The sequence below is a fragment of the Prauserella sp. PE36 genome (assembly GCF_003311655.1).
Classification (GTDB): Bacteria; Actinomycetota; Actinomycetes; order Mycobacteriales; family Pseudonocardiaceae; genus Prauserella_A; species Prauserella_A endophytica.
Genome location: NZ_QEQT01000027.1, coordinates 56786 through 99486, shown reverse-complemented (window position 1 = coordinate 99486; position 42701 = coordinate 56786). Strand labels below are relative to the sequence as shown.

44 protein-coding genes, 1 pseudogene and 1 riboswitch (1 of these 46 cut by a window edge) are annotated in these 42701 nt (G+C 71.2%); of the genes and pseudogenes, 25 read left to right on the top strand and 20 right to left on the bottom strand.

The features are described from left to right. Positions 1-80: 80 nt before the first annotated feature. The 4 genes from DI005_RS01255 to DI005_RS01240 all read left to right on the top strand — a co-directional run bounded on the left by DI005_RS01255 (position 81) and on the right by DI005_RS01240 (position 4387). Positions 81-1433: a sensor histidine kinase gene (locus DI005_RS01255; protein ID WP_112272060.1), complete on the top strand. Its 1353-nt coding sequence runs from the start codon at positions 81-83 to the stop codon at positions 1431-1433. Beyond that, positions 1430-2122 carry a response regulator transcription factor gene (locus DI005_RS01250; RefSeq protein ID WP_228713824.1) on the top strand — a complete coding sequence of 231 codons (693 nt, stop codon included), beginning with the start codon at positions 1430-1432 and terminating at the stop codon, positions 2120-2122. The genes DI005_RS01255 and DI005_RS01250 overlap by 4 nt, the downstream gene beginning before the upstream one ends. Before the next feature lie 226 nt (positions 2123-2348). Continuing rightward, complete coding sequence (locus tag DI005_RS01245) at positions 2349-3251, top strand: ABC transporter ATP-binding protein (protein ID WP_113641023.1); 903 nt, start codon at positions 2349-2351, stop codon at positions 3249-3251. Next, positions 3251-4387, top strand: coding sequence for an ABC transporter permease (locus DI005_RS01240; RefSeq protein WP_113641022.1), 1137 nt, complete (start codon positions 3251-3253; stop codon positions 4385-4387). Before DI005_RS01245 ends, DI005_RS01240 begins: the two co-directional genes overlap by 1 nt. Positions 4388-4489: 102 nt before the next feature. Here the strand turns inward: DI005_RS01240 and DI005_RS01235 are convergent, their stop codons facing one another. After that, entirely contained in the window at positions 4490-4759 is a 270-nt protein-coding gene (locus tag DI005_RS01235) for a hypothetical protein (protein ID WP_113641021.1), read from the bottom strand. A 173-nt stretch (positions 4760-4932) separates the two neighbouring features. Between DI005_RS01235 and DI005_RS01230 the strand changes: the two genes are divergently transcribed. From DI005_RS01230 to DI005_RS01205, 6 genes are all read left to right on the top strand, one after another. Then, on the top strand, positions 4933-5727 hold the full coding sequence (locus tag DI005_RS01230; RefSeq protein WP_112271578.1) for an IclR family transcriptional regulator: 795 nt from the start codon (positions 4933-4935) through the stop codon (positions 5725-5727). A gap of 92 nt (positions 5728-5819) precedes the next feature. After that, on the top strand, positions 5820-7157 hold the full coding sequence (locus DI005_RS01225) for an MFS transporter (RefSeq protein WP_233519936.1): 1338 nt from the start codon (positions 5820-5822) through the stop codon (positions 7155-7157). Next, positions 7154-8200, top strand: a complete 1047-nt coding sequence (locus DI005_RS01220; protein ID WP_113641020.1) for a zinc-binding dehydrogenase — start codon at positions 7154-7156, stop codon at positions 8198-8200. The genes DI005_RS01225 and DI005_RS01220 overlap by 4 nt, the downstream gene beginning before the upstream one ends. Further along, positions 8197-9378: an L-rhamnonate dehydratase gene (gene rhmD / locus DI005_RS01215; RefSeq protein WP_113641019.1), complete on the top strand. Its 1182-nt coding sequence runs from the start codon at positions 8197-8199 to the stop codon at positions 9376-9378. The genes DI005_RS01220 and rhmD overlap by 4 nt, the downstream gene beginning before the upstream one ends. Before the next feature lie 8 nt (positions 9379-9386). Beyond that, on the top strand, positions 9387-10244 hold the full coding sequence (locus DI005_RS01210; RefSeq protein ID WP_113641018.1) for a fumarylacetoacetate hydrolase family protein: 858 nt from the start codon (positions 9387-9389) through the stop codon (positions 10242-10244). A gap of 99 nt (positions 10245-10343) precedes the next feature. Further along, positions 10344-10757 carry a VOC family protein gene (locus DI005_RS01205; RefSeq protein WP_112271584.1) on the top strand — a complete coding sequence of 138 codons (414 nt, stop codon included), beginning with the start codon at positions 10344-10346 and terminating at the stop codon, positions 10755-10757. Here DI005_RS01205 and DI005_RS39620 read toward each other — a convergent pair. The 3 genes and pseudogenes from DI005_RS39620 to DI005_RS01190 all read right to left on the bottom strand — a co-directional run. Beyond that, positions 10754-10999, bottom strand: a pseudogene (locus DI005_RS39620) (DUF397 domain-containing protein); the annotation flags it as partial. The gene DI005_RS01205 and the pseudogene DI005_RS39620 sit on opposite strands and share 4 nt — an antisense overlap. A gap of 13 nt (positions 11000-11012) precedes the next feature. Further along, positions 11013-11666, bottom strand: coding sequence for a class I SAM-dependent methyltransferase (locus DI005_RS01195; RefSeq protein WP_233519934.1), 654 nt, complete (start codon positions 11664-11666; stop codon positions 11013-11015). Positions 11667-11722: 56 nt separating this feature from the next. After that, positions 11723-12208, bottom strand: coding sequence for a hypothetical protein (locus DI005_RS01190; protein ID WP_113641027.1), 486 nt, complete (start codon positions 12206-12208; stop codon positions 11723-11725). 135 nt (positions 12209-12343) lie between these two features. On the opposite strand from DI005_RS01190, the gene DI005_RS01185 reads away from it, so the two are divergent. Together DI005_RS01185 and DI005_RS01180 are read left to right on the top strand one after the other, a co-directional pair. Next, complete coding sequence (locus DI005_RS01185) at positions 12344-14992, top strand: LuxR C-terminal-related transcriptional regulator (protein WP_113641017.1); 2649 nt, start codon at positions 12344-12346, stop codon at positions 14990-14992. A gap of 159 nt (positions 14993-15151) precedes the next feature. Continuing rightward, complete coding sequence (locus tag DI005_RS01180; RefSeq protein WP_113641016.1) at positions 15152-17692, top strand: LuxR C-terminal-related transcriptional regulator; 2541 nt, start codon at positions 15152-15154, stop codon at positions 17690-17692. On the opposite strand, the gene DI005_RS01175 is transcribed toward DI005_RS01180, so the two are convergent. The 3 genes from DI005_RS01175 to DI005_RS01165 all read right to left on the bottom strand — a co-directional run bounded on the left by DI005_RS01175 (position 17685) and on the right by DI005_RS01165 (position 19725). Beyond that, entirely contained in the window at positions 17685-18518 is an 834-nt protein-coding gene (locus DI005_RS01175) for a formylglycine-generating enzyme family protein (RefSeq protein ID WP_112272064.1), read from the bottom strand. The two genes, DI005_RS01180 and DI005_RS01175, sit on opposite strands and share 8 nt — an antisense overlap. A 34-nt stretch (positions 18519-18552) precedes the next feature. Beyond that, positions 18553-19101 carry a potassium channel family protein gene (locus DI005_RS01170; RefSeq protein ID WP_112271590.1) on the bottom strand — a complete coding sequence of 183 codons (549 nt, stop codon included), beginning with the start codon at positions 19099-19101 and terminating at the stop codon, positions 18553-18555. A gap of 171 nt (positions 19102-19272) precedes the next feature. Further along, positions 19273-19725: a hypothetical protein gene (locus tag DI005_RS01165; RefSeq protein WP_112271592.1), complete on the bottom strand. Its 453-nt coding sequence runs from the start codon at positions 19723-19725 to the stop codon at positions 19273-19275. Between the two features lie 182 nt (positions 19726-19907). On the opposite strand from DI005_RS01165, the gene DI005_RS01160 reads away from it, so the two are divergent. The 3 genes from DI005_RS01160 (at position 19908) to DI005_RS01150 (ending at position 21418) form a co-directional block, all read left to right on the top strand. After that, positions 19908-20405, top strand: a complete 498-nt coding sequence (locus tag DI005_RS01160; protein WP_112271594.1) for a DUF1269 domain-containing protein — start codon at positions 19908-19910, stop codon at positions 20403-20405. A gap of 183 nt (positions 20406-20588) precedes the next feature. Further along, on the top strand, positions 20589-20975 hold the full coding sequence (locus DI005_RS01155; protein WP_228713830.1) for a hypothetical protein: 387 nt from the start codon (positions 20589-20591) through the stop codon (positions 20973-20975). 26 nt (positions 20976-21001) lie between these two features. Further along, positions 21002-21066, top strand: a riboswitch (guanidine-III (ykkC-III) riboswitch). Between the two features lie 37 nt (positions 21067-21103). Further along, positions 21104-21418 (top strand): multidrug efflux SMR transporter, encoded by a 315-nt coding sequence (locus tag DI005_RS01150; RefSeq protein WP_112271596.1) that lies wholly within the window; start codon positions 21104-21106, stop codon positions 21416-21418. An 8-nt stretch (positions 21419-21426) separates the two neighbouring features. On the opposite strand, the gene DI005_RS01145 is transcribed toward DI005_RS01150, so the two are convergent. Further along, positions 21427-21774 (bottom strand): type II toxin-antitoxin system PemK/MazF family toxin, encoded by a 348-nt coding sequence (locus DI005_RS01145; RefSeq protein WP_112271598.1) that lies wholly within the window; start codon positions 21772-21774, stop codon positions 21427-21429. Beyond that, entirely contained in the window at positions 21774-21995 is a 222-nt protein-coding gene (locus DI005_RS01140; protein WP_112271600.1) for a ribbon-helix-helix domain-containing protein, read from the bottom strand. Before DI005_RS01140 ends, DI005_RS01145 begins: the two co-directional genes overlap by 1 nt. A gap of 79 nt (positions 21996-22074) precedes the next feature. Between DI005_RS01140 and DI005_RS01135 the strand changes: the two genes are divergently transcribed. Further along, a complete protein-coding gene (locus DI005_RS01135) occupies positions 22075-22371 on the top strand; it encodes a hypothetical protein (RefSeq protein ID WP_112271602.1) in 297 nt (98 codons plus the stop codon). Positions 22372-22453: 82 nt separating this feature from the next. Here the strand turns inward: DI005_RS01135 and DI005_RS01130 are convergent, their stop codons facing one another. Further along, a complete protein-coding gene (locus tag DI005_RS01130) occupies positions 22454-23788 on the bottom strand; it encodes an MBL fold metallo-hydrolase (RefSeq protein ID WP_113641015.1) in 1335 nt (444 codons plus the stop codon). 141 nt (positions 23789-23929) lie between these two features. Between DI005_RS01130 and DI005_RS01125 the strand changes: the two genes are divergently transcribed. Beyond that, positions 23930-24838 (top strand): DMT family transporter, encoded by a 909-nt coding sequence (locus DI005_RS01125; RefSeq protein ID WP_113641014.1) that lies wholly within the window; start codon positions 23930-23932, stop codon positions 24836-24838. On the opposite strand, the gene DI005_RS01120 is transcribed toward DI005_RS01125, so the two are convergent. Beyond that, on the bottom strand, positions 24835-25560 hold the full coding sequence (locus tag DI005_RS01120; protein WP_112271607.1) for a bifunctional 2-polyprenyl-6-hydroxyphenol methylase/3-demethylubiquinol 3-O-methyltransferase UbiG: 726 nt from the start codon (positions 25558-25560) through the stop codon (positions 24835-24837). The genes DI005_RS01125 and DI005_RS01120 overlap by 4 nt on opposite strands. A gap of 216 nt (positions 25561-25776) precedes the next feature. Here DI005_RS01120 and DI005_RS01115 point away from each other — a divergent pair, with 216 nt between their 5' ends. Then, positions 25777-26475, top strand: a complete 699-nt coding sequence (locus tag DI005_RS01115) for an alpha/beta hydrolase (RefSeq protein WP_233519933.1) — start codon at positions 25777-25779, stop codon at positions 26473-26475. Positions 26476-26707: 232 nt separating this feature from the next. Here the strand turns inward: DI005_RS01115 and DI005_RS01110 are convergent, their stop codons facing one another. The 3 genes from DI005_RS01110 to DI005_RS01100 form a co-directional block, all read right to left on the bottom strand. After that, on the bottom strand, positions 26708-26971 hold the full coding sequence (locus tag DI005_RS01110) for a WhiB family transcriptional regulator (RefSeq protein ID WP_112271609.1): 264 nt from the start codon (positions 26969-26971) through the stop codon (positions 26708-26710). A 93-nt stretch (positions 26972-27064) separates the two neighbouring features. Next, positions 27065-27967, bottom strand: a complete 903-nt coding sequence (locus DI005_RS01105; RefSeq protein WP_113641013.1) for a ribonuclease Z — start codon at positions 27965-27967, stop codon at positions 27065-27067. Positions 27968-27998: 31 nt separating this feature from the next. Beyond that, positions 27999-28418: a CBS domain-containing protein gene (locus tag DI005_RS01100; protein WP_112271613.1), complete on the bottom strand. Its 420-nt coding sequence runs from the start codon at positions 28416-28418 to the stop codon at positions 27999-28001. 104 nt (positions 28419-28522) lie between these two features. On the opposite strand from DI005_RS01100, the gene DI005_RS01095 reads away from it, so the two are divergent. The 3 genes from DI005_RS01095 to DI005_RS01085 all read left to right on the top strand — a co-directional run bounded on the left by DI005_RS01095 (position 28523) and on the right by DI005_RS01085 (position 34284). Continuing rightward, a complete protein-coding gene (locus DI005_RS01095) occupies positions 28523-29572 on the top strand; it encodes a DNA polymerase IV (RefSeq protein WP_369973544.1) in 1050 nt (349 codons plus the stop codon). Between the two features lie 154 nt (positions 29573-29726). Then, positions 29727-31784, top strand: coding sequence for a type IIA DNA topoisomerase subunit B (locus DI005_RS01090; protein WP_113641012.1), 2058 nt, complete (start codon positions 29727-29729; stop codon positions 31782-31784). Positions 31785-31800: 16 nt separating this feature from the next. Further along, positions 31801-34284 (top strand): DNA topoisomerase (ATP-hydrolyzing) subunit A, encoded by a 2484-nt coding sequence (locus tag DI005_RS01085; RefSeq protein ID WP_113641011.1) that lies wholly within the window; start codon positions 31801-31803, stop codon positions 34282-34284. 429 nt (positions 34285-34713) lie between these two features. Here DI005_RS01085 and DI005_RS01075 read toward each other — a convergent pair whose 3' ends face one another. The 5 genes from DI005_RS01075 to DI005_RS01060 all read right to left on the bottom strand — a co-directional run bounded on the left by DI005_RS01075 (position 34714) and on the right by DI005_RS01060 (position 38529). After that, positions 34714-35652, bottom strand: a complete 939-nt coding sequence (locus DI005_RS01075; protein WP_113641010.1) for an RluA family pseudouridine synthase — start codon at positions 35650-35652, stop codon at positions 34714-34716. Between the two features lie 30 nt (positions 35653-35682). Beyond that, positions 35683-35901: a hypothetical protein gene (locus DI005_RS38840; protein WP_233519932.1), complete on the bottom strand. Its 219-nt coding sequence runs from the start codon at positions 35899-35901 to the stop codon at positions 35683-35685. A 3-nt stretch (positions 35902-35904) separates the two neighbouring features. Then, positions 35905-36675 carry a LamG domain-containing protein gene (locus DI005_RS01070; protein WP_233519931.1) on the bottom strand — a complete coding sequence of 257 codons (771 nt, stop codon included), beginning with the start codon at positions 36673-36675 and terminating at the stop codon, positions 35905-35907. A gap of 61 nt (positions 36676-36736) precedes the next feature. Further along, positions 36737-37402: a response regulator transcription factor gene (locus tag DI005_RS01065; protein ID WP_112271621.1), complete on the bottom strand. Its 666-nt coding sequence runs from the start codon at positions 37400-37402 to the stop codon at positions 36737-36739. Next, positions 37399-38529, bottom strand: coding sequence for a sensor histidine kinase (locus tag DI005_RS01060; RefSeq protein WP_113641009.1), 1131 nt, complete (start codon positions 38527-38529; stop codon positions 37399-37401). Before DI005_RS01060 ends, DI005_RS01065 begins: the two co-directional genes overlap by 4 nt. Before the next feature lie 131 nt (positions 38530-38660). On the opposite strand from DI005_RS01060, the gene DI005_RS01055 reads away from it, so the two are divergent. Continuing rightward, complete coding sequence (locus tag DI005_RS01055; protein WP_113641008.1) at positions 38661-39503, top strand: class I SAM-dependent methyltransferase; 843 nt, start codon at positions 38661-38663, stop codon at positions 39501-39503. Continuing rightward, on the top strand, positions 39500-40072 hold the full coding sequence (locus tag DI005_RS01050) for a YHS domain-containing protein (protein ID WP_112271627.1): 573 nt from the start codon (positions 39500-39502) through the stop codon (positions 40070-40072). The genes DI005_RS01055 and DI005_RS01050 overlap by 4 nt, the downstream gene beginning before the upstream one ends. 161 nt (positions 40073-40233) lie before the next feature. On the opposite strand, the gene DI005_RS01045 is transcribed toward DI005_RS01050, so the two are convergent. After that, the gene (locus tag DI005_RS01045; protein ID WP_113641007.1) at positions 40234-41208 is read right to left on the bottom strand and encodes a sugar-binding transcriptional regulator; all 975 of its coding nucleotides are present in this window, start codon (positions 41206-41208) and stop codon (positions 40234-40236) included. Between the two features lie 126 nt (positions 41209-41334). On the opposite strand from DI005_RS01045, the gene DI005_RS01040 reads away from it, so the two are divergent. Both DI005_RS01040 and DI005_RS01035 read left to right on the top strand, forming a co-directional pair. Then, on the top strand, positions 41335-42354 hold the full coding sequence (locus tag DI005_RS01040; RefSeq protein WP_113641006.1) for a zinc-dependent alcohol dehydrogenase family protein: 1020 nt from the start codon (positions 41335-41337) through the stop codon (positions 42352-42354). Beyond that, positions 42347-42701: the beginning of a sugar ABC transporter substrate-binding protein gene (locus DI005_RS01035; RefSeq protein ID WP_113641005.1), read on the top strand. It continues 1010 nt past the right edge of the window; only the first 355 of its 1365 coding nucleotides appear in the window; its start codon is at positions 42347-42349; its stop codon lies beyond the right edge, outside the window. Before DI005_RS01040 ends, DI005_RS01035 begins: the two co-directional genes overlap by 8 nt.

The following is a 42701-nucleotide window of genomic DNA, read 5'->3' as shown; positions in this document are numbered from 1 at the left end:
GCCCCCCAAGGCCACCTTTGTTGCGTTCAACGCAACAAAGGTGGCCTTGGGGGGCGCTTGGGTGCGCTACTTTGACGGGCATGGGCAGGGTGGACGAAGGCGAGGCGGGGGAGCGGGACACGGGCTGGAACCGGTGGCGGCGGCCCAGGCCCGAGCCCGCCATCCAGCGTTCCGACGTCCTCATCGGGCTCGCCGTGCTGGCCGGGTCGAGCGTCATGACCGTGCTCGTCAACAGCATGGGCATGCTGGTCTTCGGGGCCCCGCCGTCGCTCGGCGAGCAGCTTGCGTGGGGTGCGGCACTGTCGCTGCCGCTCGTCGCGCGCCGCCGGTACCCGGCGGCCGTGCTGGTCGTGGTGGGTGTGCTGTTCATCGCCGCGCAGGCGCGCCAGACCGGCGACAGCCTCATGGCCTCCGTCGCGCTGTTCCTCGCGGTCTACAGCACGGGCGCGTGGGAGCGGAACCGCACGGTGGCGCGCTGGTCGCGCATCGGTGTGATCGTGGCGATGTTCGCGTGGCTCGGTGTCGGGCTCGTGAAGTCCATCGCGCAGCCGGACTACGACTTCTCCGCCGCCGCGGGCCCGCTGGATCCGATGCTCGCCTCGGTGCTCTACAACATCGGCTTCAACCTCATGTTCTTCCTCTCCGCCTACTTCTTCGGCAACCTCGCCTGGCTGTCCGCCCGCAGGCAGGCCGAGCTGGAGGAGCGGGCCGAGCAGCTGCGGCTGTCGCAGCGGCAGAACACGCGCAACGCCATCGTCGCCGAGCGCGTGCGGATCGCCCGCGACCTGCACGACGTGGTCGCCCACCACGTGTCCGTGATGGGCATCCAGGCCGGAGCCGCGCGGCGCGTGCTCGACAAGGATCCCGAGCTGGCCCGCGAGGCGTTGCGGACCGTCGAGCAGACCGCCCGCACCGCCATCGGTGAGCTGCGCGGCCTGCTCGGCGTGCTGCGCTCCGAGCCGGAGAACGGCCAGGAGAGCGGGGAGCGCGAGGCGCACCCCTCCTCTCCCGGTCTCGACCAGCTGGCCGAGCTGGTGTCGACGGCGGAGTCGGCCGGGCTCCAGGTCGCCCACGGCGTCTACGGCGAGCCGAGGCCGGTGCCCGACGGCGTCGCGCTGTCGGCGTACCGGGTGGTGCAGGAGGCGCTCACCAACGTCGTCAAGCACGCGAGCGCCCGCAGGGCCGACGTCCGAGTGCGGTACCTGGAGCGCACGCTGGAGGTCGAGGTGTCCGACGACGGCGTCGGCCGCGCCGGTGCCTCTTCGGCGCAGAGCGGCGGATTCGGCCTGCTCGGCATGCGGGAGCGGGTGGCCGTGCACGGCGGGCACCTGGAGGCGGGCCGCCGCGAGGGCGGGGGCTACCGCGTGCGGGCCAGCCTGCCGACCGAACCCAGTGAGTCCATTGAGGATAGTGAGGAGCCACCGGCATCGTGACCGAGGAAAACAGGGCCGCCGACCGTCCGCTGCGGGTGGTGCTCGCCGACGACCAGGACCTCGTCCGAGCCGGCTTCAGGGTCATTCTCGGGGCGGAGGACGGCATCGAGGTGGTCGGCGAGGCGGGTGACGGGCTGAGGGCCGTGGTGCTCGCGGAGGAGCTGCGCCCCGACGTGGTGCTCATGGACGTGCAGATGCCTGCGGTCGACGGCCTGGAGGCCACGCGCCGTATCCTCGGCTCGGCGGCGGGCGAGTCGCCGGTGAAGGTCGTGATCCTCACGACGTTCGACCGCGAGGACTACCTCTTCGAGGCGTTGCGGGCGGGCGCGAGCGGCTTTCTGCTGAAGAACGCCTCGCCGGAGGACCTCGTGGAGTCGGTCCGCATCGTCGCCAGGGGCGACGCGCTCCTGTCGCCCGAGGTCACGCGCCGTGTGATCGCTCGCTTCTCCGCCCCGGCCGCCCCCGCGCCGGTGCACCGGCCCACCGAGCTGACCGACCGCGAGTTCGAGGTGCTGGTGCTGCTCGCGCGCGGGGCCAGCAACGCCGAGATCGCCGCCGAGCTGTTTCTCGGCGAGGCGACCGTGAAGACGCACGTGTCGCGCGTGCTCGCCAAGCTCGGCCTGCGCGACCGCACGCACGCAGTGGTCTACGCCTACGAGAACGGGATCGTGGCACCGGGGAGCGCGTAGGTCACCCGTCCGCAGTGAAGGCCACCATGCCTGCGCCCACCCGTCTCCCGCCACCGCCCAGACGGAGGCGCTCCGCGCCGCTGTGCCCGATTCCACGCAGTGAAGGTGGCCTTCACTGCGGGCAGCCCGGTCGTGGCGGGAGCGGTTGGGTCACCCACCGGGTGGACCACGAGGTCGGCCGCGCGCCGGACGCGAAAGGTCCACACCCCTCCCTAGGCTGCTGAGCATGTTGACGGTGACCACGATCAGTAGGAGCTTCGGCGACCACCGCGTGCTCGACGACGTGTCGTTCGACGTGCGACCCGGGCGGATGACCGGGTTCCTCGGCGCCAACGGCGCCGGCAAGACCACCACGATGCGGATCATCCTCGGCGTGCTCGCCGCGCAGGGTGGCACCGTGACCTGGCACGGCAAGCCGGTGACCCAGCCGCTGCGGCAGCGCTTCGGTTACATGCCGGAGGAGCGCGGGCTGTACCCGAAGATGAAGGTCGGCGAGCAGATCGCCTGGTTCGGCAGGCTGCACGGGCTGAGCCAGGCCAAGGCCAAGCGCAACACGGAGCGCCTGCTGGAGCAGCTCGACCTCGCGCAGCGCGCGAACGACAACCTCGAGGAGCTGTCGCTGGGCAACCAGCAGCGCGCGCAGGTCGCCGCCGCGCTCGTGCACGACCCGGCGTTGCTGATCCTCGACGAGCCGTTCTCCGGGCTCGACCCGATCGCCGTCGACACCGTGCTGCGGGTGCTGCGCGAACGTGCCGCCGACGGCGTGCCGGTGCTGTTCTCCAGCCACCAGCTCGCGCTCGTCGAGCGCCTGTGCGACGACCTCGTGATCATCTCCGGCGGCAGGATCGCCGCGAGCGGTGGTCGGGAGGAGCTGCGGGAGCGGTACGGGTCCAAGCGCTGGGAGCTGGTGGTCGACTCCGACGCGGGCTGGCTGCGCGACATTCCCGGCATTCGCCTGGTCAGTCTGGACGGCCCGAAGGCCGTCTTCGAGCTGGCCGAGCACACCGGGTCCGCCGACGGCGAGCGCACGGACCAGCGCGTTCTGCGTGCCGCGCTGGAACGCGGCGAGGTCCGCGGCTTCACCCCCGTCGTCCCGTCGCTGGACGAGATCTTCAAGGAGGCGATCTGATGACCGCGACCATCGAGCCGCGTTCGGCGGAGGTCGACGACACCGATGCCGACGGCGGCACGTCGTTCATGGCGGCGACCCGGCTCGTCGCCGAGCGGGAGGTCAAGACCTTCCTGCGATCGAAGGGTTTCTGGATCGGCCTCGGGGTGATCGTGGCCGGCCTGTTCGCGGCCGCGATTCTGCCCTCGGTGTTCGGGGGAGGGCAGCCCAGCGTCGCGGCGGTCGGCCCCGAGGTCACCCGCGCGCTCGCGGGTTCGGAGCTGGAGGTGCGGGAGGTCGCCGACCGCGCCGCGGCCGAGGAGCTCCTCCGCGAGGAGGAGGTGGAGGCCGCGGTCGTGGCCGACACCACCGGCCAGTCGCCAACCGGTGTGCGGGTGCTCGCGCTGTCCGACCCGCCGACCGATGTCATGGCCCAGCTGGGCACGTCGCCGCCGGTGGACCTCCTCGACGCGGCCGACGTCAGTCAGGGCGAGCGGCAGCTCGTCATCATGGTGTTCTCGCTGATGTTCCTCATCTTCGCCATGGGCGGCGCGGCGATCGCGCAGAGCACGGTGACGGAGAAGCAGACGCGGATCGTGGAGATCCTCGTGTCGACGGTGCCCGTGCGGGCGCTGCTGACGGGAAAGATCGTCGGACACACGCTCCTGACGCTCGGACAGGTTGTCGTGCTGGCGGTGGCGGCGCCGATCGCGCTGTCGGTCGGCGGGCAGACGGAGCTGCTGAGGGTGATCGCGCCCGCGCTCGGCTGGTTCGTGCCGTTCCTGGTGCTCGGGTTCGTGCTGCTGGCCGCGATGTGGGCGGTCGCGGGCTCGCTGGTGAGCAGGCAGGAGGACCTCGGTTCGAGCATGAGCCTGGTGATGATTCTGGCGCTCGGCCCGTACTTCGCGGTGATGTTCTTCTCGGACAACGCCACGGTGATGAACGTGCTCTCCTACGTGCCGTTCTCGTCGGCGATCGCGATGCCGGTGCGGATGTTCTCCCAGGAGGCTGAGCCTTGGGAGGCCCTGCTGTCCATGGGCCTGCTCGCGGGTTCCCTGGCGCTGATCGTGCTGCTGGCCAGCAGGCTCTACGCGGGCTCCCTGCTCCAGACCGGCGGCAAGGTGGCCCTGTCGAAGGCGTGGACGGCCGCCGACTGACCCCGAAGCCGGGCCAGCCCACGACTCGCGGGTCGAATGCAGTGAAGGCCACCATGCCTGCGTTCAACGCAGGCATGGTGGCCTTCACTGCGGCTGGGCGGCTCAGATCGGCAGGGCGCCGAGGCCGAGGCCCTTGACGATGCCGAGCAGCGCGTCCGGGGTGACCGGCAGGCCGTTGGTGAGGCCGCCGAGCTGGCCTTCGCCGTTCGCGCTGCCGAGGAGGCCTCCGACCTGGTCGGTCCTGGCCTCGGCCACGGCGGGCTGGTCGGCCGTGGCGTCGGCGGCCACGGCGGAGCCGGCGGTGCCCGCGAGGCTCAGGCCGGCGAAGGCGCCGACGACGAGGGCCCTGCGCAGCGAACGGGAGTTGCTCATGATCTTCCTCCTGTGCGTTCGGAAAAGGGGACGGCCGGACGCTAGGGGAGCCGCCGGTGACGAGCCGGGTGAGTTCATCCGCGCGCGGGACCCACGACCGGGTCCCGTTCCGCGTTTTCATATCCATGAACTATGTTCGATGGTGCGAAAACCGACGGGAGACGACCGAGTTCATGTCCGACGCGCTCTCCGGGGCCACCGCCGACAAGGCAGGCGAGGCCCAGTCCGTGGTCAAGTCGGCCGACCGCGCGCTCGCCATCCTCGAGCTGCTGGCGACGGGGCGCAGGCGGCTGACCGACGTCGCCGAGCTGCTGCGGTTTCCGCTCTCCAGCGTCCACGGGCTCATGGCGACGCTCGTCCACCGCGGCTTCGCCGAGTACGACCCGGCCTCGCGCACCTACGGGCTGGGCCTCAAGGCATGGACCGTCGGCCAGGGCTACCACGGCCATCGCGACATCGCGGGCCTCGCGCTGCCGCTCATGGAACAGCTTGCGCAGGACACCGGCGAGACCGTGCAGCTCGCCCAGCTCGACGGCCTGGAGAACGTCTACATCGCGATCGCCGAGTCGCCGCAGCCGATGAAGCTCGTGTCCGCCGTCGGCGTGCGCCTTCCTGCCTATGCCACGGGGATCGGCAAGGCGCTGCTCGCCGGTCTCGCCGACGACGAGCTTGGCGACCGCCTCGAGGGCGTCACGCTGCGACGATTCACTGACCACACGGTCGCGGGCGTCGAAGAGTTGCTCGCGGAGATCGAGCAGATCCGCCGTGTCGGCTACGCCACCGACGACCAGGAGTACGTCATCGGCTGCCGCTGCGTCGCCACCACCATCCGCAACCACGCCGGCCAGATCGTGGCCGCGATGTCGGTCTCGGCGCCGACCCCCCGCTGCGGCCCCGACTGGACCGAGACGACGTTCGCCCAGCTCTCGGCCGTGATCGAGAAGCTGGAAGCCCAGCTGCGCCGTTAGCGCGGAACCCCACGTCTTGACAGGCCGAGCCCTGTCCATCGAAACTTCACGTCGTTGAAGCTACTTCTTGTATGTGAAGTTTGGAGCACATCGTGGTGCCATCCACCGGCCTCGCGGACAGGGCGGTCCGGCGCGTCGCCCGTCGCCTCGTGCCGTTCCTGCTGCTCATGTACGTGCTGGCGTTCCTCGACCGGGTCAACATCGGCTTCGCGAAGGAGGCGTTCCAGGCGGACACCGGGCTTTCCGACGCCGCCTACGCCTTCGGCGCCGGGGTCTTCTTCATCGGCTACGCGCTCGTTGAGGTGCCGAGCAACCTGGCGCTGCACCGCTTCGGCGCCCGGCGCTGGCTCGCCCGGATCATGATCACGTGGGGGCTCATCTCAGCGGCGATGGCGTTCGCCCACACCGAAACCGTCTTCTACCTGCTGCGGTTCCTGCTTGGCGTCGCCGAGGCCGGGTTCTTCCCCGGCGTGATCCTGTACCTGACCTACTGGGTGCCGGAGCGGCACCGGGCGCGGGTCAACGGCCTGTTCTACTTCGGCGCGCCGCTCGCGTTCATCTTCGGCGGGCCGGTGTCGGGGGCGCTGCTCGAACTCGACGGCGTCGCCGGGATCATCGGCTGGCAGTGGATGTTCCTGGTCGAGGGGCTCGCCGCGTCGGTCGTCGGAGTATGGGCGCTGCGTTACCTCGACGACCGCCCGCGCGACGCACGCTGGCTGCCCGCCGACCAGCGGGACGCGCTGGAGACCGAGCTCGCCGCCGAGGAACGCGGGTCGCGGGCGCACGGGCCGTCCGGTGTGCTCGCGACGTTGCGCAGCCCGAGGGTGCTGTACCTCGCCCTGATCTACCTGCTGATCCAGATGAGCGTCTACGGCGTGTCGTTCTACCTCCCGACGCAGGTCGCGGAGCTGCTCGGCACCGAGGTCGGCGTCGCGGTGGGCGTGGTGACCGCGATCCCGTGGCTGTGCGCGATCGCGGCGTCGTTCGGCATCGGCAGGCTGTCCGACCGCACCGGCGACAGGCGCCGCATCGCCGCGGTGACGCTCGCGGTGGCCGGGCTCGGCATCGCGGGCTCGGTCGTCGCGGGTACACCGGCGCTGGCGATGGTGGGGCTTTGCTTCGCCGCGGCCGGGTTCATCGCGGTGCAGCCGGTGTTCTGGACCCTGCCCGCGGGCATCCTCGTCGGCACCGCGGCCGCCACGGGCATCGGAATGGTCAACGCGCTGGGCTCGCTCGGCGGCTTCATCGCGCCGAACATCAAACAGGCGGCGGACACCGGGTTCGGCTCTGGCCACGCCGGGCTCTACGTCCTCGCGGTGACCACCCTCGTCGGCGCCGTGCTGATCTGGACCACGAAATGGCTGCGACCGGCCACACCCGCCCCGGCCGCGGGTACTCCGGTGGCGCGCACGAACAAGGAGAACGCATGAGAGCACTGGTCTTCCACGGTCCCGGATCGATCGCGGTGGAGGAGCGACCCGATCCGGTCCCCGAGGCGGGAGAGGTGTTGCTGCGCGTGCTCGCGACCGGCATCTGCGGTTCGGACGTCCACGGCTACACGGGCGAGAACGGGCGGCGCCATCCCGGGCAGGTCATGGGGCACGAGACGGTGGGCACGGTCGCGGCCGGCGATGCCGCGACGCTCGCCGGGGCGGGCCTCGCGATCGGCGACACCGTGACCGTCAACCCCGTTCTGGGCTGCGGCGGCTGCGAGGCCTGCGCGGAGGGGGAGGAACAGGCGTGCCCGAGGCGGAGGGTCATCGGCGTGGATCCGACGATCGTCTCCGCGTTCGCCGACCTGCTCGTGGCGCCCGCGCGCAATGTCGTGCCGTTGCCGCAGGACATGCCGAGCGAGCACGGCGCGCTGGTCGAACCGCTTTCCGTCGGCTACCACGCCGCCCGGCGGGGACGCTGCAGCGAGCGTGACCGGGTGCTCGTGCTCGGCGGCGGACCCATCGGCCAGGCGTGCGTGCTGGCCGCGACGCGGCTCGGCGCCCGCGGCGTGGTGGTGAGCGAACCCAATCCCGCCAGGGCCGCGCTAGTGAGCGGGCTCGGCGCGACCGCGCTCGACCCTCGGGACGGCGAGCTCGCGAGCGCGGCGGCGGACGCACTGGGCGGGCCGGCGACGCTCGTGCTCGACGCGGTGGGCTCCACGGCCTCGCTCGCCGACGCCTTCGCGGCCTCAGCTCGTGGCGGGCGGGTGGTGCTGGTGGGGATGAACCAGCCCGAGGTGACGTTGCCCGCGTACGCGATCAGCACCGCGGAGCGGGAGCTGATCGGCGCGTTCTGTTACAACCGGGACGATTTCGCGTCCACCGCCCGGTGGGCCGCGACGGTGCCGGACGCACTGGAGTCGCTTGTGGACGGATCGGTCGGCTGGTCCGGCGCGCCCGGCGCGTTCGCCGACCTCGCTTCCGGCACGTCGTCCGCCAGCAAGATCCTCGTCCGCCCCGATCAGGAGGAGCAGCAGTGACCACGGTCAGCACGATCCGCTCTGTCCGCGCTTTCACGGTGCGCGGCGGCGGCGCCGACTACCACGACCAGGGCGACGACCACTGGATCGACGACCACATCGCGACCCCCATGGCGAAGTACCCGGAGTACCGGCAGAGCCGCCAGTCGTTCGGCATCAACGTGCTCGGCACGCTCGTGGTGGAAGTCGAGGCCGACGACGGCACGACCGGTTTCGCCGTCACCACCGCGGGCGAGCCCGGTGCCTACATCGTGGAGCGGCACCTCGCGCGGTTCGTGGAGGGCGCACCGGTCACCGCGATCGAGCGCATCTGGGACCAGCTGTACTCGGCGAGTCTCTTCTACGGCCGCAAGGGCTTGGTGCTCAACGTCATCAGCGCCATCGACCTCGCGCTGTGGGACCTGCTCGGCAAGTTGCGGCAGGAGCCCGTGTACGCCCTGATCGGCGGCGCGGTCCGCGACGAGCAGGTCTTCTACGCCACCGGGTCCAGGCCCGACCTGGCGCGGAAGATGGGCTTCATCGGCGGGAAGATGCCGGTGCGGCACGGCCCGGCCGAGGGGGCCGAGGGCCTCACCGCCACCGTCGAGCGGTTCGCCGCCATGCGTGAGGAGGTCGGACCGGATTTCTGGCTCATGGCCGACTGCTGGATGTCGCTCGACCTCGACTACGCCACCCGCCTCGGGCTCGCCCTGCGGGAGCACGGGCTGCGCTGGATCGAGGAGGCGCTGCCGCCCGACGACTACTGGGGCTACTCCGAGCTACGCAAACGGTTGCCGCCCGACGTGCTCGTAACCACGGGTGAGCACGAGGCGACGCGCTGGGGTTTCCGGCTGCTGCTGGAGATGGGCTGCTGTGACCTCATCCAGCCCGACGTCAACTGGTGCGGCGGGCTCACCGAGCTGCTGAAGATCTCAGCGCTCGCCGACAGCAGGGGCGTGCTCGTGGTGCCGCACGGGTCGAGCGTGTACTCCTACCACTTCGCGATCACCAGGCACAACAGTCCGTTCAGTGAGTTCCTGATGATGCACCCGCAGGCCAGCGAGGTGGTGCCGATGTTCAGCCCGCTGTTGCTCGACGAGCCGGTGCCGGTGAACGGGCGGCTGCGCGTGCCGGACACCCCCGGCTTCGGTGTTCGGCTCAACCCCGAGTGCGTGCTGGCCCGTCCCTACGAACACTGAGGAGAACCATGAGGTTGCTGAGGCTGGGCCCGGTCGGCGCGGAGCGGCCGTGCGTCGCCGCCGACGACGGCACGGTGTACGACCTGAGCCCCGTCACCGCCGACATCGACGGCGCTTTCCTGGCAGGGGACGGCATCCAGCGGGCGCGGGCGGCGCTGGCCGATGGTTCGCTGTCCGCTGTGGACGATCCGGGCGACGGCACCGGGCTGCGCGTCGGCGCGCCGATCGCCCGGCCGGGAGCGGTGTTCTGCATCGGGCAGAACTACGCCGCGCACGCCGCCGAGTCCGGTTCCGCGCCGCCCGAGGTGCCGATCATCTTCTTCAAGCACCCGAACACGGTCGTCGGTCCCTATGACGATGTGCTCGTGCCGAGGGGGAGCGAGAAGACCGACTGGGAGGTCGAGCTCGGCGTCGTGCTCGGCAGGCCGGCTCGCTACCTCGACACGGTCGAGGAGGCGCTCGCGTGCGTCGCCGGGTACGTGGTGTCCAACGACGTCTCCGAGCGGGCGTTCCAGCTGGAGGACTCGGGTGGGCAGTGGTCGAAGGGCAAGTGCTGCGAGACCTTCAACCCGCTGGGCCCGTGGCTGGTGCCCGCCGCCGACGTGGGCGACCCGCAGGCGCTGCGGTTGCGCTCGTGGGTCAACGGCCGGCCGCGGCAGGACTCGTCGACGGCGGACATGGTGTTCGGGGTGGGCGAGCTGATCCTGCACCTGTCGCGGTATCTGACGCTCGACCCCGGGGACCTGGTGAACACCGGCACCCCCGAGGGTGTCGCGCTGTCCGGGCGGTTCCCGTACCTGCGGGCCGGTGACGAGCTGGAGCTGGAGATCGAGCGGCTCGGCAGGCAGCGCCAGCGGTTGAAATAGGGGTGCCGCCGGAAGACGACCGGATAGGGACCAAGTGCCGTAGTCGGGGGCCGCCGATATTGCGACGATGGCTCCTTCCGCAGGAGCAAGGAGGATCCCATGGCGTCTCGGCTCAATCCGTACCTCAGTTTCGACGGCACGGCGAAGCAGGCGATGGAGTTCTACCGCGGCGTGTTCGGCGGCGAGCTGGTGTCGCACACGTTCGGCGAGTACGGCGACACCAGCGCGCCGGAGGCCGACCGGATCATGCACAGCCAGCTCGAGACCCCGAGCGGCTTCACCCTGATGGGCGCGGACACCCCGCCCGGCATGGAGTTCAGCTCCGGCAACAACATTACCGTGAGCCTCAGCGGCGACGACGCGGGTGAGCTGCGCGGCTACTGGGAGAAGCTCGCCGATGGCGGCACCGTCACGGTCCCGCTGGAGAAGCAGATGTGGGGCGACGAGTTCGGCATGTGCCTCGACAAGTACGGCGTCCCGTGGATGGTCAACATCGGCTCACCGCAGGGCTAGACGCCGACTGCAGTGAAGGCCACCATGCCTGCGCCCGCCCGTCTCCCACCACCGCCCAAACGGAGGCGCTGCGCGCCGCTGTGTTGATCCAACGCAGTGAAGGTGGCCTTCACTGCGGTCGGCGTGAGCAGGGCGGTCCAGCCCTTCGCCGACATCGTCAGCATGCCCGCCGCCCGGTTCTTCGAGTCTCTCAGCGCGGCGCCGCACGGGGTGAGGGCGACCTCGACGCAGTCGTTGCCGCGGCCGCGTCCGGAGTCAACCGTCGCGGCGCACCCTCGCGAGCCACGCGGCCATGTCCGCGGGTTCGCCCGCGGCCAGTCCGAGCCGCCCGGCGTCCTCGGCGCCGACGACGACGCGGTACCGGTCGGGCCGCAGGTCCTCCAGCACCCAACCGTCGGTGAACGCGTCGCGGATCAGCGAGTCGGGGATGCGGGGCCCGAGACCGGGCTCGGCGTCGGAAAGGGCGAGCACGTGCACGCGGGCGCCCGGTGCGCAGGCGGCGTGCAGACTGCGCACGTAGGCGGCCCGGTCGTCGTCGCCGAACACGTGGAACAGCGCGCTGTCCACCACGGTGTCGTAGCGAGGCTCGGTGCCGAGGTCGAGCACGTCGGCGACCGCGAACCTCGCGGCCACGCCCTTCGCCTCGGCGTTCGCGCGCGCCTGCTCCACCGCGGGCCACGAGAAGTCGACACCGAGCACGTCGTAACCCAACCGGGTGAGGTGGATGGTGTGCTCGCCGGTGCCGCAGCCGGGGTCCAGCACCCTGCCCGTGATCCAGCCGTCGCGTTCGAGCGTGACGATCGCGGGCTGGGGTTCACCGATGATCCACGGCGCCCACTTGTCCACGTAGGCGGAGTCGAAGTCGGTGCGGGGTACCGATCGCCGCGGTTCTTCCATGCCGGTGGTCATACCCACAAGCTAGTGCCGTCGGCCACTCGCTCACAGATCCGCAGCAGACCCTGCTGTCACCACCAGCGGAAGTCGCGCGCCTCGTCGCCGTGGGCGAGGATCGCCCAGATGATCACCACGTCGAGCGCGATGACGAGGACTCCCCACAGCGGCGCGACGGGCAGGAACGCGAGCTGCGCGATCGCGTTGAGCCCGAGCAGCACGACGGCGATGACCCCGGCCCACGCCTTGCCGGTGAACAGCGCGAGCCCGGTCACCAGCACCAGCGCGCCGGCGGCGAGGTGGATCCAGCCCCACGCGGTCAGGTCGAAGACAAGCAGGCCCTGGGGGCCGACCGCGTAGTAGTCCTCGTTGAGCAGGGCGACCAGCCCGGCGATGACGTTGAACGCGCCGGTCACGATCATCAGCACGGCGGCGAAGCCGATCCAGTTCGTCCACACCGTCCGCACCGCGGTCTCGGTCCCGCCGATGGTGTCGCGTGGCCGCTCGGCAGGCCGGGGCTCCGTCGCGGTGCCGGTGCCCGCGTGCGCGTGCTCGCTCATGATCCACTCCAGGTCTCGGGTGCCCTGCACGGCACCGTCGAACGCGGGAGCCCTCCGGCGCTTCGCCCGTCGCGGGTGAGATGTCCCGGCCGGTTCCTGGCTTACCGTGGTGGGAGGCGGTCCCTGGAGGTGCGGATGCCGCAGGCGCGGAACGGCGACGGCAGGCGGCGGGTGCCGCGGGTGAAGATCAGCGCGCCCGCCCCACCTCCCGGCCTCGTGTCCCGGCCCCGGTTGCTCGCGCTGCTCGACCATGCCCGTGACACGGTGGCGACGCTGGTGTGCGCGCCCGCGGGCTTCGGCAAGACGTGCCTGCTCGCCGACTGGGCGCGCCGGACCGGACCCGCCTGGGTGTCGCTCGACACCGACGACAACAACGACGGACGGTTCTGGACGGCCGTGCTGGAGGCGCTCGGCCGCAGTCCCGCCGTGCCGGAGCACAGCGCGCTCCGCTCGCTGGCGGTACCGGAGCTGCCCAGCGCCGACCCCGGTTTCCTCGCCGAGGTGGGCAACGCGCTCGACGAGCTGCCCGCGCCAGTGTGGCTCGTCCTCGACGACGTGCAGGAGATCACCGATCCGCGACCGCAGCGCGGGCTCGCGAGCCTGCTGCGGCACCAGCCGTCCGGACTCCGCCTGGTGCTGTCGAGCCGGTACGACCCGCCGCTGCCGCTGGCCCGGCTGCGCCTGCAGGACCAGCTCACGGAGGTGCGGACACACGACCTGAGGTTCTCGCCCGAGGAGGCGGGGGCGTTGCTGGCGGCGGAGGACGTACATCTCGACGCCGGGCAGCGGCGGCGGCTCGTCGAGCAGACCGAGGGCTGGCCCGCGGGGCTGCGGCTGGCCGTGATGTCGCTGCACGGCGCCGAGGACCCCGACCGGTTCCTCGCCGGTTTCGCCGAGAACGACCGCGCGATGGCCGAGTACCTCGTGACCGAGGTGCTGTCCCGGCTGCCGGGGCCGCTGCGCGACTTCGCACGCATGATCAGCGTCTGTGAGGAGGTCACGGCCGGGCTGGCGAACGCGCTGTCGGGCGGAACCGAGGCCGGGCTACGGCTCGACCTGCTCGATCGCCGCTACTCGCTCGCCGTCAGGGCCGGGCAGGGAAGGCACACCTACCGCCTGCACACGCTCGTGCGCGCGCACCTGCTGGCCGACCTGCGCAGGCGGACGCCGGACGAGGCGAGACGCCTGCACGGTGCGGCGTCGGACTGGTTCGCTGCCAACGGCGGACCGGTGCAAGCGCTCGTGCACGCCACCAGGGCGCACAGCGTCGAGCGGCTGACCACGCTGCTGCGCGACCACGCCGTCGAGCTGGTGCTGACCGGCGAGCACGAGCCGCTGCGCCGGGCGCTGGGGGTGCTCGGGGACGAGCGGATCGAACGCAGCGACCTGCTGGTCCTCGTCACGGCACTGCTGTGGCTGGAACACGGCGACCTCGTCTCGGCGGAGCGGTATCTCGCCTCCGTCGACGGGTCACGCGGGCTGGAGGCGCTGCGCGGGCTCGTCCGGTCGAGGCAGGCCCAGTTGCGGGGCGACCCGGGCGGCATCCTGCGGGCGAGCGAGCAGCTGGCCCGCCCGCGTGGTCCGGGGCTCGACGCGCTCGCGCTGCTGCACCGGGGCACCGCGCTGCTCGTCGTGGGGCAGGCGAAGACGGCGGAGGCGCAGGTGCGGGCCGCGCTCGGCACGGCGACGGACAACGGCCAGCTCTACGTCGTGACGCAGTGCCTGACTGTGCTTGCGTCGGTGGCCGCCGCGAAGGGTGACCACCGCGAGCTGGGCAGACTCGCCGAGGACGCGGACGAGCGCAACGTGGCGCACGGCTGGGAGGACACCGTTACCGGTGTGACCGCGTGCGTGCTCAGGGCCTACGACGCGCTGCTGCGGGCCGAACCGCGCGACTGCGTGTACCACGCGGGTCGCGCCGAACGACTCGTGCGGGCCCGCGCCGCGGGCGGGGAGTCGGGCCTGTGCGTGCTCGCGGCGGCACTGGCGGGCGCGGGCGCGTTCGAGCTGGGTGAGCGCGCGGAAGGCCTGCGCCGGATGGGGGAGGCCCGCATCGCGTCGTCGGATGAGGGACTGCCTGCCGCACAGGTCGCACTGTGCGCGGTGCTGGAGCAGCGGGCCGCACTGCAGCTCGGCTGGACCGAGGCCGCGAGGGACGTGCTGCTGTGGTGCGAGGGCCCGCTGTCCGGACACGGGGAGCTGGCGTTGCTACGGGCTCGTGCGCAGCTCGCGCTCGGCCGGTACGACTCGGCCGACCAGGCGTTGCGGCCGCTGCTGAACGGCTATCTGGCACCGGCCGTGCCGTGGTCGGCCGTCGAGGCGCGCCTGGTGGAGACCGCTCTCGCCTTGCGCGCGGGCGACCGCGGCCGCGCGCGCAGGGCACTGGTCAGGGCACTGGCACTCGCCGAGTCGATGGCCGTGCCGTTCCCGCTCGTGTCGGCGGATCCCGCGGTGGTGGAGCTGCTCACCGCGCAGCTGGGCAGGCTTGGTGCGGCGGAACGGTTCGCCGCGCGCGTGCTCGCCACCCGTGCGGCGCTGCTGAGCCCTGTTCCGGCGTCGGCGCTGCTGACCGAGCGCGAGCGTGGGGTGCTGCGGCTGCTGCCTACCCTGCGTTCGTTCGAGGAGATCGCCGAGGACCTCACCGTCTCTCCCAACACGGTGAAGACCCACGTGCGCGCCATCTACGCGAAGCTCGGAGTGCGCAGGCGGCGCGACGCCGTCGAGGCCGCCGCGGAACGCGGGCTGCTGGATCCACAGTGGAGGGTCCACGCGGACGGCGGCTAACGGGTTGGCCTTTCGCTTGCCGTGGAGGCATTCGGCCCTACCGGATAGGGCCCGATGCCACTGGAGATCGGGCGCACGCCGAATAGTCTGGTCGGCGTGGGACCGGACGGTCACAACGGGCGGCCGCGGCCCCGGTATCCTTCCCGGGCGAAAACCGCTGTGCCGCAACTACCCGCCGGCTTCGTCGCCAGGCCCGCGTTGCGTGAACTGCTCGGTCGCGCAGCGGTCACCAGCGTGTGCGCACCGGCGGGTTACGGCAAGACACTGCTGCTCGCCGACTGGGCGCGCGCGGGCAACGAGCGCAGGACGGCGTGGGTCCGGCTCGACTCCGACGACAACGACCCGGACCGATTCTGGTCCTCTGTGCTGACCGCCCTCGCACGATGCGCGGCCGTGCCCTCGGACAGCGCCCTGTGCGGGCCCGTTCCTCCGGGAGGCGACACCGCGAGCTCTGTCGCCGAGGTCGTGAACGCCCTGGACGAGCTGGCCGAACCCGTGTGGCTCGTGCTCGACGACGTGCACGAGCTCACGGCCGTGCCGACGCTGCACACGCTCGCGACGCTCGTGCGGCACCAGCCGCCGACCCTGAACCTGGTGTTCGCGGGCCGGTCGGAGCTGCCGCTGCCGTTGCCACGGCTACGCGTCGAGGGCAGGCTCACCGATCTCACGGCGGCCGAGCTGCGGTTCTCCGCCGAGGAGGCCGACACGCTCCTGCGCTCGGCCGGGGTCACGCTCGACGCCGGGGAACTGGCCGCGCTCGTCGAGCAGACGGGCGGCTGGGTGGCCGGACTGCGGCTCGCCGCGCGGTCGCTGCCCGCCGCGCCCGACCGGGAGGCGTTCCTGGCCGGGTTCGCGGGTGAGGACACGGCCGTCGCGGACTACCTTGGCGACGAGGTGCTCGGCAGGCTCACCGACGACGTGCGGGAGTTCCTGAGCGCCATCAGCGTGTGCGAAACCGTGACGCCGCCGCTGGCCGGGGTGCTGTCCGGGAGGGCCGACGCCGGGGTGCTGCTCGACGAGCTCTCCGGCAGGCGCGCACTCGTCACGGTCGCGCTGGCGCGCCAGGCCGGGTACCGCGTGCATCCGATGCTGCGTGAGCACCTGCGGGCCGGGCTGCGGCGGCAGCGTCCGCAGCAGGCCGCCGCTCTGCACACAGCCGCCGCTCACTGGTTTGCCTCACACGCGCGCCCGCACGAGGCGATCGACCACGCCGGGCGAACCGAGGACGCCGCGGTGGTGGCGGATCTGCTGCGGGGGGAGGCCGTCGGGCTGCTGCTGCGCGGCGACCTGCGCGCCGTGCGGGACGGTCTCGCCGTGGCCGGTGCGCAACGTGTGCGCGCCGACGCCTCGCTGAGCCTGGTGGCGGCGCTCGCCGACGTGGAGGCGGGAGAACCGGCCTCGGCGGAGTCGGCGCTCGCCGACAGCGAGGCGGCGTGGCCCGAACACCCCGGCGCGGAGCTGGAGTCCCTGCGAAGCCTGGTGCTCGCCACCTACGCGCTCCTGTGCGGCCGCGCGCCGGGCGAGGTGAAGCCGGGCGGGGCACCGGCGACACGGCCGTGGGCGGCGCTGCTGTCCGGCTGCGGCCTGCTCCACGCCGGGGACCTCGCGGGCGCGCGGCGTGGGCTGGCGGAGGCCCTGCGGTCCGCGCGGGAGCGGGACCTCGGTTACCTCGCGATGCACTGCCACACCGCACTCGGCGCCGTGTCGGCGCTGGAGGGTGACTACGCGGAGATGGCGGGCTCGTGCACGGCAGCCGTCGCGATCGCGGCCGAGCACGGCCTGGGTGGCTCCCCGCTGCTCGCGCCCGCGCGGTTGATGCTCGGGTTCGCCGCCCTCCTCCGCGCCGATGCCCGTGCCGCCCTGCGGCATGCCGCAGAGGCTGCGGGTGCCGCGGGCGAGTTGCCGCAGGCGAGGCTGCGGTTCCTCATCGACGCACTCACCGGTGCCGCCGTCGCCGACCGGGGTCGGCACGCCGACGGGCTGCGGCGGCTGCACGACGCCCGCACCGAGCTGGGCGCGGTGACCTTGCTCCCGCAGCCCGCCGCGCTGGCCGCGCTGGTGGAGTACCGAACCGCGCTGCGGCTCGGGCGGCAGGCACACGCTCGCGACGCGCGCACGTGGCTGCTCGCGCGCATTTCCGGGCCCACCGAACGGGCGCTGCTCACCGCGTGGTGGCAGGCCGCGCACGGCGAGTTCGCCGTGGCGCGCCGCACGGCGGAGGCCGTAGCCGAGGGGGACCGTGGCGTGCTCGGTGACCTCACGAGGGTCGAGGCGCGGCTGCTGGAGACCGCGCTGGCGCTCGGGACCGGGGAGCGCACGCGGGCGCGGCGGTGCCTCGCCTCGGCGCTCACCCTCGCGGAGCCCGCAGGTCTGATCCTGCCCTTCGCGCAGGCGGAGCCGACGGTGCGGCAGCTGCTCGCCGACCAGCTCGGCGGGTTCGGTACGGCCGGACCGTTCGCTGAACGGGTGCACCGCGCGCTGGCCGAACGGGAGGGCGCGCACGCCGAAGGGCTGCTCACCGGGCGGGAGCACGTAGTGCTGGCCCGGCTCGGCACGCACCAGTCGCTGTCGGAGGTCGCCAGTGCGCTGTCGGTGTCGGTGAACACGGTCAAGACCCACGTCCGCGCCATCTACGGCAAGCTCGGCGTCAACAACCGGCGGGCCGCGGTGGTCGCCGCCCGCGAGCTGGGTCTCACGTGACCCCGGCCGCGAGCCGGAAGCCGATGTTGCCCGCGCTCGTGGCGGGCGAGCAGGAGCTGCGTGCGGCGCAGCGGAAGCGCCAGCAGTAGGAGCCGTGGCAGAGGTAGGAGCCGCCGCGCATCGCGCGGTGCCCCGGCCGGGTGGAGCCGAAGCGGTTGACGCACCACTCCCAGACGTTGCCCGTCATGTTGTGCAGGCCGAGGCCGTTGGGCGGGAACGCCGTGACCGGAGCGGTGCCGACGAAGCCGTCCTCGCCCGAGTCGTGGCGCGGGAAGCGGCCCTGGAAGACGTTCATGCGGTGCTCGCCGTGGGGGGTCAGCTCGTCGCCCCACGGGTAACGCGCGCCGTCGAGCCCGCCGCGTGCGGCGTACTCCCACTCCGTCTCCGTGGGCAGCCTGCCGCCCGCCCATCGGCAGTACGCGCGGGCGTCGGCCCACGATACGTGCACGACCGGGTGCGAGCCCCTGCCCGCGAGCCCGGAGCCGGGACCCTCCGGCCGACGCCACGCCGCGCCGGGAACCCGTCTCCACCACGGCGCGCGCGGGAACGGCAACGTCGGCGGGTGGTCCGGCGGCAGCAGGCCGGCGAACACGAACGACCAGCCCTCCCGTTCGGCCGTGGTCAGGTAGCCGGTCTCCGCGACGAACGCGGCGAAGTCGTCGTTGCTGACGGCGTGGGCGGCGATCCGGAAATCGGCGATACGGCGCACGCGTGGCGGGCCCTCCCGGTCGCCCGGGTAGCGGTCCTCGTCGGAACCCATCGTGAAGGCGCCCCCCGGCACAGGCACGAGTCCGTCCACGGCCATTGTCGGCACCGGCTCGCTCATGCCGCGATCGTCGGGCGCGACCGGCCCGTCACCCTCACCCACCACGGATGGGCTCGTCGTCGTGCTCGTTGGTCCTGCGCTGCACGGCGACCCGCACGGCGCTCACCACGAGCCTGGCGACCACGCCGACGGCGACGAGCCCCACCACCATCTGCGCCGTGGTGAGCAGCCGAGCGAGCTTGCTGACCGGGGCGATGTCGCCGAAGCCGACCGTGGCGAAGACGGTGACCGTGAAGTACAGCGCGTCGCTGTGGTCGAGCCGTTCGGTGAAGCTGGCGGGCCACTCGGTGGAGATCACCACATAGACCGACGCGAACACCACCAGCAGCAACGGCAGGCTGACCGCGATCGTCTGCACGCCGCGCACCACGGGCATGGGCGCGGTGAGGATGCCGCGGATCTGCCAGGTGACCAGCACGCCGAAGGCCCCGAGCCCGAGCGCGAACCACAACCAGGTGGTGACGTCCGGTGTCGTGTCGAGCGGGGCGAGGTAGTAGACCGTGACGAGTGCGACCACGACGCACGTCGACCGGAACAGCGCCAGCGTGGCCTGGCGCCTGCGCTCCGACCGCGCTCGGCTCATGGCGGCTCCGTGACTTCCGGGGCAAGGGCACGTACCGGGTGCGGCGCCCGACCGCACGCACCCGGTACCCCTCCCCGCTGTGCCACCCGGCCCTCCACCTGTGCCGGGAGATGTTGCCACCGAGCCATTCCCGGTTCTCCGCTGTCGTCACCCGCTGCGGGTGAACCGGTCTCAGCTCGGGACGTTGTCGCGTTGCAGCTCCCGTCCGTGCACGACGATCGCGTAGATCACCAGCACGTTGACGGCGATGACGACGAGCGACCAGACCGGGTAGGCCGCGATGAAGGCGAGGTTGATGATCGCGCTGAGCCCGGCGAGGATCACGCCGACGATGCGGGCGACCTTGTTGCCGGTCATGAGCCCGAGCGCGGTGAGCACGGCGACAACGCCGAAGCCGAGGTGCAACCAGCCCCACACGTCGTAGTCGACGTTCACGACGAGCCCGTCGGCGCCGACGAGGTAGTAGCCGTCGTCGAAGATCGCGACGAGGCCCTCGATCGCCTGGAAGAACCCCACCAGCAGCAACATCACCCCGGCGAAGATGATCCAGCCGGTCCAGCCGCTCCAGCTGCCGGCATAGTCGCCGCGAGTGGCTCCCCTTGTGGTGTGTGTGTATTCGGCCATGACCTTCTCCCGTCTGCGAGCGGCCCTCTTGGCTCCCATCGTCACGCCGGGGTCCGCCCGTGCCTCATCCGCGAAGGATGAACATGCTCGCCCGTCGCGGGTGATGCCGGGCGCGTCCGGATCGGCGGACAGTGCGGGTTCCGGCCCGTGTCGCGGCCGGTGGACCTCGAGGAGGCAGGGAGATGGGCACCTTCACGGTGTGGAAGTTCGACTCGGCCGACGGCGCCGCCGACGCGCTCGCGCTGCTGGAGCGGATGCAGAAGGAGCAGCTGATCCAGATCAACGACGCGGCCTACGTCTACTGGCCCGAGGACGCGAAGAAGCCGAAGACCAAGCAGCTGCACCACCTCGCGGGCAAGGGCGCGCTCGGGGGAAGCTTCTGGGGCCTGCTGTTCGGCCTGATCTTCTTCGTGCCGCTGCTGGGACTCGCCGTCGGTGCCGCGGTCGGCGCGCTGAGCGGGGCGATGACCGATGTGGGCATCGACGATGACTTCATCCGCAAGGTCCGCGAGGACGTCACTCCGGGTACGTCGGCGCTGTTCGTGATGTCGTCGCACGCGGTGGTCGACAAGGTGCTGGAGGAGTTCCGCAACACCGGCGCCACGCTGATCTCCACGAACCTGTCCACCGACCAGGAGACCCGCCTGCGCGCGGCGTTCGCCGAGAGCGAGCTCGTCTAGCCCGGGGCGCCGCACAGGGCCGGAAAGGCCCTGTGCGGCAACGACTTTTCCGAAGGCGCTGCGGTCCGGTCCCACGGGGTGACCCGCGCCTCTCCGGTTGTCCGCCTGATCGAGTGATCGCGGAGGGTCCCGGTTTCGATACCCTCGGTGATGCCCTTGCTCGCTCTGTGTGGAGGTTCACCGGTGAGGTTTTCCCTTCGTTCCGCCGTTTTCGTCGCCTGCGCCCTGCTGGCCGGCCTGTTCGTGTCGGCCCCGGCCGCGAGCGCGGCGGTACCGGATCCGAGTCCCGCGCTCGTGCACGCCTCGACGCAGAACGCCTGCAAGCTCAACGTCAGAGCCGGGACCGATGTCGGCTCACCGGCACTGACCACGCTGACGTGCGCCAACTACACGACGTGCGTCAACGCCGCGTCCGCCGAGCAGCCCTGCGGGCCGTACATCCAGGGCGGGGGCTACACGTGCGTCGGGGCCAACGGCTCGCAGGTGACCGACAACCGCTGGGCCGAGGTCGCCTGGCGTGCGCCGGAGCGTTCGTACGTGGCGGTGGCGTGCGCCGCTTTCCGGTTGTAGCGCCGATTCCGCGTGCTAGCGTGGTGGCCGGTCGTGTTCTTCACGGCCCCGGACGAGCGCGTCGTACCCGGTCATGCGAAGACGGCGCAGTGATGTAGTCGGTATCGCATTACTGCGGAGGGATCGTCATGGCGTGGATCGCGCTCATCGTGTCCGGTCTGTTCGAGACGGTGTGGGCAGCGGCGCTGAGCGCGTCGCGCGGCCTGTCCAAGCCAGTGCCCAGCATCGTGTTCGGCGTCGCGCTCGTGATCAGCATGGCCGGCCTCGGCTACGCGTTGCGGACGCTGCCGGTGGGCACCGGGTACGCGGTGTGGGTCGGCGTCGGCGCGATCGGCACCGCGGTGTACGGCATGGTCGCGATGGGCGATCCCGTCTCAGCGGGCCGGATCACCTGCCTGGTGCTGATCGTCGCGGGCGTCGCCGGGTTGAAGATCCTCCACTGAGGACGGTTTCAGATCCCCAGGTGCAGCCGCAGCGCGTCGTCGATGGCCCGCACGAGTTGCGGGCTGAGGCGGCCGAGCTTCGCGCCCAGCCGTTGCACGGCGATCGAGCGCACCTGCTCGGCCTGTGCCTTCGAGTCGCGTTCGAGCCCGGCCTCGCCGGCGCTCAGCAGAACCTGGAACGGGTAGACGCGGTGGGTGCTGGAGGTGACCGGCACGACGGTGACCACGCCGCGGCGGAGCCGCTCGGCGGTCGAGTTGGCGCCGTCGTTGCTGACGATCACCACGGGGCGGCGCTTGTTGGTCTCCGCGCCGCGGGCCGGGTCCAGGTCGGCGAGGTAGAGGTCGCCCCTGCGCATCAGCGGGGCAGGCCGTCGGCGGTCGCAGGCTCCCAGGCCGCCGCCTCGCCGGCCTCCTCCCACTCGGCCCACGCGTCGGCGTAGGCGTCGCCGAGCTGGGCGGCGCGCAGCAGCTCGACGGCCCGGTGCAGCGCCGCGGAGCGTGAGCCGATGTCGTGCTCACGCGCGTAGCTGTCGAGGAACTCGACGTCCTCGGCAGGCAGGCTGACGCTCATTTTCATACTTCGATGCTACTCCGGGTGGGAAAGAGGTAGCAAGCGCGGCCGGTTAGCGCCGAGGGCGTGTGGGGTAACCGCGATCATGTCCCGCGACGACCAACCCCTTGACCTCGGCGAGACGGAGCTGTCGGCTCAGGACGAGCGGCGCGTTCGCCGTGAGCACGACCTCGACCGCCCCGGCGTCTTCGACGAGCGCAACGCCGTCGACGAGCGCGCCGCCGAGCGTGCCGAACTGTGGCCGGAGGAGGCAGCGGTCGGCAGCGCCGACCCCGAGGCGCAGGCCCGCGAGGTGCTGCGTGACTCGGACCTGCGCACCGAGGTTCCCGAATCGGCCCCCGACAGCTTCATCGAGCGCCGCAAACCCGACGAGACGACGTAGCCCTCGCCGTCTGCAGTGAAGGCCACCTTCACTGCGTTGAACGCAGTGAAGGTGGCCTTCACTGCGGATGGGACCCCGCGGGCTAGGCGGCCGCGTTGGCGTCGTAGTCGTCGTTCACCGACACGACCCTTCGGCCTGCCGCGTCGAGGAGCGACGCGGCGATCGCCGCGCGGTAGCCGGACTTGCAGTGCACCCACACCTCGCCGTCGGGTACGTCGTCCATGCGCTCCAGCAGCTCGTGCAGCGGGATGTGGACGGCGCCCTCCAGGTGTCCCTCGTCCCACTCCTGTTGACGCCGCACGTCGAGCACCACCACTGGGCGGTGGTGCCGCACCTGCGCGAGGTCGGCGAAGCAGCCGGTGGGGAACGAGCGCAGCTCGTCGTCACCCGCCCATTTGCGGACATCGCCCGTGGCCGCCGCCTCGAGCCGGTCGATGCCGATGCGCGCCAGCTCGCGCTGCGCGTCGGCCACCTGCTCACTCGTCTCCCCGAGCAGCGTCACCGGGCTACCCCACGGAAGCAGCCAGCCGAGGTAGGTCGCGAAGCCGCCGTCGATGCCGAAGTTCAGCGTGCCCGCGACGTGCCCGGCCGCGAACGCCGTCCGGTGCCGCAGGTCGACGACCCACTCGCCCGCGTCGATCCGCGAGCGCAGCTCGGCGGCGTCGGCCCGCTGCGGCGGCGTCAGGTCCGCGGCATCAGGGCCTGCGATGTTGACCGGTCCCATGTGCGCGTAGTACGCGGGGTAGACGTCCAGCCCCGCGAGCAGGGTGCGCACATAGGACTCCTGGTCTTCGGTCAGGGCGGGGTTGATCCGCTTCTCCCTGCCGATCGTGGACGCCTCGCCGGAGGTGGGCGTGGACGAGCAGAAGCTGCCGAAGCCGTGCGTGGGGTACACGAGGGTCTCGTCGGGCAGCTCGGCCGCGAGGCGCCGCGCGGAGGTGTACTGCGCGTGCACCAGCTCGCCGGTGTGGGCGGGGCCGAGCAGGTCGGGCCTTCCGGTGGAGCCGAACAGCAGCGAACCGCCGGTGAACACGGCGGGCACCTCGCCGGGCGAGGTGAGCGCGTACGCGAGGTGGGTGAACGTGTGCCCTGGCGTCGCCAGCGCCCGCACGCGCAGGGCCGGGCCCACCTCCACCACGTCGCCGTCGCTGATCGGCTCCCGCTCGAAGGTCACCGGGTCGTCGGCGTTGACGTGGTAGGCGGCGCCGGTGAGGCGCGCGAGCGCGAAGCCACCCGTCACGTAGTCGTTGTGGATGTGGGTCTCGAACACGTGGGTCAGGCGAACGCCCCGGTCTTCGAGCAGCGCGAGCATCCGGTCGATGTCGCGCTGCGGGTCCACGGCGAAAGCCACCTCGCCGTCGTGCACCAGGTAGCTGCGGTCACCCAGTGTGGGCGTGTCGACAGCGATGATCTCCATCTCGTGCTCCCTCCTCACCCGTCTTTCTAGCCTGAGTGGGGCCGGTGTGCCAGGGCCGGAGGTCTCCGGTTTCCCGTCGCCCGGAAGCGGGTACCAGGACGAGATGTCTCTCGGTCGGGTCGCCTCCGCTAGGCGGTCGCCATGGCCCTGACCGTCGTGCTGGCGGTACTCGCCGCGCTCGCCAACGCCACCGCCTCCGTCCTGCAGCGCAAGGGCGCGCGACGGCAGGCCGACGGCAGGTCGATGTCGGTCGGCACGCTGTGGCACCTCGCTCACGACGCGTTCTGGCTGGCGGGGGTCGCCACGATCTTCACCGGTTTCGTGCTGCAGGCGGCCGCGCTGGCCACGGGTCCGATCACCCTCATCCAGCCGCTGCTGGTCACGGAGCTGGGCCTGACGCTCGTGCTGTCGAGCTTCCTGCTGCACACCCGCCTGCGCGCGAGGGAGTGGTCCGCGGTGGCGGGTATGAGCGCGGGTATCGCGTTGCTGCTGGTCTCCCTGCGGCCGAGTAGCGGGAAGGTCAACGACGTCCCCCTTACGTCGTGGCTGCTGGGGGCCGCAGTGACACTCGCCGTAATCGGGACGCTCGTGGCGATCGGCTACCGGTACCGCGGCACGCACAGAGCGGCCTACCTCGGCGTCGCGAGCGGGATGTACTTCGGGTTCCTCGCGGCGCTGGTCTCCGGGATGACGGCGGCCTTCGCCGACGGCATCGGCGGGGTGTTCGGCGCGTGGCAGACCTACGCGGTCCTCGTCGTGGGGCCAACGGGGTTCCTGTTGCTGCAGAACACGTTGCGCGCCGGCAGTCTCGTTGCCTCGCAACCGGGGCTGACGCTCGCGAACCCGCTCGTGTCCATCGGCTGGGGCGTGGCCGTGTTCGGTGAGCACGTGCAGGGCGGCGGCTGGATCGCGGGCCAGGTGATCGGCGCCGCGCTCATCGCCGCGTGCACGTTGCTGCTCGTGCGCTCGCCGCTGCTCCAGGGCGAGTCAGGGGAGCCGGGCGAGTCCGAAGTGGATGAACCTGCTGAGCCGCCCGGCCTGCCCGCCTAGCCCGCCTTGCTCGCGACGCACAGCACCGACTGCCCGAACGGCACCCGTACCCGCTTTTCGATGGCCTTGGTGACGGGCACCACGAACCGGTCGTACGCGGCCACGAGCCTGCGGTCCGGGGCGCCGGCGCCACCCTTGCGCACCGCCGCCCACCACGCGAACGCGCCGAGGAAGTTCACCGGTCGTGCCACCCGCACGGTCAGGCCGGCGGCCCGCGCCGCGGCCGAGACGGTGTCGGGCGTGTACCGGCGGAAGTGGCCGACCTTGCGGTCGAAGTCGCCGTACAGCTGCTGGTAGCCCGGTACGAAAAGGATGATGTTGCCGTCGTCGGTCACCGACTTCGCCAGGCACCGCAAGGCATCCACGTCGGCCTCGATGTGCTCCAGCACGTTGATCGCCACCAGCGACTCCACGGGCTCGGGCAGCACCGAGGCGCCGTCGATGTCGAACTGCTGCACCTCGACCTCACTCCGGTGGGCGAACCGCTGCTTCATCTGCTGCACCGCTTCGGGGTCGACGTCGGTCACGACGTAGCGGTCCAGACCGGTGAAGCCGTCGGCGAACTCACCGAGCCCGGCGCCGACCTCCAGCACCGAGCGGCCACAGTGCGGGCGGATGAGCTCTCGCTGGTAGGCCAGGTACCTCGGCTTGCCGTTGTCGCTTTCGAGACTGCGGCCCGTCGCCGCGTTGAATGCGCCCTGTCCCTGCTCGTCGTCTGTCACGCGACCTCCGTCTTGTGCGAGCCCTCGCAAGAGGCGGGAAGCGGGTGACTGGGACGCAACCGTTCCGGCAACGACGACAACCTGCCCCGCAAGCAGGGCGATTTGTGGGTTTTGTTCAGATTTCTTGCCAGCGTAGACGACGTTGCGGACCGGCGAAAGCCGCCCGATCGTAACCGGCGTGTCGCCAGAGTGATCGACCCGGTGCACACTGTACTCGTGACGCGGCCGACGATCGTTCTCGTACACAGCCCGCTGGTCGGACCGTCCACGTGGACGGGATCCGCAGGGCCATTGCGGGACAAGGGGTTCGGCGTCGTGGTCCCGGCGCTCGCCGCCGTTGTGGACGGTGAGCCGCCCTTCTACCACCGGATCGCCGAGACGGTCGCAGGGCAGGTGGAGAATCGGCCGGTGGTGCTCGTCGGCCACAGTGGCGCGGGCGCGCTGCTGCCCGCGATCGCCGACGCGGTGCCGGGTGAGGTACGTGCGGCCGTGTTCGTCGACGCGATCCTGCCGCACCCGGGCGAGGACTGGTTCACGACCGCGCCGCCGGAGCTGGGCAGACGACTGGAGAGCCTCGCCGTGGAAGGGCGGCTTCCGCCGTGGCACGAATGGTTCCCGCCCGGCGCGCTGACGGCCCTGTTCCCCGACCCCGAGACGCACCGGCGCTTCGTGGCGGAACTGCCGAGGGTGCCGCTGGCCTACTTCGCCGAGCGCGCGCCCGAGGCGGAGCGCTGGCCGCCACCCGCGTGCGGGTACGTGCGGCTCAGTGAGCCGTACGACGTCGTGGCCGACGAGTGCGAACGCCTCGGCTGGCCGGTGCACCGGGTGGACGCCAACCACCTGGCGATGCTCACGCAGCCCGGGTTCGTGGCAGGGCTGGTCGCGAGGGCCGTCACCGAACTCACCGGCGAATGACGCACGACAACGGCTCCCCTCGCGCGAATGCGAGGGGAGCCGTTGCCGGAGGAATGCGGCCGATGCGCACGGTCGCCTCTCGGCGAAAGGCACGACGCGGCTCCAGCCGAACGGTATTCCGCGAAGGCAACAGGGGTGAGGCCCGGGGGACACTGTGCGCATCGACCAGCTTTTCCAACGTCGGCGACATCGCCGATGTTCCCTTTTTCCGGTGAGCTGACTCACCGGAGAATCACGCCGCGCGTGGCTGGCCTGCCGCGCGGTTCCGGCGCACGAGAGCGCGACGCTCGCGCTCGGTCGTGCCACCGAAGATCCCGTAGTCCAGACCACTCTCCAGTGCGTAACGCAGGCACTCCGCCCGCACCGGGCAGCGCGCGCAGATCGCCTTCGCCTGCGCCGTCTGCTGCGCACCCGGACCCATGTCGGAAACCGGGAAGAACAGCTCGGGATCCTCGTCACGGCAGGCGGCACGCTCCGACCACTCGAAGATGTCCATGGTTGTGCCGCCCTCCTTTCCAGCGGGGATTCACCTGCCCCGAAAACGGGCAAGCATGTCTTCAACGCCGACCGGTGGAAAGCTATTCCGTTCTCACCGGCGCTTCGGCACGGCGACCCGGGTGAGGTCCTCCGCGACCACGATCTTGCCGTCGAATACCTCGGCCGCTTCGTCGTGAAACCTGTTCGGCTCGGTATAGCGCTGCGAGAAATGGGTGAGCACCAGGGTGCGCACCCCGCACTCGGCGGCCACGCGCCCGGCCTGCGCCGCCGTGAGGTGCCCGTACTCGCTCGCGAGCGCGGAGTCCTCGGCGAGGAACGTCGACTCGATCACGAGTAGATCGGCGCCCTCTGCGAGCGCGAACACGCCGTCGCAGAGCCGGGTGTCCATCACGAAGGCGAACCGCTGGCCAGGCCGGTGGACGCTGACCTCGGCGAGCGAGACCCCGCGCAGGTTCCCGGTGCGTTGCAGCTCACCCACGTCCGGTCCGCTGACTCCGTGGCGCGCCAGCAGCTCGGGCACCATGCGCCTGCCGTCCGCCTCGACGAGCTGGTAGCCGAACGCCTCGACGGGGTGGTCGAGCCTGCGGACCCGCAGCTGCCCGAACGGCCCGGTCGCCAGCGTGCCCTCGGCCTCGATGGGCTCCTCCACGACCTCGGCGACCTCGTGGAACGCGCTCGCGTAGCGCAGCCGCGCGAAGAAGTCGCTCCCGGAGGCGGGGTAGTGGGCGCGCACCGGCCTGCGGACACCGTCGAGCGAGAGCCGCTGCACGATGCCGGGCACGCCGAGGCAGTGGTCGCCATGGAAATGCGTGAGGCAGATCCGGGTGATCGCGCTCGCCGGAACGCCGGCGAACAGCAGCTGACGCTGGGTCCCCTCGCCGGGGTCGAACAGCAACCCCTCGGACTCCCAGCGCAGCAGGTAGCCGTTGTGGTTGCGGGTACGGGACGGCGCCTGGCTGCCCGTGCCCAGCACCACGAGTTCGCGGACCGACACGAGCAGACCCTATGCCGGTCCCGTGATCCGGTCAGGTGTTTGCCGGGGCGGCGCTGATGGTGCCGAGCGCGGAGTCAGGGTCACGTTCCACCGCCGCGTCACCGATCGACAGCATGCCGACGGGCCTGCCGTCCTCCAGTACCGCGATGCGGCGCACGGCGTGCTCGCGCATCCTTGCGATGGCGTTGCCCGCCTCCTCGTTCGGCGAGGCCGTCACCAGCCGCTCACTGCACACCGACCGCAGCGTGCAGTTGGAGAGATCCGCGCGATCGGCGAGCCCGCGCACCACGATGTCGCGGTCCGTCACGATCCCGCACACGTCGTCGCCGTCGAGCACCAGCACGCTGCCGATGTCCTGGTCCCGCATCATCCTGGAGGCCTCGTGCACCGGGGTGTCACCGGAGAGCGTCACGGGACGGTCGGTCATGAGCTCGCGAACCAGCTGAGCCATGGGCTCCTCCTCACTCGTGTTCTCTCGTGCCTGCATCCACCGCCTACCCGCCGCCTCCCGGTCCCTATGCATCTCACTGGCCAGGAATTCGCCGAGGGCACATACTGGATACCGTGACCACGCCGTCTACTTCGGACTGGGTGCTGCACGTCGACCTCGACCAGTTCATCGCGGCGGTGGAGATCGCGCGGCATCCGGAGCTGAAGGGCAGGCCGGTCGTCGTCGGGGGTCAGGGCGACCCCACCCAGCGCGCCGTGGTGGCCACCGCCTCCTACGAGGCCCGCGAGTTCGGGGTGCACTCGGGCATGCCGTTGCGCACGGCGGCCAAGCGCTGTCCCGACGCGGTGTTCCTGCCGTCGGACCCGCCCGCCTACGAGGCCGTCTCCGAGCGGGTCATGGCCGCGCTGCGCGAGCTGCCGGTGGTGGTCGAGGTGATGGGCTGGGACGAGGCGTTCCTCGGCCTCTCGACGGACGACCCCGAGGCGTTCGCCGCCGAGGTCCAGCGAGCCGTACGCGACGAGACCGGCCTGTCGTGCTCGGTGGGCATCGGGGACAACAAGGCCCGCGCCAAGATCGCCACCGGGTTCGCAAAGCCGGCCGGGATCTACCGGCTCACCAGCGAGAACTGGGTGCCCGTGATGGCCAACCGGCCCCCGGACGCGCTGTGGGGCATCGGAGGCAGGACCACGAAGAAGCTCGCGGAGGTGGGCATCACCACGGTCGGCGAGCTCGCCGCGGCCGACCCGGAGCAGCTGGCGGCCCGGTTCGGGCCCACGATGGGCCCGTACTTCCGGATCCTCGCGCACGGCGCCGGCGACCGGGAGGTCACGGCCACGCCGTACATCGCCCGCTCGCGCAGCAGGGAGACGACGTTCCAGGAGAACCTCACCGACCGAGCCGAGATCGAGCAGAAGGTTCGTGAGCTGGCTCGCAGGGTCGCCGAGGACGTGCTGGCCGAGGGCAGGCCCGCGGCGCGGGTGGGGGTCAAGGTGCGGTTCGCGCCGTTCATCACCCAGACGCGAAGCGTTACCCTGGAGCACCGGACCAGCGATGCCGCCGAGCTCGAACGGGCCGCGCTGACCGTGCTGAACCGTTTCGAGCTGAGCAGGCCCGTCCGGCTGCTCGGCGTCCGCGCCGACTTCGATCGCACGTGAACCTGATCACATCGGCCGTCGTCCCTGGCCGGGCCGACGGCGAGGCTCGTGCGGAAATGTCGGGTGGGACGGATACCGTGCACTACGGTGGTTCGCTGGTCGGGCCGCACTTCCGGCACGATCCGGCGTTTCGAGATCTGGGAGAGAGCACCCTGTGACTGCTTCTGCTGAGACCCTCTACGGGGCCGACGACCTGACCCACCTCGAGGGGCTGGAAGCGGTTCGGAAGCGGCCCGGCATGTACATCGGGTCCACCGACAGCCGCGGCGTCAACCATCTCTTCACCGAGATCGTCGACAACTCCACCGACGAGGGCGTGGCGGGGCACGCGACCAAGGTCGTGGTCACGCGGCACGCCGACGGCAGCGTCGAGGTGGAGGACGACGGCCGGGGCATCCCCACCGGCGTGCACGCCAAGTCGGGGCTATCCGGCGTCGAACTGGTGCTCACGCGCCTGCACGCGGGCGGCAAGTTCGGCGGCTCGGGCTACAAGACGTCGGGCGGCCTGCACGGTGTGGGGGCCTCCGCCGTCAACGCGCTCTCGTTGCGGCTCGACGTCACCGTCAAGCGCGCGGGCAAGGTCCACGAGGTGTCCTTCGCGCGCGGCGTCGCCGGAGTCTTCGACGGCAACGGCCCGAAGGCGAAGTTCACGCCGCAGTCCGGGCTGCGCCTCGTGCGGAAGATGAAGCGCGGCGAGTCCACCGGCACCACCATCCGGTACTGGCACGACGCCCGCTACTTCGAGACCGGTGCCGCGCTCGACGTCGAGTCCGTGCGCATGAAGCTGCGCAACACCGCCTTCCTCGTGCCCGGCGTCACCTACGTGCTGCGCACCGCGACCGACGGCGCCATCAACGAGGAGACGTTCCACTACCCCAACGGCCTCACCGACATGGTCGAGTTCCTCGCCCCCGCCGGGGACAAGGCCGTGTGCGGCACACTCGTGATCAACGGCGACGGCACGTACAAGGAGAACGCCGCCGACGAGAACGGTGTGATGAAGTCCAATGTGGAACGCCACGCCGAGGTGGAGATCGCGCTGCGCTGGGGAACCGGCTACGAGCGCACCGTCGAGTGCTTCACCAACACCATCCGCAACGTCCACGGCGGCACCCACCGCAAGGGCTTCGACCGCGCGATGGTGAAGGCACTGCAGGAGGCCATCTCCAAGACGCGCGGCCTGCTCAAGCCCAAGGAGGAGATGCCGACGCTGGACGACGTCGGAGAGGGCATGACCGCCGTGATCCACGTGCGCATCCCCGAGCCGCAGTTCACGTCGCAGACCAAGGACGAGCTGTCCACCGCCGGCATCACCAGGGTGCTGCAGGGCATCGTGGAGAAGCACGTCAAGGCGTGGACCGAGAACCGAAAGACCAAGGCCGAGGCCAAGGTCGTGCTCCAGAAGATCGTCGACGCGTCGCGGGTGCGGCTGGCGCAGAAGCAGCAGAAGGACGCGGCCAGGCGCAAGACCGCGCTCGAGGGCGCCGCCATGCCGCCGAAGCTCGTCGACTGCCGCACCACCGGCGTCGCCCGCAGCGAGCTGTTCCTCGTCGAGGGGGACAGCGCGCTCGGCTCCGCCCGGCAGGCCCGCGTCTCCGAGTACCAGGCGCTGCTTCCGCTGCGCGGCAAGATCCTCAACGTGCAGAAGGCCGGTCTCGGCGACGCGCTCAAGAACGCCGAGATCTCGTCCATCGTGCAGGTGCTCGGCGCCGGCACGGGGCGCACGTTCGACCTCTCCACCATGCGTTACGGCCGCGTGATCCTGATGGCCGACGCCGACGTGGACGGCTCCCACATCCGAACGCTGCTGATCACGCTCTTCGCGCGGTACATGCGGCCGGTGATCGAGGACGGCAGGCTCTACGCCGCGATGCCGCCGCTGCACAAGGTGGTCACCAAGGGGCGCAAGGAAGAGACGCACTACACGTTCACCGAACGGGAGATGCAGACGAAGGTCGCCGAGCTGGAGAAGGCCGGCCGGACCGTCAAGAAGCCCGTGCCCCGGTTCAAGGGCCTCGGCGAGATGGACGCCGACGAGCTCTGGGAGACCACGATGAACCCCGCGACGCGTTCCGTTCGCCGCATCACGCTCGACGACGTGGAGGCCGCGGAGGCCGCGCTCGAGCTGCTGATGGGGGAGAAGGTGGAGCCCCGGCGCAACTGGCTCATCTCGTCGGCCGCCCGCGTGGACCAGGCCGCGATCGACATCTGAGGATAGGTAGAAACCGATGGCACGCCGCAAAGGCACGATCACCCGGGTCGATCCGGCAGCGTTCGACCAGGCCGGTGCGAACGTCTACGACAACTCCGTGAAGACCGAGATCGAGGACTCCTACCTGGAGTACGCGTACTCGGTCATCCACTCGCGCGCGCTGCCCGACGCGCGCGACGGCCTCAAGCCCGTGCACCGCCGGATCCTGTTCTCCATGAACGAGAACGGCTACCGGCCCACCCACGCGTACGTGAAGAGCTCGCGCGTGGTCGGCGACGTGATGGGCCGCTACCACCCGCACGGCGACACCGCGATCTACGACGCGATGGTGCGGCTGGCGCAGGACTTCTCGATGAACGTGCCGCTCATCGACGGGCACGGCAACTTCGGCTCTCCCGACGACGGGCCCGCCGCCTCGCGATACACCGAGGCCCGGATGTCGCCGGAGGCGATGCTGCTAACCGGCGAGCTCGGCGAGGAGACCGTCGACTTCCGGCTCAACTACGACGGCTCGCTGGAGGAGCCGTCCGTGCTGCCGGCCGCGTTCCCGAACCTGCTCGTCAACGGCACCTCGGGCATCGCGGTCGGTATGGCGACCAACATGATCCCGCACAACCTGAGCGAGGTCATCGCCGCGGCGCGCTGGCTGATCAATCACCCGAACGCGTCGCTCGACAAGCTCATGGAGTTCGTCCCCGGTCCCGACCTGCCGACCGGCGGGATGCTGCTGGGGCTCGACGAGGTGCGCAAGGCGTACGAGACCGGCCGCGGCGTGGTCCGCATGCGCGCGAAGGTCGAGACGGGCCCGATCCAGGGCAGCAGGCGCCAGGGCATCACGGTCACCGAGCTGCCGTACGGCGTCGGGCCGGAGAAGGTGATCGAGAAGATCACCGAGGAGATCAACAAGTCGAAGCGCCTCACCGGCATCGCCGACGTGAAGGACCTCACCGACCGCGAGAACGGCACGCGGCTCGTGATCGAGTGCAAGGTGGGCGTGAACCCGCAGGCGCTGCTGGCCGATCTGTACCGGCTGACGCCGCTGGAGCAGTCGTTCGGCATCAACAACCTCGTGCTCGTGGACGGCCAGCCGCGGACGCTCGGGCTCAAGCAGTTGCTGGAGGTTTTCCTCTCGCACCGGTACGAGGTCGTCACCCGGCGCACGCGATACCGCAAGCGCAAGCGGGAGGAGCGGCTGCACCTGGTCGAGGGTCTGCTCAAGGCCCTGCTCGACATCGACAAGGTCATCCGGCTGATCCGGCAGAGCGACAACGCGCAGGCCGCCAAGGAAGGCCTGATGAAGCGGTTCAAGCTGTCCGAGATCCAGGCCACCTACATCCTCGACACGCCCCTGCGCAGGCTCACCAAGTACGACAAGATCGAGCTGGAGGAGGAGCAGGACAGGTTGCGCGAGGAGATCGCCGAGCTGTCCCGGATCCTCGAAGACGAGTCGGTGCTCAGGAAGGTCGTCTCGCAGGAGCTCGCCAAGATCGCCAAGGACTTCCCGACCGAGCGGCGGACGGCCCTGATCGACGGTGACCTCAAGGAGGTGCTCGCCGCCTCGAAGCCGGCCGGGCCGCTGGAGGTCGCCGACGACCCGTGCCAGGTGATCCTCTCGGCGACCGGCCTCGTGGCCAGGACCGCCGCCGAGTCGGAGGAGGCCATCGAGAGCAGGCGACGCAGCGGGCGCGTGAAGCACGACGCCGTGTCCGCGGTCGTGCACACCACCGCGAGGGGCCAGGTGCTGCTGGTGACCAGCGCGGGGCGGGCGTTCAAGGTCGACGTGCTGCCGCTGCCCGTACTGCCCGAGCAGGTCGGCACCGTGTCGCTGCGCGGCGGGATGGCCGCGCGCGAGCTGGTGCCGCTGGAGAAGGGCGAGCGTGTGGTCGGCATCGCGCCGCTGGGGGAGAAGGCGGCCGGTTCGCCGGGGCTCGCGCTCGGTACGCGGCGTGGTGTCGTGAAGGTGTGCGCGCCGGAGTGGCCGGTGCGGTCCGACGAGTTCGACGTCATCGGGCTCAAGGACGGTGACGAGGTGGTCGGCGCCGCGTGGCTCACCGATGGTGAGGAGACGCTGGCGTTCCTGTCGTCGACGGCGTCGCTGCTGCGGTTCTCGGCGTCGCTCGTGCGGCCGCAGGGCATCAAGGGCAGTGGCATGGCGGGCATCAACCTCGGTGCCGACGCCGAGGTGGTGTTCTTCGGCGCGATCCGGACCGACGACGAGGAGCACGGCGAGCCCATGGTGGTGACGGCGACCGGGCAGACCGTGAAGATGACCCCGTTCGCGGAGTACCCCGCGAAGGGCAGGGCGACGGCAGGCGTGCGGGCGCACCGGTTCCTGAAGGGCGAGCAGGGGCTCACGGTGGCGTGGATCGGTCCGCGCCCGGCGGGAGCCATGAAGAACGGCGACCCGGTGGAGCTGCCCGAGGTGGACCCGCGCCGAGACGGATCCGGTGCCGCCCACCCGGGCCCCGACGTGGTGGGCCACCTGGTGGAACGCGGCTGACGCCGCGCGAGTCCCCCGCTCCGGCGCGCGAGTCCCGCGCTCAGGCCCGCGAGTTGCCCGCTGGGGCCGGCGAGTTGCCCGTTCGGGCCGGTGAGTGGCCCGCCCCGGTGCGCGAGTCCCCCGCTGGGTTCCGCGAGTTGCCCGCTGGGGCCGGCGAGTTGCCCGTTCGGGCCGGTGAGTGGCCCGCCCCGGTGCGCGACTCCCCCGCCCGGGCCGGCGAGTCCCCCGCCCGGGCCGGCGAGTTGCCCGTTCGGCACGCCCGCCTATCGCCTGGCTGGAACGCGCAACTTGCGCCCGGGAACGCGCAACTCGCGGGCTGGAGTGCAGAACTCGCGCGCGGGAGTGGGGGACTCGCGGGCTGGAGTGCAGAACTCGCGCGCGGGAGCGGGGGACTCGCGCGCGGGAGCGGGGGACTCGCGGGCTGGCGCGTCAGGCCAAGACGTCGGCTTGCCATGCGGCGTGGTCCGTCCACGCCCGGAGGGTTGCCCCGCTCTCGAAACGGCGCCGTTCGCCGGTGAGCGGGTCCGTGAACTCGAGCACTTTGGCCAGGAGCTGCAGCGGGCGGCTGAAATCGTTCAGCGGGGTCTCGTGGTGTACCGGGTAGAAGGTGTCGCCGAGGATCGGCACCCCCAGCGACGACATGTGCACCCGCAGCTGGTGAGTGCGTCCCGTCTGCGGCCGCAGCCGGTACCTGCCGAGCCCGTCCCGGTGCTCCAGCAGCTCCACCCACGTCTCCGCGTTCGGCTCTCCCGGCACCTCCTGCGCGGTCATGACACCGCGCTCCTTGACGATCCGGCTACGCACCGTGCGCGGCAGCTCCAGTGCGGGATCGTGCGGCGCGATCGCCTCGTACTCCTTGCGCACCAGCCGGTCGCGGAACAGCGTCTGGTACGGACCGCGCAGCTCCCGCCGCGCCACGAACATCACCAGACCCGCCGTGACGCGGTCGAGCCGGTGCGCCGGACTCAGCTCCGGCAGCCCGAGGTCACGCCGGAGCCGGACGAGCGCGGTCTCCAGCACGTGCCTTCCGCGCGGGATGGTGGCCATGAAATGCGGCTTGTCGACCACAACGAGGTGGTCGTCCTGGTGCACGACGCCGATGTCGAAGGGCACCGGGACCTCGTCGGGGAGGTCGCGGTGGAACCAGATGAACGTGCCCGGGACGTACGGCGTCTCCACCGTGATCGGCCCGTCGAGCCCGACGATGCGCTGCTCCCGCAGCATCTCGTCGATCCGCCGCGGATCCAGCCGGTGGAGGCGCTCGACGAGGTGGTCACGCACGGTGGCCCAGTTGCCCTCGGCGGGCAGCCTGAGCCGTGCGGCGTCGAGTCCGTGCCGGGGCGGCAGCGGCGAGGCGGGGCGTTTCATCGGCCTCCACTGTAGCCGCCGCCGCGATCGTCACCCCCGGCCGCGGACCATCCACTGGTACTGCAGCCACACCTCGGTGGGCGAGACCGAACGGTCGAGGAACATCAGGCTGTCGAAGCGGCAGTTGCAGGGATTGCGCTCCAGCGTGTTCTGCGGGAAGCTGCCGCCGATCTTGATGCCCCTCGGATCGGTCGCGGACGCGCGGTCCGGCTCCGGTTCGCCCTCCACACCCCACGGGTCGCCGGACACGGTTTAGAAGCCTTCCACCGGCTTTCCGTTGCGGTACAACGCCATTGTGCCGTTGTCGAAGTCGAAGGTCGCCGCGAGGTGCACCCATTCGCCCTTCGGCAACAGCTTCTGCCAGTCCTCGCTGGCCGCGAACGTCTGCGAGCTGCCGGAGTCGTCGCGCCTGCCGAGCGCGACCAGCCGCAGCTCACCGTCCACATTGATCAGTTCGAGCAGCGCGCGCACGCCGTGTCCGTCGGAGTTGCCGGACAGCACTCCGGCGAGGCCCACGGCGTTGTAGTAGTCGTCGGGATCTGGCGTGGTGGAGTTCAGGTTCGGGTTGGTGCCGGTCACCTTGAACCAGCCCATTACGGTGGTGCCGGTGACGCCGTTGAACGCGCTCAGCGTCGGAACGCCGTCGGCCGAGTACACCCCGGCCTTCCAGTCGTCGTTGCCGTTGACGGCCGGGTTCACCTGCCGCGTCTGGAGCGCGCGCCCGCTGCCGGGGAACGCTTCGTCACGCACGCGCATGTCCGCGCCGCCGTTGACGAGGTCGATCGGGGTACCCGAGAAACCGCGGTCCCGTTCCTGCGCGGCGTTTCCGCGCACGGGATGGTCGAAGTCGTAGTAGGCGGCCAGGTCCGGGACGAGTCCTGGGAACACCGCTCCGTGGCCGGGTGGGGACGCCTGCACGCCGGGCGCCGCGAGCGACGTGCACACGAGCGCGGTCGCGAGCACGCCCAGCGTCCGGATCGCCGGTTTCCGCGCACGCCAGCGGTTTCCCCTTGACATCGCCATCTGCTCACCTCGTCGTGATCCGTAGACTGAAAGCGCTTTCAGTGCCCACAGATCCAGAAGCTTACAAGCTGCGCTTCGGCGAAACCAGCCCCGACTCGTAGGCGAACACCACGAGCTGGGCCCGATCCCGGGCGTGCAGCTTGGTCATCGCCCTGCTGACGTGGGTCTTCGCGGTGGTCGGGCTGATCACCATGTGCTGGGCGATCTCGTCGTTAGACAGGCCGCGCGCGACGAGCGCCACCACCTCGCGCTCGCGATTGGTGAGCCGCTCCATGCTCTTGCCGATGTCCGGTTCCGGCAACCGGGACACGAACTCGCCGATGAGCCTGCGCGTGATCGACGGCGCGAGGAGCGCGTCGCCGCGGGCCGCGACCCGGACGGAGTGCAGTAGGTCCCCGGGGTCGATGTCCTTAACGAGAAACCCGCTCGCACCGGCCCGCAGCGCGTTGAACACGTACTCGTCGAAGCCGTAGTTGGTGAGCATCACCACGTGCACGCCGTCGAGCCGGGGGTCGGCGACGATGCGCCGTGTGGCCTCGATGCCGTCGAGCACCGGCATCTGGATGTCGATGAGCGCGACGTCGGGCACGGTCTCGGCCGCGAGCTCGGCGCCCTGCGCGCCGTCGGCGGCCTCGCCGACCACCTCGATGTCGTCCTCCGCCTCCAGCAGCGCGCGGAACCCGCCGCGGATGAGAGCCTGGTCGTCGACGAGCAGTACCCGGATCACACGCGCTCCCTCGCGGGGAAGACGGCCTCCACCGTGAACCCGCCCTCCGGTCGCGGCTCCGCCCGCAGGCGCCCGCCGAGCGCGGTGACGCGTTCCCGCATGCCGATCAGCCCGACGCCGGGGACAGGGGCGGCTCCCGGCCTGGCCGCGCCGTCGTCGTCGACCCGCACGGTCAGCTCGTGGGCGCTGTAACCGATCGTGACCGTCGCCGTCGCCTCGCCCGCGTGCCGCGCGACGTTGGTGAGCGCCTCCTGCACGATCCGGTACGCGGCCTGGTCGACGTCGCGGGGCAGCGCCTGCGGCTCGCCCTCGACGGCGACCGTGGCCGGCACCCCGGCGCGGCGCACCAGGTGGTCGAGCCGGGCGAGGCCGGTGCCGGTGTCCTCGTCGTCGGTGCGCAGCACCTCCAGCGTCGCGCGCAGCTCGCGGGTCGCCTCGCGGCTAGCGTCCTGCACGGCCACCAGCGCGTCGGGCACGTCCTCGCCGCGCTTCCTCGCCAGGTGCACGGCGACGTCGGCCTGCACCTTGATGATCGAGATCTGGTGGGTGAGCGAGTCGTGAAGTTCACGGGCGATGCGGAGCCGTTCCTGCCCGGCCCTGCGCAGCGCCGCCTCCTCGCGGGTGCGTTCGGCCTCGGCCGCCCGCTCACGGGCCTGTTCCAGGTACGCCCGCCGATGCCGGGTCACCTCGCCGAGCACGAGCACCGCGACGAACCAGCCGACAGGAAGGATCGCCTCCTGGATCGCCTGCCCGGCCGCCATGCCGTCCTCGGTGTCGGCGAGGTTGGTCGCCACCGCGAACACCACCAGCGGTGCCGTGACGGCCAGCGCCAGCACCCGGTGTCCCACGGCGGTGACGGTGTAGACGGCGACGAGCACGGGCACAGTCGCGATCGGCCCCGGTTCGACGCTCGCCGTGTAGACCAGCCCGCAGACGAGGCTGATCGCGAGCACCGTGCGGGGAGACCGGTTCCGGAAGGCGAGTACGAGCGAGCCCACGAGCAGCAGCGCGTAGTCGAGCGCGGTCGGCTCCGAGGGGCCGACGACGGCGTCGAGCACCGCCAGCGCGGTGACCCCGGCCGCGAGCGCTGTGTCGAAGGGGTCGAGAAGTCCCCGGACCTGTGCCATGTCCGAACACTAGCCGCAGAGCACGCCGATTCCGTTCTCCGGCGGGAGTACTTCCCGGGGAGTAGCCGCGTGGCGGAATCGCCTTCAGGTGACCGACGCGGACGGACCGCGACGGCGGAAGCATCGTCGGTATGCAGACCATCGTGAACATCGAACAGGCGAGGGCGTGGAACGGTGCCGAGGGAAAGCACTGGGCAGACCACGCCGACCGCTACAACGCCGTCAACGCCGGAACAAACGACCCGCTGTTCGCCGCCGCGGCGATCGGGGCCGACGACCGGGTGCTCGACATCGGCTGCGGCACCGGGCAGACCACTAGGATCGCCGCTGGCCTGGCGAGCGGGGGCAGTGCGTTCGGCATCGACCTCTCCGCGCCGATGCTCGAGCGGGCGCGGCGGACGGCGCTCGCCGAGAACATCGAGAACGTGACGTTCCAGCAGGGCGACGCGCAGGTGTACCCGTTTCCCGCCGGTGGGTTCGACGTCGCCATCAGCCGCGCGGCGGTGATGTTCTTCGCCAACCCGGTGGCCGCGTTCGCCAACATCGGTAGAGCGTTGCGGAGGGGCGGGCGGCTCGCCTTCGTCGCACTGGGCGACCTGGCCGGCAGCGACCTCGGGCGCCTCTACTCCGGCGTGTTCGGGCGGTACCTGCCGGAGCACTACGGCGAGCCGGGCGCGGAGGGTCCGGCGTCGCTGGCCGATCCCGTACGGGCCAACGGCGTGCTCACGGCCGCGGGGTTCACGCGCGTGACGGCGACCCCGTTCAGCGTGCCCATGCGCTTCGGCGCCGACGCCGTCGACGCGGCGGACTTCCTGCTCTCCTTCGGGCCGGTACCGCACTTCCTGCGGGCGGCCGGCGAGGCCGAGCGGCTCGGCGTGCGCGCGGCCCTGCTCACCGAGCTCGGCAGGCACGAGCGCGCCGACGGGGTGTCGCTGTCCTGCCCGGCCCTGCTGGTGAAGGCGGTCCGGCCATGATGTTCGTGGAGGTGTTCACACCGGAGGGCTTCCTGACGAGTGAGCGGCGCGATCGGCTCGCCCACGACCTCGTGAACGAGGTAGTGAAGGCCGACTCCGCTCCGCCGGAGGTGCTGGAGGCGGAGCGCGCGATCTCGCACGTCGTCTTCCACGAGGTCGGCACCTGGTACACCGGCGGCCGCCGCGCGGAGCACGGGTTGCTCGTGCGCGTGAGCGTTCCGGAGGGCTGGCGCGAGGACATGAGCCCGTACCTCGTCGAGATCTACGGCAGGCTGCTGGGCGATTCCGCGGCGATGGTGCACGTCGTGGGCGTGCCCGAGGGCGGCCTCGGCCTCGGCGGGGAGGTGTTGCGCGCCAACGACATCGTGCGGCTGATCACCCGGCCGTTCCGGGAGTCGGGCGCGCAGCGGGCCGAGCCGCCGGCCGGCTCGGGGCTCGACCCGGTGTGCGGCATGTACGTCCCGTTCGAGCACGCGGCGGGCACCGCCGAGCGGGACGGCACCAGGTACGCCTTCTGCAGCAAGGGCTGCCACGAGGTGTTCGAGGAGGAGCGGACCCGGCTGCAGTGAAGGCCACCTTGCCTGCGTTCAACGCAGTGAAGGTGGCCTTCACTGCAGGGGTTTCCCTCCCTCCGCCTCGACCCCGTAGCCCATTCAGGTGATCTGAACGGCCCCCAAGGCCACCTTTGTTGCGTTCAACGCAACAAAGGTGGCCTTGGGGGAAGGTGGGCTCAGGTGCGGTTGGCGGCGATTTCGAGGGCGTCTCGGGCGGCGTCGGCGTCGGTGATGAGGGTCGACACCATGCCCGAGCGAAGTACCGCGTCGATCGCCTCGGCCTTCGGCCTCGTGTAGCCGAGCGCGATCACCTCGGGCACCTGGCGCAGCTCCTCGTGGCTGATCGCCAGCACGTGGTGGGCCAGCCCGGTGGACAGCGCGTTGCCGTCGGCGTCGAACAGCCTCGCCGCGACCTCGGCCTTCGCCCCCCGTTTGCTGATCGCGTCGCGCTCGGCGGGGGAGAGCGAGTCGTACACGGTGGACTCGTTCTCCTGCCAGGCTCCGATGCTCACCACGGCCTTGGTGAGGTTGCGGAACTGCCCGAACGTCTCCGCGATGCCCGGCTGTCTGCGCAGCGTCTCCGTGGTCCGCCGGTCGGGCAGCACGAGCGGCGCGAAGATCGGGTACGCCTCGCCACCGGACACCCGCGCGAGCCTGCTCACGGTCTCCACCGACCGGTCGCGCATGTCCATGCCCGCCTGTACTCCGCACAGCTGCACGATGGGGCAGCGCGGCAACGCGTCGATCTGCTCGGTCATCACGTTGACCGAGCGCGCCCACGACAGTCCGATCACGTCGTCCTTGGTCGCCGTCTCCGCGAGCAACTGCGCCGCCAGTGCCCCGATTCGCCTGCGCAGTTCGGGCCGGGTCTCGCGGTGTTTCGCTCGTTCGAGCACCAGCGCGCGTTCGAGGCCGTAGGCGGAGCGCAGCTCGTCGCACAGCGCCGGGTCGATCGGGGCCGGAAGGTCGAACTCCACCCGCACCAGGCCCGTTTCCCTTGCGGTGTCGAGTATGCGGGCGATCTTGAACCTGCTGAGCCCGAAGGCTTCCGCGATCTCCAGTTTCGACTCGCCCCGGACGTAGAAGCGGTGGGCGATCGAGGCCGCCTGAACCGAATCAGACAAGCTGAGAGGCCGACGTCTAGCGCTCATCTGAGCACTATAGCGCGAAATTGCCTCGAAAGGTTGACGTAACACTAGGGGGAGTTCTTCAATGCCAGGCACATGCACTGTGGTTAATAGTTCGTAAAGTGCTCAGATGAGCAAGGAGTGGGTGGCATGCGAGCCGCGATCGTCGACCAGCCGGGGTCCCTCAGAGTCGGGGACGTGCCGGATCCGAAGCCGGGCGAGCGGCAGGTCGTGGTGAAGGTGGGCGCGTGCGGCATCTGCGGGACCGACCTGCACATCGCCGACGGGCACTTCCCGCCGACGCCCTACCCGATCGTGCCCGGCCACGAGTTCGCGGGCGAGATCGTTGAGCTGGGCGCCGACGTGCCCGGCGGCTGGCGCGTCGGCGACCGCGTCGCCGTCGACCCCTCGCTGTTCTGCGGCTACTGCACCCCGTGCCGTTCGGGCCACGGCAACCTGTGTGCCAACTGGGGTGCCACCGGTGACACCGTCGACGGCGCCTTCGCCGAGTACGTCGCCGTGCCGTCCGCCAACTGCTACCGGCTGCCCGACGAGCTGACCTACCAGCAGGGCGCGCTCGTGGAACCCGTCTCGTGCGCGGTGCACGGCGTGCGCAGGGTCGGCGTCGAGGCGGGGGAGCGCTTCCTCGTGATGGGCGCGGGCACGATGGGCCTGATCATGCAGCAGCTGCTGCAGCGCGCGGGCGCTCGCGTCACCGTCGTCGACCGCAACGCCGCCCGCCTGCCCAGGGCCACGCGGCTCGGCGCCGAGGCCGTGGTCACCGACGTCGCGGAGCTGAACGGCGAGAAGTTCGACGCGGCCGCCGACTGCACCGGTGTGGTGCCAGCCATCGAGGCCGCCTTCGACTCGCTGCGCAGGGGCGGGCGCCTGCTCGTCTTCGGCGTCGCGCCCGAGGAGGCGCGTGTGGCCCTGTCGCCGTTCCGCATCTACAACGACGAGATCACCGTGGTCGGCTCGATGGCCGTGCTCAACAGCTTCGGCGCCGCCCTGGACCTCGTCGCGGCCGGTGCGATCGACACCGGCGCGCTGCTCACCGACACGCTGCCGCTCGAGCGGTACCCGGACGCGCTCGCGCTCATGCGCAGCGGCTCCGGACTGAAGGTGCAGGTTGTTCCAGGAGGTATCCCAGGAGGCAGCAACGATGCGTAACGCCTTCGGCAGGCGGCGGCGTGGCCGGCTGTCAGCGGTCCTGTTGTCCGCACTACTGCTGGTCACCGGATGCGCCGGGGCGGGAGCCATCGGCGCGGGCACGCAGACGCTGGTGATCGCGATCGTCGCCAACCCGCAGATGAACGACGCCATCGCGCTGTCCGACCGGTTCGAGCGCGAGCACCCCGGCATCGAGCTGAAGTTCGTGTCGCTGCCGGAGAACCAGGCCCGCGCGAAGATCACCGCCTCCACCGCCACGCAGGGCGGCGAGTTCGACGTGGTGATGATCAGCAACTACGAGACGCCGCAGTGGGCTGCCAACGGCTGGCTGGAGAACCTGCAGCCCT

What these genes read in the sequence shown, in the direction of transcription:
- DI005_RS01255 (WP_112272060.1), top strand. Translation starts at nt 81, where the DNA reads ATGGGCAGGGTGGACGAAGGCGAGGCGGGGGAGCGGGACACGGGCTGG.
- DI005_RS01245 (WP_113641023.1), top strand. Translation starts at nt 2,349, where the DNA reads ATGTTGACGGTGACCACGATCAGTAGGAGCTTCGGCGACCACCGCGTG.
- DI005_RS01240 (WP_113641022.1), top strand. Translation starts at nt 3,251, where the DNA reads ATGACCGCGACCATCGAGCCGCGTTCGGCGGAGGTCGACGACACCGAT.
- DI005_RS01235 (WP_113641021.1), bottom strand. Translation starts at nt 4,759, where the DNA reads ATGAGCAACTCCCGTTCGCTGCGCAGGGCCCTCGTCGTCGGCGCCTTC.
- DI005_RS01230 (WP_112271578.1), top strand. Translation starts at nt 4,933, where the DNA reads ATGTCCGACGCGCTCTCCGGGGCCACCGCCGACAAGGCAGGCGAGGCC.
- DI005_RS01220 (WP_113641020.1), top strand. Translation starts at nt 7,154, where the DNA reads ATGAGAGCACTGGTCTTCCACGGTCCCGGATCGATCGCGGTGGAGGAG.
- DI005_RS01210 (WP_113641018.1), top strand. Translation starts at nt 9,387, where the DNA reads ATGAGGTTGCTGAGGCTGGGCCCGGTCGGCGCGGAGCGGCCGTGCGTC.
- DI005_RS01205 (WP_112271584.1), top strand. Translation starts at nt 10,344, where the DNA reads ATGGCGTCTCGGCTCAATCCGTACCTCAGTTTCGACGGCACGGCGAAG.
- DI005_RS01195 (WP_233519934.1), bottom strand. Translation starts at nt 11,666, where the DNA reads ATGACCACCGGCATGGAAGAACCGCGGCGATCGGTACCCCGCACCGAC.
- DI005_RS01190 (WP_113641027.1), bottom strand. Translation starts at nt 12,208, where the DNA reads ATGAGCGAGCACGCGCACGCGGGCACCGGCACCGCGACGGAGCCCCGG.
- DI005_RS01185 (WP_113641017.1), top strand. Translation starts at nt 12,344, where the DNA reads ATGCCGCAGGCGCGGAACGGCGACGGCAGGCGGCGGGTGCCGCGGGTG.
- DI005_RS01175 (WP_112272064.1), bottom strand. Translation starts at nt 18,518, where the DNA reads ATGAGCGAGCCGGTGCCGACAATGGCCGTGGACGGACTCGTGCCTGTG.
- DI005_RS01170 (WP_112271590.1), bottom strand. Translation starts at nt 19,101, where the DNA reads ATGAGCCGAGCGCGGTCGGAGCGCAGGCGCCAGGCCACGCTGGCGCTG.
- DI005_RS01165 (WP_112271592.1), bottom strand. Translation starts at nt 19,725, where the DNA reads ATGGCCGAATACACACACACCACAAGGGGAGCCACTCGCGGCGACTAT.
- DI005_RS01160 (WP_112271594.1), top strand. Translation starts at nt 19,908, where the DNA reads ATGGGCACCTTCACGGTGTGGAAGTTCGACTCGGCCGACGGCGCCGCC.
- DI005_RS01150 (WP_112271596.1), top strand. Translation starts at nt 21,104, where the DNA reads ATGGCGTGGATCGCGCTCATCGTGTCCGGTCTGTTCGAGACGGTGTGG.
- DI005_RS01145 (WP_112271598.1), bottom strand. Translation starts at nt 21,774, where the DNA reads ATGCGCAGGGGCGACCTCTACCTCGCCGACCTGGACCCGGCCCGCGGC.
- DI005_RS01140 (WP_112271600.1), bottom strand. Translation starts at nt 21,995, where the DNA reads ATGAAAATGAGCGTCAGCCTGCCTGCCGAGGACGTCGAGTTCCTCGAC.
- DI005_RS01135 (WP_112271602.1), top strand. Translation starts at nt 22,075, where the DNA reads ATGTCCCGCGACGACCAACCCCTTGACCTCGGCGAGACGGAGCTGTCG.
- DI005_RS01130 (WP_113641015.1), bottom strand. Translation starts at nt 23,788, where the DNA reads ATGGAGATCATCGCTGTCGACACGCCCACACTGGGTGACCGCAGCTAC.
- DI005_RS01125 (WP_113641014.1), top strand. Translation starts at nt 23,930, where the DNA reads ATGGCCCTGACCGTCGTGCTGGCGGTACTCGCCGCGCTCGCCAACGCC.
- DI005_RS01110 (WP_112271609.1), bottom strand. Translation starts at nt 26,971, where the DNA reads ATGGACATCTTCGAGTGGTCGGAGCGTGCCGCCTGCCGTGACGAGGAT.
- DI005_RS01100 (WP_112271613.1), bottom strand. Translation starts at nt 28,418, where the DNA reads ATGGCTCAGCTGGTTCGCGAGCTCATGACCGACCGTCCCGTGACGCTC.
- DI005_RS01085 (WP_113641011.1), top strand. Translation starts at nt 31,801, where the DNA reads ATGGCACGCCGCAAAGGCACGATCACCCGGGTCGATCCGGCAGCGTTC.
- DI005_RS01075 (WP_113641010.1), bottom strand. Translation starts at nt 35,652, where the DNA reads ATGAAACGCCCCGCCTCGCCGCTGCCGCCCCGGCACGGACTCGACGCC.
- DI005_RS01070 (WP_233519931.1), bottom strand. Translation starts at nt 36,675, where the DNA reads ATGGCGATGTCAAGGGGAAACCGCTGGCGTGCGCGGAAACCGGCGATC.
- DI005_RS01060 (WP_113641009.1), bottom strand. Translation starts at nt 38,529, where the DNA reads ATGGCACAGGTCCGGGGACTTCTCGACCCCTTCGACACAGCGCTCGCG.
- DI005_RS01055 (WP_113641008.1), top strand. Translation starts at nt 38,661, where the DNA reads ATGCAGACCATCGTGAACATCGAACAGGCGAGGGCGTGGAACGGTGCC.
- DI005_RS01050 (WP_112271627.1), top strand. Translation starts at nt 39,500, where the DNA reads ATGATGTTCGTGGAGGTGTTCACACCGGAGGGCTTCCTGACGAGTGAG.
- DI005_RS01045 (WP_113641007.1), bottom strand. Translation starts at nt 41,208, where the DNA reads ATGAGCGCTAGACGTCGGCCTCTCAGCTTGTCTGATTCGGTTCAGGCG.
- DI005_RS01040 (WP_113641006.1), top strand. Translation starts at nt 41,335, where the DNA reads ATGCGAGCCGCGATCGTCGACCAGCCGGGGTCCCTCAGAGTCGGGGAC.